Annotated in this window: 38 protein-coding genes, 2 pseudogenes and 1 riboswitch (1 of these 41 running past the window's edge); of the genes and pseudogenes, 17 read left to right on the top strand and 23 right to left on the bottom strand. The window is 72.8% G+C overall.

Going from position 1 to position 44967, the window contains the following annotated elements:
- The 4 genes from ACFYOJ_RS10680 to ACFYOJ_RS10695 all read right to left on the bottom strand — a co-directional run.
- Positions 1 to 953, bottom strand: the 5' portion of a protein-coding gene (locus ACFYOJ_RS10680) for a glycine hydroxymethyltransferase (RefSeq protein WP_356556972.1). It extends 493 nt beyond the left edge of the window; the window shows 953 of its 1446 coding nt (coding positions 1-953); the start codon lies at positions 951 to 953; the stop codon falls past the left edge of the window.
- A 31-nt stretch (positions 954 to 984) separates the two neighbouring features.
- Positions 985 to 1074: riboswitch (ZMP/ZTP riboswitch) on the bottom strand.
- Between the two features lie 74 nt (positions 1075 to 1148).
- A complete protein-coding gene (locus tag ACFYOJ_RS10685; RefSeq protein WP_356556971.1) occupies positions 1149 to 2333 on the bottom strand; it encodes a glutathionylspermidine synthase family protein in 1185 nt (394 codons plus the stop codon).
- Positions 2334 to 2338: 5 nt separating this feature from the next.
- On the bottom strand, positions 2339 to 2677 hold the full coding sequence (locus ACFYOJ_RS10690; RefSeq protein ID WP_356556970.1) for a hypothetical protein: 339 nt from the start codon (positions 2675 to 2677) through the stop codon (positions 2339 to 2341).
- Between the two features lie 78 nt (positions 2678 to 2755).
- The gene (locus tag ACFYOJ_RS10695; protein WP_356556969.1) at positions 2756 to 4147 is read right to left on the bottom strand and encodes a PLP-dependent aminotransferase family protein; all 1392 of its coding nucleotides are present in this window, start codon (positions 4145 to 4147) and stop codon (positions 2756 to 2758) included.
- Between the two features lie 47 nt (positions 4148 to 4194).
- Here ACFYOJ_RS10695 and ACFYOJ_RS10700 point away from each other — a divergent pair, with 47 nt between their 5' ends.
- Positions 4195 to 4737 (top strand): carboxymuconolactone decarboxylase family protein, encoded by a 543-nt coding sequence (locus tag ACFYOJ_RS10700; protein WP_356556968.1) that lies wholly within the window; start codon positions 4195 to 4197, stop codon positions 4735 to 4737.
- A gap of 111 nt (positions 4738 to 4848) precedes the next feature.
- Here the strand turns inward: ACFYOJ_RS10700 and ACFYOJ_RS10705 are convergent, their stop codons facing one another.
- The 4 genes from ACFYOJ_RS10705 to ACFYOJ_RS10720 all read right to left on the bottom strand — a co-directional run bounded on the left by ACFYOJ_RS10705 (position 4849) and on the right by ACFYOJ_RS10720 (position 9544).
- Positions 4849 to 5838, bottom strand: a complete 990-nt coding sequence (locus ACFYOJ_RS10705) for a malate dehydrogenase (protein WP_356556967.1) — start codon at positions 5836 to 5838, stop codon at positions 4849 to 4851.
- A 566-nt stretch (positions 5839 to 6404) separates the two neighbouring features.
- Complete coding sequence (locus ACFYOJ_RS10710; protein ID WP_356556966.1) at positions 6405 to 7610, bottom strand: XRE family transcriptional regulator; 1206 nt, start codon at positions 7608 to 7610, stop codon at positions 6405 to 6407.
- 508 nt (positions 7611 to 8118) lie between these two features.
- The gene (locus ACFYOJ_RS10715) at positions 8119 to 8676 is read right to left on the bottom strand and encodes a DUF3017 domain-containing protein (protein ID WP_388596565.1); all 558 of its coding nucleotides are present in this window, start codon (positions 8674 to 8676) and stop codon (positions 8119 to 8121) included.
- A 13-nt stretch (positions 8677 to 8689) separates the two neighbouring features.
- Positions 8690 to 9544, bottom strand: coding sequence for a bifunctional methylenetetrahydrofolate dehydrogenase/methenyltetrahydrofolate cyclohydrolase (locus ACFYOJ_RS10720; RefSeq protein ID WP_356556964.1), 855 nt, complete (start codon positions 9542 to 9544; stop codon positions 8690 to 8692).
- A gap of 277 nt (positions 9545 to 9821) precedes the next feature.
- Between ACFYOJ_RS10720 and ACFYOJ_RS10725 the strand changes: the two genes are divergently transcribed.
- A complete protein-coding gene (locus ACFYOJ_RS10725) occupies positions 9822 to 10370 on the top strand; it encodes a hypothetical protein (protein ID WP_356556963.1) in 549 nt (182 codons plus the stop codon).
- Positions 10371 to 10745: 375 nt separating this feature from the next.
- Here ACFYOJ_RS10725 and purH read toward each other — a convergent pair whose 3' ends face one another.
- Positions 10746 to 12317, bottom strand: a complete 1572-nt coding sequence (purH, locus tag ACFYOJ_RS10730; protein ID WP_356556962.1) for a bifunctional phosphoribosylaminoimidazolecarboxamide formyltransferase/IMP cyclohydrolase — start codon at positions 12315 to 12317, stop codon at positions 10746 to 10748.
- The gene (gene purN, locus ACFYOJ_RS10735) at positions 12314 to 12952 is read right to left on the bottom strand and encodes a phosphoribosylglycinamide formyltransferase (protein WP_356556961.1); all 639 of its coding nucleotides are present in this window, start codon (positions 12950 to 12952) and stop codon (positions 12314 to 12316) included. Before purN ends, purH begins: the two co-directional genes overlap by 4 nt.
- Positions 12953 to 13276: 324 nt before the next feature.
- On the opposite strand from purN, the gene ACFYOJ_RS10740 reads away from it, so the two are divergent.
- Positions 13277 to 14110 carry a hypothetical protein gene (locus ACFYOJ_RS10740; protein ID WP_356556960.1) on the top strand — a complete coding sequence of 278 codons (834 nt, stop codon included), beginning with the start codon at positions 13277 to 13279 and terminating at the stop codon, positions 14108 to 14110.
- A gap of 117 nt (positions 14111 to 14227) precedes the next feature.
- On the opposite strand, the gene ACFYOJ_RS10745 is transcribed toward ACFYOJ_RS10740, so the two are convergent.
- The gene (locus tag ACFYOJ_RS10745; protein ID WP_356556959.1) at positions 14228 to 15796 is read right to left on the bottom strand and encodes a DUF6350 family protein; all 1569 of its coding nucleotides are present in this window, start codon (positions 15794 to 15796) and stop codon (positions 14228 to 14230) included.
- A gap of 135 nt (positions 15797 to 15931) precedes the next feature.
- On the opposite strand from ACFYOJ_RS10745, the pseudogene ACFYOJ_RS10750 reads away from it, so the two are divergent.
- Positions 15932 to 16072 (top strand): annotated as a pseudogene (locus ACFYOJ_RS10750) (multiprotein-bridging factor 1 family protein); the annotation flags it as partial.
- Between the two features lie 498 nt (positions 16073 to 16570).
- Positions 16571 to 17365, top strand: a complete 795-nt coding sequence (locus ACFYOJ_RS10755) for a sigma factor-like helix-turn-helix DNA-binding protein (protein WP_388596598.1) — start codon at positions 16571 to 16573, stop codon at positions 17363 to 17365.
- Between the two features lie 157 nt (positions 17366 to 17522).
- Here ACFYOJ_RS10755 and sucD read toward each other — a convergent pair whose 3' ends face one another.
- From sucD to ACFYOJ_RS10780, 5 genes are all read right to left on the bottom strand, one after another.
- Complete coding sequence (gene sucD / locus ACFYOJ_RS10760; protein WP_356558552.1) at positions 17523 to 18407, bottom strand: succinate--CoA ligase subunit alpha; 885 nt, start codon at positions 18405 to 18407, stop codon at positions 17523 to 17525.
- A 28-nt stretch (positions 18408 to 18435) separates the two neighbouring features.
- Entirely contained in the window at positions 18436 to 19620 is a 1185-nt protein-coding gene (sucC, locus tag ACFYOJ_RS10765; RefSeq protein WP_356558551.1) for an ADP-forming succinate--CoA ligase subunit beta, read from the bottom strand.
- A gap of 293 nt (positions 19621 to 19913) precedes the next feature.
- Positions 19914 to 21095 (bottom strand): VWA domain-containing protein, encoded by a 1182-nt coding sequence (locus ACFYOJ_RS10770; protein ID WP_356558550.1) that lies wholly within the window; start codon positions 21093 to 21095, stop codon positions 19914 to 19916.
- On the bottom strand, positions 21092 to 23482 hold the full coding sequence (locus ACFYOJ_RS10775; RefSeq protein WP_356558549.1) for a DUF5682 family protein: 2391 nt from the start codon (positions 23480 to 23482) through the stop codon (positions 21092 to 21094). The genes ACFYOJ_RS10770 and ACFYOJ_RS10775 overlap by 4 nt, the downstream gene beginning before the upstream one ends.
- 96 nt (positions 23483 to 23578) lie before the next feature.
- A complete protein-coding gene (locus ACFYOJ_RS10780) occupies positions 23579 to 24718 on the bottom strand; it encodes an AAA family ATPase (protein ID WP_356558548.1) in 1140 nt (379 codons plus the stop codon).
- A gap of 132 nt (positions 24719 to 24850) precedes the next feature.
- Here ACFYOJ_RS10780 and ACFYOJ_RS10785 point away from each other — a divergent pair, with 132 nt between their 5' ends.
- Positions 24851 to 25981, top strand: coding sequence for a hypothetical protein (locus ACFYOJ_RS10785; protein ID WP_356558547.1), 1131 nt, complete (start codon positions 24851 to 24853; stop codon positions 25979 to 25981).
- 23 nt (positions 25982 to 26004) lie between these two features.
- Positions 26005 to 27711: a DUF5691 domain-containing protein gene (locus ACFYOJ_RS10790; protein WP_356558546.1), complete on the top strand. Its 1707-nt coding sequence runs from the start codon at positions 26005 to 26007 to the stop codon at positions 27709 to 27711.
- A gap of 140 nt (positions 27712 to 27851) precedes the next feature.
- On the opposite strand, the gene ACFYOJ_RS10795 is transcribed toward ACFYOJ_RS10790, so the two are convergent.
- Positions 27852 to 28268, bottom strand: coding sequence for a cobalamin B12-binding domain-containing protein (locus tag ACFYOJ_RS10795; protein ID WP_356558545.1), 417 nt, complete (start codon positions 28266 to 28268; stop codon positions 27852 to 27854).
- 509 nt (positions 28269 to 28777) lie between these two features.
- Here ACFYOJ_RS10795 and ACFYOJ_RS10800 point away from each other — a divergent pair.
- Both ACFYOJ_RS10800 and ACFYOJ_RS10805 read left to right on the top strand, forming a co-directional pair.
- A complete protein-coding gene (locus tag ACFYOJ_RS10800; RefSeq protein WP_356558544.1) occupies positions 28778 to 29725 on the top strand; it encodes an alpha/beta fold hydrolase in 948 nt (315 codons plus the stop codon).
- 368 nt (positions 29726 to 30093) lie between these two features.
- Positions 30094 to 31668 carry a M23 family metallopeptidase gene (locus tag ACFYOJ_RS10805; protein WP_356558543.1) on the top strand — a complete coding sequence of 525 codons (1575 nt, stop codon included), beginning with the start codon at positions 30094 to 30096 and terminating at the stop codon, positions 31666 to 31668.
- A 113-nt stretch (positions 31669 to 31781) separates the two neighbouring features.
- Here the strand turns inward: ACFYOJ_RS10805 and pcrA are convergent, their stop codons facing one another.
- Positions 31782 to 34316 (bottom strand): DNA helicase PcrA, encoded by a 2535-nt coding sequence (pcrA, locus tag ACFYOJ_RS10810; protein ID WP_356558542.1) that lies wholly within the window; start codon positions 34314 to 34316, stop codon positions 31782 to 31784.
- Positions 34317 to 34492: 176 nt separating this feature from the next.
- Here pcrA and ACFYOJ_RS10815 point away from each other — a divergent pair, with 176 nt between their 5' ends.
- Positions 34493 to 35527 carry a tellurite resistance/C4-dicarboxylate transporter family protein gene (locus tag ACFYOJ_RS10815; RefSeq protein WP_356558541.1) on the top strand — a complete coding sequence of 345 codons (1035 nt, stop codon included), beginning with the start codon at positions 34493 to 34495 and terminating at the stop codon, positions 35525 to 35527.
- Here the strand turns inward: ACFYOJ_RS10815 and ACFYOJ_RS10820 are convergent.
- Positions 35505 to 35858, bottom strand: coding sequence for a hypothetical protein (locus ACFYOJ_RS10820; protein ID WP_356558540.1), 354 nt, complete (start codon positions 35856 to 35858; stop codon positions 35505 to 35507). The genes ACFYOJ_RS10815 and ACFYOJ_RS10820 overlap by 23 nt on opposite strands.
- A gap of 339 nt (positions 35859 to 36197) precedes the next feature.
- Between ACFYOJ_RS10820 and ACFYOJ_RS10825 the strand changes: the two genes are divergently transcribed.
- Positions 36198 to 37247, top strand: a complete 1050-nt coding sequence (locus ACFYOJ_RS10825) for an NlpC/P60 family protein (protein ID WP_356558539.1) — start codon at positions 36198 to 36200, stop codon at positions 37245 to 37247.
- 322 nt (positions 37248 to 37569) lie between these two features.
- Entirely contained in the window at positions 37570 to 39129 is a 1560-nt protein-coding gene (locus ACFYOJ_RS10830) for a polysaccharide lyase family 1 protein (protein WP_356558538.1), read from the top strand.
- Between the two features lie 5 nt (positions 39130 to 39134).
- On the opposite strand, the gene ACFYOJ_RS10835 is transcribed toward ACFYOJ_RS10830, so the two are convergent.
- Positions 39135 to 39929, bottom strand: coding sequence for a class I SAM-dependent methyltransferase (locus ACFYOJ_RS10835; protein ID WP_356558537.1), 795 nt, complete (start codon positions 39927 to 39929; stop codon positions 39135 to 39137).
- A 458-nt stretch (positions 39930 to 40387) separates the two neighbouring features.
- On the opposite strand from ACFYOJ_RS10835, the pseudogene ACFYOJ_RS10840 reads away from it, so the two are divergent.
- Positions 40388 to 40577 (top strand): annotated as a pseudogene (locus tag ACFYOJ_RS10840) (transposase); the annotation flags it as partial.
- 46 nt (positions 40578 to 40623) lie between these two features.
- On the opposite strand, the gene ACFYOJ_RS10845 reads toward ACFYOJ_RS10840, so the two are convergent.
- From ACFYOJ_RS10845 to ACFYOJ_RS10855, 3 genes are all read right to left on the bottom strand, one after another.
- Positions 40624 to 41643 carry a hypothetical protein gene (locus ACFYOJ_RS10845; protein WP_356558536.1) on the bottom strand — a complete coding sequence of 340 codons (1020 nt, stop codon included), beginning with the start codon at positions 41641 to 41643 and terminating at the stop codon, positions 40624 to 40626.
- 236 nt (positions 41644 to 41879) lie between these two features.
- Positions 41880 to 42128, bottom strand: a complete 249-nt coding sequence (locus tag ACFYOJ_RS10850) for a DUF397 domain-containing protein (protein WP_356558535.1) — start codon at positions 42126 to 42128, stop codon at positions 41880 to 41882.
- Positions 42125 to 42307, bottom strand: a complete 183-nt coding sequence (locus ACFYOJ_RS10855) for a hypothetical protein (RefSeq protein ID WP_356558534.1) — start codon at positions 42305 to 42307, stop codon at positions 42125 to 42127. The genes ACFYOJ_RS10850 and ACFYOJ_RS10855 overlap by 4 nt, the downstream gene beginning before the upstream one ends.
- A 10-nt stretch (positions 42308 to 42317) precedes the next feature.
- On the opposite strand from ACFYOJ_RS10855, the gene ACFYOJ_RS10860 reads away from it, so the two are divergent.
- The 4 genes from ACFYOJ_RS10860 to ACFYOJ_RS10875 all read left to right on the top strand — a co-directional run bounded on the left by ACFYOJ_RS10860 (position 42318) and on the right by ACFYOJ_RS10875 (position 44501).
- Positions 42318 to 42689 (top strand): ATP-binding protein, encoded by a 372-nt coding sequence (locus ACFYOJ_RS10860; RefSeq protein WP_388596576.1) that lies wholly within the window; start codon positions 42318 to 42320, stop codon positions 42687 to 42689.
- 123 nt (positions 42690 to 42812) lie between these two features.
- A complete protein-coding gene (locus tag ACFYOJ_RS10865) occupies positions 42813 to 43277 on the top strand; it encodes a helix-turn-helix domain-containing protein (RefSeq protein WP_356558553.1) in 465 nt (154 codons plus the stop codon).
- A 1-nt stretch (position 43278) separates the two neighbouring features.
- Complete coding sequence (locus ACFYOJ_RS10870; protein ID WP_388596579.1) at positions 43279 to 43890, top strand: PIN domain-containing protein; 612 nt, start codon at positions 43279 to 43281, stop codon at positions 43888 to 43890.
- Positions 43891 to 44198: 308 nt separating this feature from the next.
- On the top strand, positions 44199 to 44501 hold the full coding sequence (locus tag ACFYOJ_RS10875) for a hypothetical protein (protein ID WP_388596582.1): 303 nt from the start codon (positions 44199 to 44201) through the stop codon (positions 44499 to 44501).
- The last annotated feature ends 466 nt before the right edge of the window (positions 44502 to 44967 follow it).

Below are 44967 nucleotides of genomic sequence, written 5' to 3' on the forward strand. Positions count from 1 at the left end.
AGGGCGACGGCCTTGGCGGCCATGACGTGCGGGAGCGGGCCGCCGAGGACCATCGGGCAGCCGCGGTCGACCTGGTCCTTGAGGGAGTCGTCGCACAGGACCATGCCGCCGCGCGGGCCGCGCAGCGACTTGTGGGTGGTGGTGGTGACGATCTGGGCGTGCGGGACCGGGTCGAAGTCGCCGGTGAGGACCTTGCCCGCGACGAGGCCCGCGAAGTGCGCCATGTCGACCATGAGGGTCGCGCCGACCTCGTCGGCGATCTCGCGCATGATCCGGAAGTTCACCAGGCGGGGGTAGGCGGAGTAGCCGGCGACGATGATCAGCGGCTTGAACTCGCGGGCCTGGGCGCGCAGGGCCTCGTAGTCGATCAGGCCGGTGGCGGGGTCGGTGCCGTAGGAGCGCTGGTCGAACATCTTGCCGGAGATGTTCGGGCGGAAGCCGTGGGTGAGGTGGCCGCCGGCGTCGAGGGACATGCCGAGCATGCGCTGGTTGCCGAAGGCCTGGCGCAGCTCGGCCCAGTCGGCCTCGGACAGGTCGTTGATCTGGCGGACGCCGGTCTTCTCCAGGAAGGGCACCTCGACGCGGGCGCCGAGGACGGCCCAGAAGGCGACGAGGTTGGCGTCGATGCCGGAGTGCGGCTGGACGTAGGCGTGGCGGGCGCCGAACAGCTCGCGGGCGTGCTCGGCGGCGAGGGACTCGACGGTGTCGACGTTGCGGCAGCCGGCGTAGAAGCGGCGGCCGACGGTGCCCTCGGCGTACTTGTCGCTGAACCAGTTGCCCATGGTCAGCAGCGTCGCCGGGGAGGCGTAGTTCTCGGAGGCGATCAGCTTGAGCATCTCGCGCTGGTCGGCGACCTCCTGGCCGATGGCGTCGGCGACGCGCGGCTCGACGGCGCGGATCACGTCGAGGGCGGCGCGGTAGGCGGTGGACGCGGGGGAAAGCTCTGCTGACATGGGGACCTCCGGACGTGGCGTTCGGCGTACACGGTTCGGCCCAGGCGCACGGCACACATTCCCGTACGGGCCGCTCCCCGATGGTCGGTCCCATCCCAGCGCGCCAGTCACGGCCCTGGGTCAGCCTACCGGGCGGCCCTCGCGGCGGTGATCCGGCGTCCACCATGCGAGCGGGAGGCTCGCAGGGTCAGAGACTCACAGGATCACGTGCGGCAGGAAGCGGGCGTACTCGTCCGTCACCAGGCCCGAGGACTCGCGGATGCCCAGGCCCGCCGACTCGTCCTCCACGACCCAGGCGCCGAGGACGACCCGGTTGCCGTCGAAGTCGGGCAGGGGGGCGAGCTCCTGGTAGCAGCACGCCTCGGTGCGTGCGGGGGCCTCGGTGCCGGGGCGGTGGACCGTGACTCCGGCGCCCTCGCGGCCCAGCAGGGGCTTGGCGACGTAGCCGGTGGTGCGGGCCAGCTCGCGGGGGCCGTCGAGGTAGGCGGGCAGCAGGTTCGGGTGGCCGGGGTACAGCTCCCAGAGGATCGCCAGGAGGGCCTTGTTGCTGAGCAGCATCTTCCAGGCGGGCTCGATCCACAGGGTGGTACCGGTGCCGCCGCCGTTGTCGAGGGTGTCCAGGACGTGGCCGGCGAAGCGGTCGGTGGTGAGCCACTCCCAGGGGTAGAGCTTGAAGATGCTGCGGATGAAACGGAGCTTCGTGTCGACGAAGCGGCCGGAGAGGCGGTCCCAGCCGATCTCCTCCATGGAGATCCACTCGGTGGCCAGGCCGGCCTGCTCGGCGGTCTCCTTGAGGTAGGCGACCGTCATCAGGTCCTCGCCCAGCTCGTCGGCCTCGGAGTTCGCGAAGTACAGGGGGCTGCCGGGCGGCAGCAGGGCGGCCTGCTTCCTCCAGGCGTCGACGAGCCGTTCGTGGAGGCTGTTCCACTGGTCGGCGCCGGGGAACCGTTCCTCCATCCAGAACCACTGCGGGGAGGCCGCCTCCACCAGCGAGGTCGGGGTGTCGGCGTTGTACTCCAGGAGCTTGGCCGGGCCCGTGCCGTCGTAGCGCAGGTCGAAGCGGGCGTAGACGGAGGGGAGTTCGGCGCGCCGGTGCCAGGCCTCGGTGACCGCGTGGACGACGCGCGGGTCGGTGATGCCGAGGTCGGCGAAGCGGCCGGCGGCGACGATGTGCCCGGCGGCCGCCAGGCACATGCGGTGCAGCTCCTCGACGGTCTCCTCCAGCGCCTCGACCTCCGGGAGGGAGAAGACGTAGTACGCGCTCTCGTCCCAGTACGGGCGCAGGGAGCCGTCGGGGAAGCGGGTGAGGGGGTAGACGAGCCCCTGTTCCTCGACGGTCCGCTGCCAGCCCGGGCGGGGGGTGGTGGTACGGCGTTCCACGGCGGTCAGCCGCCGCCGCTGCCGGAGCCCGAGCAGCCGAAGCCGCCGCGGTCGACGGCCTCGTCGCGGCTGAAGGTGCCGGAGTCGGCCCAGCCGTTGCTGACGTCGGCGTCGTAGTACCAGTCGGCGTCCGTGACGCGCGAGGTCTTGCGGCTCTTGCCGGAGGAGCCGGACCTGCAGTTCTTGTCGGAGACGACCTCGTAGCCCTTGAGGTGGTCGTAGCTGTCGCGGTCCACGCAGCGGCGGTCGGGGTCCGAGCCGCACGCGCTCAGGGCCGCCGCGAGCACCCCCATGCCGCCGAGCACCACCGTGCTGGACCGCAGCCGCCGTCGGGTCTGTGCCATGTCCGTCTTTCCCCCGTCACGTGGTGTCCGGTACGGCAGTTGGACCGGTCGAGTGTACGACCGCGCCGCCGGGGGACTCTACGGCAGCGCCCGGCACAGCGCGTCCAGCGCCCCCGTCCAGGCATGGTCCGGCGGGGTGCCGTAGCCGACGACCAGGGCGTCCAGCGGGGCCACGTCCGCCTCGGGGTGCCGGAAGACGGACAGGCCGTGGACGGCGAGTCCGTGCCAGGCCGCGGCGCGGACCACCTGCTGCTCGGTGCCGGGAGGGAGCCGGAGCACGGCGTGCAGCCCGGCGGCGATCCCGGTGACGCGTACCCCGGGGGCGCGTTCGGCGAGGGCGGCGACCAGGGCGTCGCGGCGGCGCCGGTAGCGCAGGCGGGCGGCGCGTACGTGCCGGTCGTAGTCGCCGGAGCGGAGGAACTCCGCGAGGGTCAGCTGGTCCAGGACGCCCGGGGCGCGGCCCGCCATGGCGTCCATGGCGTCCTCGACGAGCGCGGGCGGCAGCACCAGCCAGCCCAGGCGCAGCCCGGGGGCGAGGGACTTGCTGGCGGTGCCCAGGTAGACGACGCGGTCGGGGTCGAGGCTCTGGAGGGCGCCGACGGACTGGCGGTCGTAGCGGAACTCGCCGTCGTAGTCGTCCTCCAGGACCAGTGCGCCGGTGCGGCGGGCGTGGTCGATCAGGGCGGTGCGGCGCTCGGGGGGCAGCGTGAGGCCCATCGGGAACTGGTGGGAGGGGGTGAGGAGCACGGCCCCGGCGGCGGCCGGTCCGTCGCCGGGGGGCCGGGTGCCGTGGTCGTCGAAGGGCAGCGGGGGTGTGCCGAGGCCCGCGCGGGTGAGCAGCCGGCGGTGGTGGGGCAGGCCGTAGGACTCGACGGCGACGGAGCGCACGCCCCGGTGGCGCAGCAGCTCGGCGAGGACGCCGAGGCCGCCGGCGAAGCCCGCGCAGACGACGATGCGGTCGGGGACGGCGTGGACGCCGCGGGCGCGGGAGAGGTAGCCGGCGAGCGCGGTGCGCAGTTCGGCGCGGCCGCGGGGGTCGCCGTAGCCGAGGGCCCGGTCGGGGGCGGCGGCCAGGGCGCGGCGGGCGGCCTTCAGCCACCGGGTGCGGGGGAACGACGCCAGTTCGGGGGTGCCGGGGACGAGGTCGTAGGCGGGCGGGGCCGGCTCCCGGCGGTGCGGGGCCGGCCGGCTGTCGGGGGTGGCGGGGGTGCGGTCGGCGACGCGGGTGCCGGAGCCCCGGCGGGCGGTGAGCCAGCCCTCGGCCGTCAGATCGGCGTAGACCTCGGTCACCGTGTTGCGGGCCACGCCCAGGTCGGCGGCGAGGGAGCGCGAGGAGGGCAGCCGGGTGCCGGGGGCCAGCCGGCCGCTGCGGACCGCCTCGCGCAGGGCGTCGGTCAGGCCCCGGCGCAGTCCGGGTCCCGACCGGTCGAGATGCAGGTCCACGCCGAAAGTGGCCCATGATTCCGCCATGGAAGTGGACCATACCCGTGGGCCGCCTTGCTCCTAGTCTCGAGGGCATGACGACGAAGACGAACGAGAACACCGCCACCGCCGCCTCCGCCTCCCCCGCCGCCTCCTCCGACTCCTTCGCCCCGGAGGTCGCGCCCCGGCTGGAGTGGGCCAAGCACGCCCCCGAGGTCTGGAAGGCGATGCTGGGGCTGGAGAAGGCGGCCGGGCGGGGTCTGGACCCGAAGCTGAAGGAACTGGTGAAGATCCGTGCCTCGCAGCTCAACCACTGCGCCTTCTGCCTGGACATGCACACCAAGGACGCGCTCGCGGCCGGCGAGAGCGTGGAGCGGATCGTGCAGCTCTCCGCCTGGGAGGAGTCACGGCACTTCTACACGGAGAAGGAGCTCGCGGCGATCGAACTGACCGAGGCGGTGACCGTCCTGACGGACGGTTTCGTGCCGGACGCGGTGTACGAGAAGGCCGCCGAGCACTTCGACGAGACCGAGCTGGCCCACCTGATCGCCGCGATCACGGTGATCAACGCCTGGAACCGCTTCGGCGTGACGTGCCGCCTGACGCCGGGTCACTACACGCCGGGACAGCACGGGTGACGACGGGACAGCACGGGTGACGGCAGGGTGAGCGCGGGGGCGTCCGGAACGCGGTGATCCCCGGGCCCGCCGTGGTGGCGGGGCCGGGGATCACCGGTGAAGCGGGGTGCGTCAGATGAGGCCGAGGCCGCGGACCGCCTCGCGCTCCTCCGACAGCTCCTTGACGGAGGCGTCGATGCGGGCGCGGGAGAACTCGTTGATCTCCAGGCCCTGGACGATCTCGTACTTGCCGTCCTTGCAGGTGACCGGGAAGGAGGAGATCAGGCCCTCCGGGACGCCGTAGGAGCCGTCGGACGGGATGCCCATGGAGGTCCAGTCGCCCTCGGCGGTGCCGTTGACCCAGGTGTGGACGTGGTCGATGGCGGCGTTGGCGGCGGAGGCGGCCGAGGAGGCGCCGCGGGCCTCGATGATGGCCGCGCCGCGCTTGGCGACGGTCGGGATGAAGTCGTCGGCCAGCCACTTCTCGTCGTTCACGACCTCGGCGGCGTTCTTGCCGGCGACGGTGGCGTGGAAGATGTCCGGGTACTGGGTGGCGGAGTGGTTGCCCCAGATGGTCAGGCGCTTGATGTCGGCGACCGACGTGCCCGTCTTCTTCGCGAGCTGGGTCAGCGCGCGGTTGTGGTCGAGGCGGGTCATCGCGGTGAAGCGCTCGGCCGGTACGTCCGGGGCGGCGGCCTGGGCGATCAGGGCGTTGGTGTTGGCCGGGTTGCCGACGACGAGGACCTTGATGTCGTCCGCGGCGTGGTCGTTGATGGCCTTGCCCTGCGGCTTGAAGATGCCGCCGTTGGCCTCGAGGAGGTCACCGCGCTCCATGCCCTTGGTGCGGGGGCGGGCGCCGACGAGGAGGGCGACGTTGGCGCCGTCGAAGGCGACGTTCGGGTCGTCGGTGATCTCGATGCCCTGCAGGAGCGGGAACGCGCAGTCGTCCAGCTCCATCGCGGTGCCCTCGGCGGCCTTGAGCGCCGGGGTGATCTCCAGCAGGCGCAGCTTGACCGGCACGTCCGCGCCGAGCAGCTGGCCGGAGGCGATGCGGAAGAGCAGGGCGTAACCGATCTGGCCGGCCGCGCCGGTGACGGTGACGTTCACGGGAGTGCGGGTCATGGCGTTCTCCGTATGACAGCTGGCGGTGGGGCGTCCCTGCCCCGGGTGCGGGATCCCGCTCCGGCTCGTGACCGGACCGCCGTGATGATCGATCACCGGTACGGATGGATCACCGACGGGTGATCGATCTCTTGGCGTCAAGAGAGATCCAGCGGTCAGGCTATCGCGCCCGCGGTGTCCGGGACGTCCGGGTCGGTGTGGCCCACCCCACAGCGCCGCGCGCGGGTCACCCGGAGGGGGCCGGGTGTGCGGGCGGACGGACGTACGGGGGGCGTGTCCGGCCGCGCGGGCGGGGACGTGCGGGGGTGTGCGGGTCCGGGCCGGAGAGCGGGCGGGACGTGCGGGAGCGGCCGTGCGCGCGCCGGGGAACGCGAGAGGGCCGGACGGGGAAGAGGCGGCCGCCTGTCCGGGAGAGGGGGGACGAAGACGGCCGCCGTTCGGGGACACCGTCACCGGGCTCCCGTGGGGGTACTGTCCGCGTGCCCGGAAGGACGCGGAGCATGCCCGCGCCGGGAGATTTTTCTGTTCCGTCCGCGTCCCGGGCCGGGACGCGGACGGTGCGGGGATCAGTCCGTGCAGCCCTTCTGGCCCGACGCCAGGGTCACGCACGCCTCGGCCTCGGCCGCGGACTTCACCGCCACCATCGGGGTGTACGCGACCGTGCTGCCGGCCGCGGCGACCCGGCCCGTCTGCGCGTTCCTGCCGCCCGCGCTGATCTGGACCTCGTCGCCCTGCGCGGCCTGGGTGACGCGGGCCCAGGCGGTGCCGCAGGTCTTGCTGTAGCGGACCTCGACGGCCGCCGTGCCGACGGTGGCGGACGAGGCGGTCGTCACCAGGTCGCCGCCGCAGCCCATGGTCTCCGGGTCCTTGCCGGTGCACGTGTCGCCGCTGCACTTGACCCCGGGCGGCAGCGCGGTGCTGGTGTTCGCGGTGGGCGACGGGGAGGGCTCGGCGGCCCCGTTCTGCTTCTCGTCGCCGTCCTGCAGGAGGAAGAAGGCGCCCGCGATCACGACGAGCACGCCGACGACGCCCGCGATGAGCGTCGTCGTCCGCCCGCCGCCGCCCGAGGTGCCGTTGCGGCCCCGGTTCGCGCCGTGCGGGGACCCGCCGTGGGTGCCGGTGCCCCCGGTGCGGGCCGGTCCCGGCTCGGCGACGGGCGTCGCGGCCGTGGCGCCGGGGCGCCGGACGCGCTCGCCCGCCGGTGCGGGCCCCCGGTATCCCGCGAGGCCCCACGAGTTGCCGTCGGAGGGGCCGCCGGACGTACCGCCGCCCCGGACCGGGCCGACGGCCGCGTCGGGGCTGTCGGCGGCCGTCGGCTGCACGGGAACCGCCGTCGGCGGCAGCGTGGGCGCCACGCCCGCCGGTCCGGCGACGCCCGGCTTGGCCGCCGCCCCGCCGCCGCGCCGCCCGGACCTGCCGCCGCGGCCACCGCCCGAGCCGGCCGCGGCGCCCTGCTCACCGAGCGCGGCGCGCGCCTGGGAGATCCGGATGGCCTCCATGGTCATGTCGTGGCGCATCTCCGAGCGGCTCCAGGCGCGCTCGGCCAGCTCCCACATGGTGGTCAGGTGGACCGGGTTGGTCCGCGTGACCTCGGCCAGGGCCACGATCGCGCCCTTGGGCGCGAGCAGCCGGCCGTTCAGATACCGCTCCCAGGACGTCTTGCTGTAGCCCGTGGCGTCGGCCAGCGACGCGATGCTCAGCTCGCTCCGGTCCACGAGCCGGCGCAACTGGCCGGTGAACTCCCTGATCTGCGGATCAAGTTCCTCGGGCAAGGCCTTCCAACGAGGCACTGCTTCCCCCTCTTCCCCCGGTGACGTGCTGTTTCTTCCCCGCTCGGTTCCCCGTGACCCACGCGCGCGGCGTCCCGCGCCGAGTCCCCGTTCTGGCTACCCACAGGGATGCGCCCGGTCAGGATCTCAGTTCCCGGGGTGGGGGCGCACAGGAGCACAGAAATCGCGAGCATGCACCGTCGCACGCCCGCCGGTCCCCGGTCCAGTGTCCCACTGACGCTCCCGCGCGCGGAACGGAACCCCCGCCCGTGATACGGACCGGCCCGCACCGCCGTACGGAAAGTCCCGCACCGCCGTACGGAACGCACATGTACGGTCACACCCGGCGCAAGCATCCCCGTCGTTCACGGACTCGGTAGCGGAATGGTCACTTCCGTGCCACAGCGGCCCGCCGGGCGTTGAACAGGGCGTTCCGCGTGCAGGAGGGTGGGTCGCGACGGCGGCCCGTTCTCCCACGGGGGTGGAGGAGGGGCCGCCGTACGCGGGCCGGCTACCTGCTGACCGTGAAGTGCAGGGCGTCCTTCAGGAACGGGATCTGCAGCACGGGCTTCGGCTGGGCCATCAGCGCCAGCAGGACGATGGCGAGGCCCAGGGCCGTGCAGGTGGTGATGTCGGTGAAGCGCGAACGCACCGCCAGCATGCCGACGTCGGGCAGCACCCAGCGCAGTACGGCACCGATCAGCAGCGCGACACCGATCAGCAGCAGTCCCCACCGGAAGACGTCCAGCGCGGTCAGCAGCAGGCCGGTCCCGACGAGCCCCACCACGGTGAGCACCGGCCACTGCCGGACGGGCGCCGGGGCGTCGCGGCCCGCGGCCCGGCCACCGCCCTCGGGGCGCGCGGTGTCCCGCGTGAACAGGGGGAACCGGCGCGTGACGCGCCGTGGCCTGCCCTCGGCGTCGGGCGCGCTGACGGGGTCCCGGACGGTGAGCTCCTCCGCCGGGGGTTCCTGCACCGGGGACTCCTGTGGCGGGGGTTTTTTCTCCGGGCGCTCCGTCTCCGGGCGTCCGTCGTCGCCCCCGGTTCCCTTCCCGGACCCGGCCGGCATCGCGCGGCGTCCCTCAGCCGGCACTGCGCTCCGCCGCCTCGACCACGTTGACCAGGAGCTGAGCCCGGGTCATCGGGCCGACGCCGCCGGGGTTCGGGGAGATCCAGGCGGCCACCCCGGCCACGTCCGGGTGGACGTCGCCGACGATCTTCCCCTCGGCGTTGCGGGAGACGCCGACGTCGAGGACGGCCGCGCCGGGCTTGACGTCCTCGGCGCGGATCAGGTGCGGGGAGCCGGCCGCGGCGACGATGATGTCCGCGCGCTTGAGGTGGGCCGACAGGTCGCGGGTGCCGGTGTGGCACTGGGTCACGGTGGCGTTCTCGCTGCGCCGGGTGAGCAGCAGCGGCATCGGGCGGCCGATGGTGACGCCGCGGCCGACGACCACGACCTCGGCGCCCTTGATCTCCACGCCGTAGCGGCGCAGCAGGGTGAGGATGCCGTTCGGGGTGCAGGGCAGCGGGGCCGGCTCGCCCAGGACGAGACGCCCGAGGTTCATCGGGTGGAGGCCGTCCGCGTCCTTGTCCGGGTCCATCAGCTCGAGGATGCGGTTCTCGTCGATGCCCTTGGGCAGGGGCAGCTGGACGATGTAACCGGTGCAGGCCGGGTCCTCGTTCAGCTCGCGGACGACCGCCTCGATCTCCTCCTGGGTGGCCGTGCCGGGCAGTTCACGCTGGATGGAGGCGATGCCGACCTGGGCGCAGTCGCGGTGCTTGCCCGCGACGTACTTCTGGCTGCCGGGGTCGTCGCCGACCAGGACGGTGCCGAGGCCGGGCGTGACGCCCTTCTCCTTCAGCGCCGCCACGCGGGCGGTCAGTTCGGACTTGATCGCGGCTGCGGTGGCCTTGCCATCGAGAATCTGGGCGGTCATGCCCCCCATCCTCGCGGATGACCGGCCCCCGGTTCCAATCCGGCCACCATCCGGTCACCTCCCCGGCACCTCTCCGCCGGTCCCGGTCGTGAACAGCGAGGTTGCACTTGCACAACACCTTGTGACCGGGCTGGACAAGAAAGAGACCGGTCGAGAACGATGAGGCGGCACAGTGCCGCGGGGCCGTACCGGGGGGACGAACCGCTTCGCAGAACTCTTCCTCCGCATCGCGCCACGCGTCGTCCCCGCACGTGAAAGCAACGGAGGAAGTACCGCCATGAGTTTCGGCGACCCGAACAACCCCTACGGTGCGCCGCAGGGCCAGCAGCCGGGCTACGGCCAGCCGCAGCAGCCCTCCGGCCAGCCCGGTTACGGCTACCCCCAGGCTCCGCCGGTGCAGCAGCCCTACGGGGCCGCGCCCACCACGATGCCCGGCACCGTCAGCACCGCGCGCGTCCTGCTCTGGGTGATCGTCGGCTTCCAGGTGATCGGCACGGCCCTCTTCGCCTTCGGGGCCGTGGCCGTCGGCCAGGCCAAGGAGGACCCCGCGTTCGACGAACTGGCCGACTATTCCACCGGTGTGCTGTGGGGCGTCATGCTCCTCGCACTCGCCTGGGGTGTCTGGGCGGCGGTGCTGGCCGCGAAGTTCAACTCCGGCGGCAACGGGCTGCGCGTCACCACCCTGGTCTTCGGCATCCTCACCGCCATCATCGCGGTCTACCCGTTCACCGTGTTCGGCATCATCCACCTGGTGTTCGGCATCCTGATAGCCGTGTTCGTCGGCAACTCCAAGGGCGCCGCGTGGTTCAAGCGCCCGCGCTACTGACGGCCGCGGAACGCTTCCGCGCCCTTCACCTGCCGGGGCCGTGTCCCACCGTACGAGCCCGTACGAGGGGGACACGGCCCCGGTGCGTCACGGCCCTGCGCCGGCCGCGCTCACGAACCGCTGCCGGGCGGGGAGAGTCCTGATCCACCACCCGCAGGGCCCCATCGACGCGGAGAGCCTGGACGTCATCCGGGCGGATCCTTCTACGGCTACGGCGACAGCGACAGCAACGGCGACGTCGTGCGGCTGCCGCTGTGGACCGGCGTGTTCCTGTTCTTCGCGGGCTGTTCGGCAGCGTCCGGGCAGGACCTGTCCACGAGGCGCACGACGGAGGGCGCCCCGGTGCCGGTGCACCGGGGCGCCCTCGTGTGCCGGTCAGTGGAAGAAGTGCCGTGTCCCGGTGAAGTACATCGTCACGCCGGCCTTCTTCGCCGCCTCGACGACCAGTTCGTCACGGACCGAACCGCCGGGCTGGACCACGGCCTTGACGCCCGCCGCGGTGAGGATCTCCAGGCCGTCCGGGAAGGGGAAGAACGCGTCGGAGGCGGCGTACGCCCCCTGCGCGCGCTCGGCGCCCGCGCGCTCCACCGCGAGCTTCGCGGAGTCGACGCGGTTGACCTGGCCCATGCCGACGCCGACCGAGGCGCCGTCCTTGGCGAGCAGGACCGCGTTGGACTTGACGGCGCGGCACGCCTTCCAGGCGAAGGCCAGCTCGGCCAGCTCCGCCTCGGACAGGGCCTCGCCGGTGGCGAGGGTCCAGGTCTTCGGGTCGTCGCCCTCGGCCTGGAGGCGGTCGGTGACCTGGAGGAGGGCGCCGCCGTCGATCGGCTTGGCCTCGACCGGGGCGGCGGGCGCCTCGGGGGCGCGGAGCACGCGGATGTTCTTCTTCCTGGTGAGGGCTTCGAGGGCGCCGTCCTCGTAGTCCGGCGCGACGATGACCTCGGTGAAGATCTCGGCGACCTGCTCGGCCATCTCCTTGGAGACCGGGCGGTTGACCGCGATCACGCCGCCGAACGCGGACAGCGGGTCGCAGGCGTGCGCCTTGCGGTGCGCCTCGGCGACGTCCGCGCCCACCGCGATGCCGCACGGGTTGGCGTGCTTGATGATCGCGACGCAGGGCTCGTCGTGGTCGTACGCGGCACGGCGGGCGGCGTCCGTGTCCGTGTAGTTGTTGTACGACATCTCCTTGCCGTGCAGCTGCTCGGCCTGCGCGAGGCCGCCGCCCTCGGGGGCGGTGTAGAGCGCGGCGGGCTGGTGCGGGTTCTCGCCGTAGCGCAGGGTGTGGGCGCGCTCGTAGGTGGCGCCGAGGAAGTCCGGGAACCGCGACTCGTCGACGGGAGCGTACTCGGAGGCGAACCAGGAGGCGACGGCGACGTCGTACGCGGCGGTGTGCTGGAACGCCTCGGCGGCCAGCCGCTTGCGGGCGGCGAGGTCGAAGCCGCCGTCCTTCACCGCGGACAGCACGTCGGCGTACCGGTCCGGGCTGGTGACGACCGCGACGGAGGGGTGGTTCTTGGCGGCGGCGCGGACCATCGAGGGGCCGCCGATGTCGATCTGCTCGACGCACTCGTCGGGGGTGGCGCCCGAGGCGACGGTCTCGCGGAACGGGTACAGGTTCACCACGACCAGGTCGAACGGCTCCACGCCCAGCTCGCCGAGCTGCTGCCGGTGGCTCTCCAGACGCAGGTCGGCGAGGATGCCGGCGTGCACCTTGGGGTGCAGCGTCTTGACGCGGCCGTCCAGGCACTCGGGGAAGCCGGTCAGCTCCTCGACCTTGGTGACGGGGACGCCGGCGGCGGCGATCCGGCCGGCGGTGGACCCGGTGGAGACGAGCTCGACGCCCGCCTCGTGGAGCCCGCGGGCGAGCTCCTCGAGCCCGGTCTTGTCGTAGACGCTGACGAGTGCGCGACGGATGGCCCGCTTGGAGCTCTCGGCGGTGGCGGTCACTGGATAACTACCTTTCGTCCCTCAATGCGATAGCCGTTGCGGGCGAGCCGCCCCACGACATCGACGAGCAGCCTTCGCTCGACTTCCTTGATGCGCTCGTGCAGAGCGCCTTCGTCGTCCTCGTCCCGGATCTCCACCACGCCCTGCGCGATGATCGGCCCGGTGTCGACGCCGTCGTCGACGAAGTGGACGGTGCAGCCGGTGACCCTGGCCCCGTACGCGAGCGCGTCCCGCACGCCGTGGGCCCCCGGGAAGCTGGGGAGGAGCGCGGGGTGGGTGTTGACGAACCGCCCCCCGAACCGCGCCAGGAACTCCTTGCCCACGATCTTCATGAACCCGGCCGAGACGACGAGGTCCGGCTCGTGGGCGGCGACGGCCTCGGCGAGCGCCGCGTCCCACTCCTCGCGGCTCCCGTAGTCCCTGACCCTTCTCACGAAGGTCGGCAGCCCGGCGCGCTCGGCGCGCGCGAGGCCCTCGATGCCGTCGCGGTCGGCGCCCACGGCCACGATCTCGGCCCCGTAGGCCTCGACGCCGGTGGCGGCGATCTCGTCGAGGAGCGCCTGCAGATTGGTGCCGGATCCGGAGACCAGCACCACTAGGCGCTTGGCTCGCTGGGCCACGGGCTTGGCGGCCACGGTGGGGGCCTTTCTCGGGGGGAGCGGGTCTGTGCGGTCGGCCCGTTCGCCGGTTTGTGCGTTCCTACGAACGCTTCGCGCCCCGGGATACGGGGAAGTCTACGAAGCGGCCGACCGTCAGCAACGATACCGGCACACCTGACGGCCCCCTCGGGACGGGGGCGTGGCCGGAAGGTAGCGTCTGCGGAGGACCGGGCCGGGAACGCGGTCCGTGTGCCACGCGTTCACCAGTCGTACCGAGGCGTACCGGGGCGTATTGCGCGGTCCGTACCCTCCACTCCGTTGTCGTCAGTTCGCTATCGCCAAGGGGAAGACGCTCACTTGATGCCGGACCGCAGCCCGCGACTGCTCACGCTCCCCCAGCAGTCGGCGCAGCCAGGGGGACGCAGCACCGTGTTGCTGCGGGAACACCCTTCCTCGTCCTCCGACGCCTCCGACGCCTCCTCGGACCGGCGGAACGGCGACGAGCAGGGCGGCAGGCCCCAGCCCCCGACCTCGGCCCAGCCTCCGGCCTCGTCCCCGGACGACAATCCGTTCGCCCCGCCGCCGGAGGGCACACCGGACCGCCCCTGGCAGCCGCGGCACCCGTCGGGCGGCGACGGCGCGCAGGGCGGCGGCCAGGGTGACGGCGGGCGACCGGGGTGGGGCCGGCAGTGGAGCGACCGTCAGCCCGGCCGTTCCTCCGGCGGCTTCGGCGAGCGGCCCGGCGGCTCCGGCCCCGAGGGCCAGGGCGGTGGCGGCGGCCCGCGCTGGGACCCGACGGACCCGGCCCAGCGGCGTGCCCGCTACGCCCTGCTGTGCGGCATGTGGGGACTCTTCTTCGCACTCTTCAGCTGGCACTACCTGGCCCTGCTGCTCGGTGCCCTCGCCCTGTACTGGGGCATCAGTGCCCTGAGCACCAAGCCCCGCGCCGCCGCCGGTCCGGACACCCCGGCCCCGGCCGGGCTCCAGGAGACCCGTCCCCAGCGGACCGCCGCGATCAGCGGTCTGGTCACGTCCTCGCTGGCTCTGCTCCTGGTCGCCGGTTCGTTCTCCGCGCGGCTGGTCTACAGCGACTACTACACCTGCCGCAACGACGCCCTGACCGGCGTGGCCCAGGAGTCCTGCGACAGGCACCTCCCCGAACAGCTCCGCGACGTCCTCGACACGGACGGCTGACACCTCCCCGCCGGCCCGCCCCTGTTCCTCCCCCGGGAGCGGCAGTCCCCAAGGAGGGAACAGGGGTGGGCCGGCGGGGCGGAAAAGGCCTGCGGACGGACACCACCGCCCCCTCCCTCACGGCACCCGGGACGGATCCGCCGGAGAGTCCGCGGGCAGCAGATCGAGCGGCGCTCCGTCCCCGGTGCGCCGCCGTCGCCGGCTCCCAAGGCGCCCCAGACGTTCCAGGCACCCCGCGGAGGACACCCACGCCCGCACCGGCACTCCACCTCCGCCGGTCCCCCGGCCCAGCCACCACCGCCCCACCACCGCCACCGGAGCGGCCACCACCCCGACCCACACCACCGTCGCGCCCCCGGTCTGCCACCACACCGGTCCGAACCGGGCCAGCCCCGCGTTCCCGAGGGGCCCGCCCGCCAGCACGGACAGCAGCGCGACCAGGCATCCGCTCAACAGCGCGGCGAGCCACGCGGCGACGACGGTCCGGCCCACGGTCCACGGCACACCGGCCCCCTTCGGCCCCTCCCCCACCACGGCACCCCCGATCGTGGCGATCTCCACGGTGACGTCCCCCACCGCGGCGACCCTCGCCGTGAACCACCCCACCGCCGCACCCGCGGCCAGCGGCACCGCCCCGGCCGCCCAGTGCAGCGGCGTCCCCGGTCCCGCCTCCGGTACCGCCGCCAGCAGCGGGAACGGCGGCAGCAGCGGAGCCGGCGCGGCGTGCAGGGGCCCCACGACGTGTCCGGTGCCCAGCACGAACCCCGGCCCGAGGCCGTACGCCGCCGCCCACACGGCCGCGTTCGGCACCAGCGCCAGGCAGAGCAGCAGTACGGCGAACTGTCCCGGCCATCCCTCGGACAGCCGCAGGAAGGCGCCGCGGGCGGCGCCGCCGTGCCACACCAGTGAGACCGCGAGCAGCAGCGCCCCGCCCCCGACGAGCACCGCCACCCCGGCGCCCGCGGCACGCGTCGCGGCGCCCAGGCGCGCGTCCGGCTCCACGAGCAGCTCGCGCAGGCTCCGGGGCAGTCCGCGCAGTGCCCGCCCCACCGGCCCGCCCGGGCGGCCGAACGCCGTCCACACCCCGGCGCCCGCCGCCGACATGGCCACCAGGGGCAGGCACACCACGGTCCGGCCCCAGGAGGGCCGCAGCTCTCCGCCCGCCCCGTACAGCACGACGGGTACGGCGACGGCCAGGTAGCCGAGGACGACCCCCGCCCAGGCGAGGCGCGCGGAGACGGGCGGCGGCCCGTCGTCCCGTCCTTCCGGGCCGCCCACCCGCACACCGGCCCCCGCCCCCACGGTGATACCCGCGCCGTCCCCGGGGTCCGTCGCGTCCCGGGCCGCCCGGTGCAGCAGCCACACCGGCCCGGCGAGCAGCAGCAGCGGGGTGACGCCGACGGGCGCGGGGGTGCCGGAGAGCGTGTCGGTGCGGATCAGTTCGGCGCCGTGCGCCAGCACCCACAGGGACGCGGTGGTGCGCAGGGCGCCGCCGGGACCACTGTCGGGGTAGGGCGAGCTGACCCACACCACCGTCACCAGGACGGCGAGCGCGGCCAGTCCGAGAGCCGCCGCGAACGCGCCGCCCAGGAGACCGGCGGACATGCCGGGCGCCCGGTCGTGCCACAGGGTGCGGAGCAGGGGGAACGTGTCCCGTCGAAGGGTCGTCAGCGTCACGCCCGCCATGCTCCCAACGACACGCGCTTTCCCGTAGTAACGGGCGAAGCACCGCTGTGTCGCCCAATATATGTTTATGTACTTTTTCGTACGAAGGGGTGACCTGTGACGCGGACCCCCGCAACTCCGCTCCCTCCTCCCCCGGTGCGCCGACGCCTGCGCGAGGCCGCCGCGCTGACGCCGGATCAGCTCGCCGCGCGGATGGGTGTCACTCGCGAGGCGGTCCGCGCGTGGGAGAGCGGCCGTACGACTCCGCGCGGCCGGAAACGGGAGACGTACGCGAAACTGCTCGCCGCCCTGGCCGACGCACCGGCGACCGGGCGGCCCGCGACCGCACCGGAACCGCGGCCCGCACCGGGGGCTCCGCCGGGGCACGGGACCGAACCGACGGTGGATCAGCACGCGGCGCCCGCAGGGGAACCGACGCAGGAGTCGGAGCCCGAGCCGGCGCCGGAGCCCGAGCCGGAGTCGGAGTCGGAGCCCGGCCTGGGGCCGGACCGAGGGCCGGAGCCGGCGCCGGTGGTGGTCGTGGTCGCCGGGGCGGCCGCGGCTGTCGGGCCCGATCCCGGGTCCGGGTCCGGGTCCGGGTCCGGGGCCGGGGACGGGGCCGGGGACGGGGCCGGGGACGGGGCCGGGAACGGGCCTGGGGCCGGGGGCGTCGTTGCGCAGGCCGACGGCGGGCTCCCGCTCTCCGCGGAACCACCGGCCGCGCCCGGGCAGCCCCGGCACGGGAGCCCCGGCCCGAAGTCCCCCGAGCCGAAGCCCCCCGAACCGGCACCCGCGTTGACACCCGCTCAGGCCTACGACGCGCTCTACGAGTTCAGCGCCCCCGCCCTCGTACGCCAGACGTATCTGCTGACCGGGCGCCGGGAGCTGGCGCGCGAGTCGGTGGAGCGGGCCTTCCAGCTCGCCTGGGAACGCTGGCCCGAGGTGGCCCGTGACCGGGACCCGGTGGGCTGGGTGCGGGCGACGGCGTACGAATACGCCCTCTCCCCCTGGCACCGGTTCCGGCTGCGCCACCGGCATCCGGAACCGCCGCCCGCCGATCCCGGCGACCGCACCCTGCTGAACGCCTTCCTGAAACTCCCCCCACCGCGCCGCCGCACCCTCCTGCTGTACGACGGCGTCGGCCTCGGTCTGCCCGAGACGGCCGCGGAGACGGAGGCGAGCACCCCGGCCGCCGCCCACCGGCTGTTGCGGGCCCGCGAGGCCCTCGCCGAGCGGCTGCCCGAGCTGGCCGACCCTCAGGTCCTGCACCGCCGGCTGGCCGAGCTGGCGTCCGCCGAGAGGCTGCGCGCCTCCGGGCCGCCGGTCGTGCGGGCGGGGAGCGAACGCCGGGTCCGGTTCTGGACCCGGGCCGCGATCGCCTTCACGGCCGCCCTGGTCGGGAGCACCGCTCTGACGCTGCAGACGGCGCCCACGCGCTACGAGCCACCCGTGCCGCAGGGGGAGGCGGTACGCGGTGTGCCGCCGCGGACGGCGCAGGGACCGCTGTCGGACGAGGAGCTGGAGCTGCGCCGCAAGCTGCGCGACCAGCTGCAGGACGGGCCGGAACGGCTGGTGCCCGGCCTCGGATGACGGCGGGTGACGGTGGACGGCGACGGGGCCGCCGCCGTCCGGAACGCCGAGTGGGCCCGCCCCCTGCGCAGGGGGCGGGCCCACTCTCGTGGCGCGGCCGCTCGGACGGCGGGTCCGCCGGCCGCCGGGGCCGGGTCCGCCGGCCGCTGGGGCCGGGTCAGCCGGCGAGGATCGCCCGGGCGAGCTTGGCCGTCTCGGTCGGCGTCTTGCCGACCTTGACGCCGGCGGCCTCCAGGGCCTCCTTCTTGGCCTGGGCGGTGCCGGAGGAACCGGAGACGATGGCGCCGGCGTGGCCCATGGTCTTGCCCTCGGGCGCGGTGAAGCCCGCGACGTAGCCGACGACCGGCTTGGTCACGTTCTTCGAGATGTACTCCGCCGCACGCTCCTCGGCGTCGCCGCCGATCTCGCCGATCATGACGATCAGGTCGGTCTCGGGGTCGGCCTCGAACGCGGCGAGCGCGTCGATGTGCGTGGTGCCGATGATCGGGTCGCCACCGATGCCGACGGCGGTCGAGAAGCCGATGTCACGCAGCTCGTACATCATCTGGTACGTCAGCGTGCCGGACTTCGAGACCAGGCCGATGCGGCCCGGCTTGGTGATGTCGCCCGGGATGATGCCGACGTTGGACTGGCCCGGCGTGATGATGCCGGGGCAGTTCGGGCCGATGATGCGGGTCTTGTTGCCCTTCTTGCCGGCGTACGCCCAGAACGACGCCGAGTCGTGCACGGCGATGCCCTCGGTGATCACGACGGCCAGCGGGATCTCGGCGTCGATGGCCTCGACGACGGCGTCCTTGGTGAACTTCTCCGGCACGAAGATGACGGAGACGTTCGCGCCGGTCTTCTCGATGGCCTCCTTGACGGTGCCGAAGACCGGTACCTCGGTGCCGTCGAAGTCCACGGACTGACCCGCCTTGCGCGGGTTGACGCCGCCCACGACGTTGGTGCCGTCGCCGAGCATGAGCTTGGTGTGCTTCATGCCGGTGGCGCCGGTCATGCCCTGGACGATGACCTTGCTGTCCTTGTTGAGCCAGATAGCCATGGTGTGTTGGTGTCCTCGTCCTGAGTGCTTACTTGGCGGCGGCGTGAGCCAGCTCGGCGGCCTTGTCGGCGGCGCCGTCCATGGTGTCGACGCGCTGCACCAGCGGGTGGTTCGCGTCGGTGAGGATCTTGCGGCCCAGCTCGGCGTTGTTGCCGTCGAGGCGGACGACGAGCGGCTTGGTGACCTTCTCGCCGCGGTCCTCCAGGAGCTTCAGCGCCTGGACGATGCCGTTGGCGACCTCGTCGCAGGCGGTGATGCCGCCGAAGACGTTGACGAAGACGGACTTGACGTCCGGGTCGCCGAGGATGATCTCCAGGCCGTTCGCCATGACCTGGGCGGAGGCGCCGCCGCCGATGTCCAGGAAGTTGGCGGGCTTCACGTCGCCGTGCTTCTCACCGGCGTACGCGACGACGTCCAGGGTGCTCATGACGAGACCCGCGCCGTTGCCGATGATGCCGACCTCGCCGTCGAGCTTGACGTAGTTGAGGTTCTTCTCCTTGGCGGCGGCCTCGAGCGGGTTGGCCGCGGCCTTGTCGTGGAGGGCCTCGAAGTCGGGGTGACGGAACTCGGCGTTGTCGTCCAGCGACACCTTGCCGTCCAGGGCGATGACCTCGCCGGAGGCGACCTTGGCCAGCGGGTTGACCTCGACCAGGAGGGCGTCCTCCTTGATGAAGACGTCCCACAGCTTGACGAGGACGTCGGCCACCTTGTCGGCGACCTCGGCCGGGAACTTCGCGGCCTCGACGATCTCGCGCGCCTTCTCGGGCGTCACGCCGTCGATCGCGTCGATCGGGGTCTTGGCGACGGCCTCCGGACGGGTGGCGGCCACCTCCTCGATGTCCATGCCGCCCTCGACGGAGGCGATGGAGAGGAACGTGCGGTTGGCACGGTCGAGGAGGAAGGAGACGTAGTACTCCTCGACGATCTCCGGGGCGGTCTCGGCGATCATCACCTTGTGGACCGTGTGGCCCTTGATGTCCATGCCGAGGATGTCCGTCGCACGGGCGACGGCCTCGTCCGCGGAGGCGGCCAGCTTCACGCCACCGGCCTTGCCGCGGCCACCGACCTTCACCTGAGCCTTGACGACGGACTTGCCGCCCAGACGCTCCGTGATCTCGCGCGCCGCCTCAGGCGTGTCGATGACTTCACCGGCCAGCACCGGTACATCGTGCTTGGCGAAGAGGTCCCTCGCCTGGTACTCGAACAGGTCCACGCGCTTCCGTCCCTATCAGTGATCTCGCGGTTCGTTGGATGCGTGGGCGTGCCGCGAAGGGCAACGTGACGTCCGCTGTGTCACAAGGGGGGCGCACACGGTGACCGAGCGCGCGGCATGTCCGTCTCGCAGGTTATCGCCGCATGCGGGGGGTCTCTAAATCGTGGGTCACACCCGAGCGGTGATGCCTGTCACATGATGCCGTGCTCACTGGCACGGCGTGCCGGATGTGAGGGCCGGGACGGGAGCTCGCGGGCGCCGGGACGCCGTGCGGGGCGCGGCGGGTCCCGGGGTCAGCCGGCGTCCGGTACGGGCAGCGGCCGCTTCTCGAGCGCCGCCGCCATCACCTCCGGGAACAGGTCGGGCGTACAGGCGAAGGCCGGCGCGCCCAGTGCGGCGAGCGCCGCCGCGTGCTCCCGGTCGTACGCGGGCGCGCCCTCGTCGGACAGCGCCAGCAGGGTCACGAACTGCACCCCCGCCGCCTTCATCGCCGCGACCCGCTTGAGCATCTCGTCACGGATGCCTCCCTCGTACAGGTCGCTGATCAGCACGACCACCGTGTCGGAGGGCCGGGTGATCCGGGACTGGCAGTGGGCCAGCGCCCGGTTGATGTCCGTGCCGCCGCCCAGCCGGACGCCGAAGAGGACGTCCACCGGGTCGTCGAGCAGGTCGGTGAGGTCGGCGACCGCCGTGTCGAAGACGACCAGCCGGGTGTCGACCGACCGCAGGGACGCCAGCACCGCGCCGAACACCGAGGCGTGGACGACGGACGCCGCCATCGATCCCGACTGGTCGATGCAGAGGACGACCTCCTTCTTCACGGACCGCGAGGCCCGGCCGTGGCCGATGAGCCGCTCCGGCACGACGGTGCGGTGTTCGGGCAGGTAGTGCTTGAGGTTGGCCGCGATCGTGCGGTTCCAGTCGATGTCGTGGTGGCGGGGCCTGCTGACGCGGGCGCTGCGGTCGAGGGCCCCGGTGAGGGCGGCCCGGGTGCGGGAGGCGAGCCGCTGCTCGAGGTCCCGGACGACCTTGCGCACGACGGCACGGGCCGTCTCCTTCGTCGTCTCCGGCATCGCCTGGTGGAGGGAGAGCAGTGTGCCGACGAGGTGCACGTCGGCCTCCACCGCCTCGAGCATCTCCGGCTCCAGCAGGAGGGAGGCGAGGCCGAGCCGGTCGATGGCGTCCCGCTGCATGACCTGCACGACGGAGGACGGGAAGTAGGTCCGTATGTCCCCCAGCCAGCGGGCCACGGACGGCGCGGAGGCTCCGAGCCCCGCTGTACGGTCCCGGTGCCTGCCGGGCCTGTCCGCCTTCCCTTGGGGCTTCCCGTAGAGCGCGGTGAGCGCGCCGTCGATCGCGGCGTCCCGTCCGGACAGGGCGTGTCCGGTGCCGTCGGCCGGGTCGCCGCCGAGCACCAGCCGCCACCGTCGCAGCCGCTCCCGCGCGGCGTCCTCGTCCACCGGTCCGGTCGTCATGCGCGTACCTCCACGCGATCGTCGTCCGTGTCCCGGCCGAGCAGGAGCCGGACCACCGGCAGCACGGCGTCCGCGCGTCCGGTGTCGAGCCCGGCGGCGAAGCCGGGGGTGTGGGTACCGGTCCGCCCGGTGGCGTCCCGGCCCTCGGGGCCGCGCCGGACCAGCTCGCCGAGGGTGCGGCGCACTCCCGGCTCGTAGGCCGAGAAGGTGCGCCGCAGCAGCGGCAGGACGTCCGTGAACGCCTCCGCCGGCACTCCGGTCAGCCAGGCGTCGACCAGGGTGAGCAGCCGCTCGTCGTGGACGAGGAGCAGGCCGCCCCCCGAGCCGCCGACGAAGCCCTCGATCCAGGCCGCCGCGTCGGCCGGGGGTGTTCCCGGTGAGAGCACGAGTCCCATGAGCCGTGCCGCCTCGTCCGGCTCCAGCTGTCCGTCGTCCAGCAGGATCCGCACGGCTCGGCCGCGGACGACGCCGGGCATGGTGTCGCGCGCGGACAGTCTCCGCAGCACCGCCCGCCAGCGGGCACGCAGGCCGTCGTGGCCCGGTGCGGGGGCGTCGGCGAGCAGACCCACCGCCGTGTGCACGGCGTCGATGTGCCGTCGCATCTCCTCGGCGGCGTCGGCGTCCAGCGCGGCGCAGGCGGCGGGGAGGCCGACGAAGATCCGCTCGGCGAGCCCCGCGGCGACCTCGGCCAGCGCCCCGGTGCCGGTGCCGCGCACGTCGCCGTAGCGCAGTGAGCGGACCAGGGCGGGCAGGGCCTGGGCGAGATGGCCGACGTCGGTGTCGAGGGCCGCGCGGTCGGCGAGGATCCGCATCACCGTGGGGAGTGCGCCGGGCAGGTCCGCCGCCAGGCAGTGCTCGGCGAGCGCGGTGACGTCGGCGAGGCTCCGCGCGGTGACGGCGTCCGCCTCGGCCCTGGCGGTCGCGGCGGTGAGCACGGTCGTGCCCCAGATCCCGGCCTCGGCGACCCGCACGGACAGCTCCGGTTCCCATCCGATCCGCCAGGTCTCCCGGAAGGTGCCGGTGCTGCCCCGGGAGGGGGCGGGCTCGCCCCATCCGACGCCGAGCAGCCGCAGCCGGTGCAGCAGGGTGCTGCGTCCCGCGTCGGTGTCCTTGCGCAGGTCGAGCTCCAGCTCCCGCTCCCGTGCCTCCGGCTTGAGCCGCAGCCGCCGCTGGAGCCGCGTGAGGTCGCGCTGCAGGGGCACCGCGGGCGCGCCCGCCGGCACCTCGCCGAGCACGTCCCCGACGATCAGCCGGTCGTGCACCAGGGCGAGCGGCACGTCCGAGCCCTCGCACATCACGGCCCGTACGGCGTCGGTCGTCTCGCTCAGACCGGGCAGCGGACGGCCGCGCATCGCGGCCAGGGCCCCGGCCAGCCGCACCGCCTCGATGACGTGCGCGGAGGAGACGGTCCGGTCCTCCTCCCGCAGCAGGCCGGCCACCTTGGTCAGCCAGCGTTCGACGGGCCGGTCGGGGGCGCCGAACAGATGCCCGTACCAGCCGGGCGAGTCGATGCCGGCCCCGTACCCACTGGCGCGGGACAACCTGCGATGGGTCCAGGGCACCCATGTCATGTCCACCTTGACCTTGGGCAGTCCCTTCAGCAGGGCCCGGTCGGCGGCGACGGTGGTCCTGCGGCGCAGCGCGGGCACGTGCCAGGCCCCGCACACCACGGCGACGCCGGCGGCGGTCCCGCGCTGCGCGGCCCGCACCTGGAGCCGCATGCAGGCCTCCCGGACCGCGTCCCGGTCGTCCCGGTCGTCTCCGCCGTCCTCCCGTGTCTCCTGTGTCTTCTGCGTCTCCCGCAGCGCTTCCATCGCCTCCTCCAGGGCGGTGAACGGCGCGAGCGCGTCCCCCCGTCCGGGGCCCCGGTGCTCGACGACGTCCTCCCACCAGCGCTCCGGATCGTCGTGTCCGGCGGCTTCCGCGAGCGCGGCGAGCGGATCGACGCGTACGCCCCCGGGCCCCGGCACCTCCTCCCCCGAGGGCGGCCCCGGTGCCGGGACCGCCTCGCCGTCGGTGGTCTCCCAGGCCAGCGTGTGTGCGGCCGGGAGGTCGATGAAGCGGGCCGGTACGCCGTGTTCCAGGGCCCAGCGGAGCGCCACCCACTCCGGGGAGAACTCGGCCAGCGGCCAGAACGCCGAGCGGCCCGGTTCGTCCACGGCGTGGGCGAGGAGCGCGACCGGCGGCCGCATGTCCTCGTCCGCCGCCAGCGGGATCAGGGCGTCGGCCTCGGGCGGCCCCTCGATGAGCACGACACCCGGGCGGGCCGCATCCAGCGCGGCCCGTACCGCCCGTGCCGATCCCGGCCCGTGGTGGCGCACGCCGAGCAGCAGCGGTCCATCCCCCGGCAGCCCGCCCCGGGACGGCGGCCCGTCACTTCCCGTCACACCGTCCTCCTCGCCTCCGGGACCAGGTCGAGTCCCCGTCGTCCCCCCTCGGGCCGGCCGCCGCGAAGGCCGCCCGTGTCCGCGTCCGCACGGTGCTCACGCGCTCACCTCCCGGCAGGCGCGGTAGAAGTCCGCCCAGCCGTCGCGCTCGCGGACGACGGTCTCCAGGTACTCCTGCCAGACGACGCGGTCGGTGGCCGGGTCGCGGACGACGGCTCCGAGGACGCCCGCGGCGACGTCCTCGGAGCGCAGCACCCCGTCGCCGAAGTGGGCGGCCAGTGCGAGGCCGCCCGTGACGACGGAGATGGCCTCGGCCGTCGACAGGGTGCCGCTGGGCGATTTGAGCTTCGTGCGCCCGTCGGCCGTCACTCCGTCGCGCAGCTCGCGGAAGACGGTGACGACCCGGCGGATCTCGTCGGCGCCGTCGGGCACGGTGGGCAGGTCGAGGGAGCGGCCGATCTGGCCGACCCGACGGGTGACGATGTCGACCTCGGCCTCGGTGCTGGCCGGCAGCGGCAGCACGACCGTGTTGAAACGCCGGCGCAGCGCGCTGGACAGGTCGTTGACCCCCCGGTCGCGGTCGTTGGCGGTGGCGATCAGATTGAAACCGGGGACCGCCTGCACCTCCTGGCCCAGCTCCGGTATCGGCAGGGTCTTCTCCGACAGGAGGGTGATGAGCGTGTCCTGCACGTCGGCCGGGATACGGGTCAGCTCCTCCACCCGCGCGGTCCTCCCCTCGGCCATGGCCCGCATGACCGGACCGGGCACGAGGGCGTCCCGGCTGGGGCCGTGGGCGAGAAGGCGGGCGTAGTTCCAGCCGTAGCGGATCGCCTCTTCCGGGGTCCCGGCCGTGCCCTGCACCAGCAGGGTCGAGTCACCGCTGACGGCGGCGGCGAGGTGCTCGGACACCCAGGTCTTCGCCGTCCCGGGCACGCCGAGCAGGAGGAGGGCGCGGTCGGTGGCGAGGGTGGCGACGGCGACCTCGACGATGCGGCGGGGCCCGACGTACTTCGGGGTGATCACCGTGCCGTCGGGCAGGGTGCCGCCGAGCAGATACGTGGCGACGGCCCACGGCGACAGCTTCCAGCGGGCCGGACGCGGGCGGTCGTCCTGCGCGGCCAGTGCGGCGAGTTCGGACGCGAAGGCCTGCTCGGCGTGCGGCCGCAGCACGTCCGCCGTGGGCGCGGGTCCGTGCCGGGTGGGTTCTGCGGACGTCGGTTCTGCGGACACAGGCATGGCGGAGTCCCCCTCCAGCTCGGCCGGTTTCGGTCTGGCACCAACCGTGCACCACGGCACTGACAATCGCTCTGACCTGCACAATCGCTTCCGCAAGACGGATTGTCAGTGGCAGGACCTACCTTCGACGACATGACTCAGCAGGGGGTGCGCCGGACCGCGGACCAGGTGCCGGCACCGGCATCTGACGCGGCGTCGCGTGAAACGGGGAGCGGACTCGGCGCGGGCCCGGGCGCGCGAGGCGGGAGGGGGAACGAGGGGGAGAGCGCGGACGCAAGCGCGAGAGACGGCGCCCGGCCGGGGGCCGGGACCGGGGACCCGGAGGCGGCGCGGCGCCGGGCCGAGCGCCGGGCCGAGCGGATCACCGCGGGCGCCCTGGAGCTGGAGCAGCGCCTGACGGACCTGCTGCGCGACGGCCTGGCCGGTGCGGAGCAGGCGGGGTACGGGCTGTGGGAGGAGGCCGCGGCCCGCATGGTCGACGCGCAGGCACCGGGACTGGCCGCGCGGGCGCGGGAGTTGGGGGCGGTGCCCTCGTCGGGTCCCGGCTGGCCCGTGCGCCTGCTGGAGGAGTGTGCCCTGCTCCATCTCCTGGTGCGGGGCTGGCTGCACCGCGAGCGGCTGCCGGACGCCCTGGCGGCGACGGTCCGTTCACGCGTCGGTCTGCCGGCGTCGGCGGACGGGCCGCCGCTGCGGGACCGGTGGCTGGTCCTCGCCCGGTACGACACGGCGGACGCGCGGCTGACGACCCGCCGCGTCTGGCTGCACGGTACGGATTCGGGCCGCACCGCCCTGCTCCTCTCCTACGGGGCCGGCGGCCAGGCCCCCGAGCCGGCGCCGCCGGTGGGTCTGGCGCTGGAGGCGGAGGTCTTCGCCTATCCGGGTGCGGGGCAGCACCGCGTCGCCCTGGGCGAGCGGTTCGAGCCGCCCGCCCCGGCGGACGTCCGCCCTCCGGGGGTGACGACGACCCGTGCGGCCGTCCGTTACGGCGAAGCCCTCCGTGAGGACCCCTGGCTGGACTCTGTCCCCGTCACCCTGGAGCGGGTGGTGCCCGTGCCGGACGGCGACTCCTGGCAACTGGCCGACGCCGACGAGGACGCGGCTCTGCCGATCGCCCCGGCGGCCCACGGCCGGCCGGGTCTGTGGCGCCTGGTCGCCCTGGCGGGCGGCACACCGGTCAAGGTCTTCGGCGAGTTCGGCCACCGCGGCTTCACCCCGCTGACGGCATGGCCGGGCGGGCCGGGACCGGCGGTGCCGCTGTGCTGACCGCCCCGACGGAAGGAGACCGCATGACCGGGACGCACGCCGCCGCGGACACGTCCACGCCGGGCGTCCGGGAGGAGCTCGTCGCCTCGGCGCTGCTCGGCACGGACCGGCGCACTCCCCCGGGCTGCCCGTCCGGCCGGGAGGCACCGGCCGCGCTGCTGGACGCCGCGGCCGTGGAAACCGTCCGCAGACGCGCCGGGCTGTCCCCGGCCCCGGCGGCCCGGCGGCCGGAGCCGGCCCCCGCCGACGACCGCCCGCCGCTGCCGGCCGCCGCCGCCCGCCGGCTCATGATGCTCCTCACCGACCGTCCCGGCACGGCCGACGGCGGACGCAGGGGTACGGCGCCCGATCTGCGGGAGTTGCTGCCCCAGTGGCTGGCGACGGCCAACGCCCGCGGTTTCGCGCCGCCGCCCGAGGCGCTCCCGGCGCTGCTGGACGCGGCCCGGGGGCGTACGGACCTGCGGCCCGCCGTGCTGGCCTTCGCGGGGCCGCGCGCCCTGTGGCTCGCCCGGCTGAACCCGGACTGGCGGTTCGCCCTGCGCGCCACGCCGGGCGGCGGCACCGCGCTGCCCGGCCCCGGGGCCACGGAGCGGGTGCGGCGGCTGTGGCAGGAGGGTCTGTTCGCCGAGCGCGTCGCCCTGCTGGTGTCCCTGCGCGCCCGCGACCCGGCCGCCGGCCGTGCCCTGCTCGCCTCCACCTGGGCCATGGAACGGGCCGAGGACCGGCTGATGTTCCTCGACTCCCTGCGCACGGGGCTGGAGCCGGCGGACGAGCCGTTCCTGGAGCAGGCGCTGGCCGACCGCAGCCGCAACGTACGGGCGACGGCGGCGGAGCTGTTGTCGGCGCTGCCGGATTCCGCGCTGGCCGCGCGGATGGCGGCGCGGGCCCTGACCTGCGTGTCCCTGGACCGGGCCCAGAGCCCGCCGGTGATCGCGGTGGAGGCGCCGCACGAGTGCGACGCGGACATGGAGCGGGACGGGATCGTGCCCGACCCGCCGACGGGCCGGGGGGAACGGTCGTGGTGGTTCGGTCAGTTGGTGGAGGCCGCGCCGCTGGGGGCTTGGCCGGCCCGGCTGGGCGGGCGCGCACCGCAGGAGATCGTCGCACTGCCGGTGGCGGACGACTGGCGGGACGAACTGCACGCGGCCTGGTGCCGGGCGGCGGTACGGCAGCGGGACGCCGCATGGGCGCGGGCCCTGCTGGGGGCGCCCACGGCTCCCGAGGCGGGTGGCCCCGGAGCGGTGTCGCTGGCCGAGCGGGCCAAGCTGCTCGGCACGCTCGGCACCGGCGAACGGGCCGAGTGGGTGGCGGGGTTCATCGCGACGCACGGCCTGTCCGAGGCGTTCCAGCTGCTCGGCATGTGCGCGGTGCCATGGGCCCCGGCGCTCGGACGCGCCGTGGTCGACGCGCTCGACATCGCGCGGGACGCCGGGAGCTACCCGTGGAGCTTCAGCGGTGTCATGGGGCTGGCCGAACGCTGCCTCGACCCCTCCGAGGCGGACCGTCTGGACGGTCTGCTGGCGATACCGGAGGAGTCCGAGGACGCGTCACCAGGGGCCGGCGGGTACTGGGCGGAAGCGTTCCAGCGGCTGGTCACGACACTGCGGCTGCGCGCGGCGATGACGGAGGAGCTGGGGGCGGCCCCGGACGGCACATCCTCTGAGCCCACGACAGTGAGCCGGACCGACAGTGAGCCGGGCCGGCGGCGAGCCGGACCGGCGGTGAGTTGAGAGGCGGACCGGGAGATGAGCCGAAGGGTGCCGAAGGGTGAGGCTCAGGGGTGAGCCCGGGAAGCCGGGAGGTGAGCCGCGGACGCCGACGGTGAAGCCGGAAGGCCGCGGCCACCACCCGCCGCGCCCGGGCGGGGCCGCTACGCCCCCGCCGGTTCGCGCACGTTCGCGCGCACCCAGTCCACGATCGACGCCGTCGTGGCGCCCGGTGTGAAGATCTCGGCGACGCCCTTCTCCTTCAGCGGGGCGATGTCCGCCTCCGGGATGATCCCGCCGCCGAAGACCAGGATGTCCGCCGCGTCCCGCTCTTTGAGCAGGTCGATCACGGCGGCGAAGAGCGTGTTGTGCGCACCGGAGAGGATGGACAGCCCGATCGCGTCGGCGTCCTCCTGGATCGCGGTGTCCACGATCTGCTCGGGTGTCTGGTGGAGCCCGGTGTAGATGACCTCCATACCGGCGTCGCGCAGGGCCCGCGCGATCACCTTGGCCCCGCGATCGTGGCCGTCGAGCCCCGGCTTGGCCACCACCACGCGGATCGGACCGGCTGCCACACCCATCACTGCCTCCATGAAGCGACTACATCCATCCGTACCGACAAGTACCGCACACATCGCCCACGCCCGTACACAGGAACGCGGCGCACCGGGACGCGCTTCCGCTCCCGGCGCCCGGCATCGGTCCCCCGGCGCCCGGAGCGCACCGCGCCGCGGTACGGACCCCCGCACCACACCGTCCGGGGAAGTGAACGAACGTTATCGCCAGCATCCCGCAACCGGCAGTTTCGCGGTGGATACAGAGGGGGAAATCACACGGTGGGACATGTTCGCCGCGCACCGTCACCGGGACCGCGGCGGGAACACGCGCACGGAGAACCGCAGCGAGGGCGGGCAGGGCAGCCGCAGGCCTCGTAGCCGTATGCAACGGCGTCACAGGGCACAGGACCACCGACCTGGCGCACATGTCTGCGCACACCTCGTACACACCACCCGTCCCTGGTGTCACGGCTCTCCATGAGGGCACACGGGGAACAGAGGCGTCTCTCCGCGTGCCGACAGGAGGTCGGCCCATGAAGGTCACGACGGCAGCACTGCCCCTTCTCCCGCTCTGTCAGCGTCTCCTGCCCACGCTCCCGGCCCTCCCGGGAATCCCGGCCCTCCCAGGCCTGTCGGGCCTTCCCGGCAAGGTGACGGGACTTTCCCTGACCCTCCTGAAGGCGACCGCCCTGGAGGCGGCGATCCTCGCCGGGCATCTCCTCCTCTACCCCTACGGGATCGCCCAGGAGCGCCGGCCCGCTCCCGGGCCGTCCCGGTCCGGGAGCCCGGATCCCGGGTCCACCGCGTCCACCGCCCGGCTTCCGGCCCCCGCCCGGCCCCCGGTCGTCCTCCTGCACGGCTTCATCGACAACCGCTCGGTCTTCCTCCTCCTGCGCCGCAGCCTGGCCCAGCACGGCAGACAGCAGGTCGAGTCGCTCAACTACTCACCGCTGACCTGCGACATCCGATGCGCCGCCGAGCTGCTCGGCCGCCACATCGAGGAGATCTGCGCCCGCACGGGAAGCGACCGTGTGGACGTCGTCGGGCACAGCCTGGGCGGGCTGATCGCCCGGTACTACGTGCAGCGGCTCGGTGGTGATCTGCGGGTGCGGACACTCGTCACGCTCGGCACCCCGCACGCGGGCACCCGGGTGGTGCCGCTGGCGAACGCGCACCCGATCGTGCGCCAGATGCGTCCCGGTTCCGCCGTGCTGGAGGAGCTGACCCTGCCGGCGCCCGGCTGCCGCACACAGTTCGTCAGCTTCTGGAGCGACCTGGACCGCGTGATGGACCCGCTGGAGACGGCCTGCCTGGACCATCCCGACCTGGTGGTGCGGAACATCCGGGTGACCGGGATCGGCCATCTCGCCCTGCCCGTGCACCCCGCCGTGGCCAACGGCATCCGGCAGGCGCTCGACACGCCCGGCCCGGAAGCGGATACGGCGGCCGGTGACACCTCCGGTGGACTGACCGTCGCCTGAGACCACGACAACCGGCCCGGCCACCGGTCCGGCCACCGGTCCGGCCACCGGCCCGGCGGGCGGGCCGGTGGCCGGCCGATCGGCGGGCGGAGCGGCCGCGAAGAGCGGAGATCAGGGCGGCAACCACCCCGGACACCGGCTCGGCCCTCGCCCCGGCCATCGCCCCGCCCACCGGCTCGATACCCCCGGCCGAAATCGAACAAGTGCCGAACACAAAGCCAAGCCCGCGCCCGCCGTCCCCCAAAACTCCGCCGATTGCCCGTTTCCTGCGCGAGCGAAACCTGCGGAAGATTGTCGCGCCCGCATACCGCCGGGTACAGTCGCCGCACTGCTCTGGCAGCCCTGTTGTCGAGGCGAAAGAGAAGTTGGTGAACGACCGTCACCCGTCGGGGGGCACGACCACTCCGGCATCGGCTTCCGACGCCGACCCGGCGCACTACGCGTCGTACGGCACCGGTGAAGCCCTGTACGGCGATCTCACCACGTACGACGGTTACGACCCCACCGGTTTCGCCACCGGGTACCACTCCACGACGGCCTTCGCCACGGACCCGCTCTTCGGCTGTCTCCAGGACCGCCCCGCCGACGGTCACGGCACCGCGGGCACGACGGGCACCTATGACACCGCCCCGTGGGCCTCCGGCGGTCACCCGGCACCGCACCACGACGTGTACGCGGCCCGGCACCATGCCGCCTACGACACCGGTGCCTATGACACGACCACCTGGACGGCCGGTCATCAGCAGCCCGTCGTGCCGTCGCAGGCCACGAGCGTGGAGGCGACGGAGCAGTGGGACACGGGCGTCTGGGACCGGGCGGACCGGTCCGGCGAGCCCGCCGACCCGACCCAGCAGTGGGAGTGGGGCACCCAGACCTTCGCGACCGAGACGTTCGGGACGTTCGACACCGGGGCCCTGGGCGCACCGGGCATCAACACGTTCGGCACCGGCACGCTGGACACCGGTGCCTACGACGCCACGCAGTGGAACTCGGACGGCACCGTCCCGGCCACCGCACAGGACTCCGCACCGGACACCGCCACCACCGCGGCCGTCGCCGAGGAACCCGCCCCGTACGAGGACGGTCCGCCCGCCACCGGTGAACTGCCCACCGTCACCGTCCTCCTCGAGGGGCAGGAAGAGGCCGTCCCCGTTCCGGCCCCCCGGGCCCCCGCGGCCCGCGGCGGGACGCGTTCGCGGCGCCGTCAGCCCGCCAAGCGCTCGGCGCTGCTGACCATCGCCGTCCCTTCGGCCTGCGTGATGAGCGTCGCCGGCATCGCCGCGGCCTCCGTCGGCGGTCTGAGCGGCGAGGACGGCAAGAACAGCACCGCGTCGGCGGCGGACGCGGCCGACGCGGACGCCGCTCCGGTGCAGCCTTCCACCGCCAACAACAAGCTGGACACCCAGCTCGCGAGCCTCTCCGCCGGAGCGGACGACTTCGCCGACCGGGCCAGCCGGACGCAGGAGCGCATCGACCTCAAGGCCGAGCAGGCCCTGGAGAAGAGGAGGGCGGCGGAGGAGGCGGCGCGCAAGGAGCGGCTGCGCCCCAAGTTCGCGCTCCCGGTCGCCCAGCACGGGCTCAGCGCCCTCTATGGCCAGGCCGGTATCAACTGGATGTCCGTGCACACCGGCATCGACTTCCCCGTGGCGTACGGCACGACGATCGTGGCCGCGACCGACGGCACGGTCCGTACGCAGTACAACTCCGCGTACGGAAACATGATGATCGTGACCGCGAAGGACGGCACGGAGACGTGGTACTGCCACCTCTCCAGTTACCGGGTTCCCTCCGGTACGAAGGTCAAGGCCGGGGATCCGATCGCCTTCTCCGGCAACTCCGGCAACTCCACCGGCCCGCACCTGCACTTCGAGGTACGTCCCTCCGGCGGCTCGGCGATCGACCCGCTCTCGTGGCTGCGCAGCCACGGCCTCGACCCGCAGTGACGGAGCAACGCCCCGTCAGCTCGCCGTGAGCCCCGTCGGCCGACGGGGCTCACCTTCGCCGAGTGACCTCAGCACATGCTCAGAAGAAGCTCGTGCTCAGAAGAAGCACGTGCTCAGAGCTTCTCCACCGGCGCGTACCGCAGCAGCAGCCGCTTCGGCTTGGCGTCCCCGAAGTCGATCGTCGCCTCGGCGTTCGCCCCCGTGCCCTTGACCCCGACCACCGTGCCGAGCCCGAACTGGTCGTGCGTGACGCGGTCGCCGACCGCCAGGGAGACCGCCGGCTTCTCGGAGGCGGACCGACGCGTGGCGAAGCCGGACGCGCCCGACGCCGACGAACGGGACCGGGACGACGACAGCGAGGCCGCCACTCCGGAGAGCGGTGCGGAGGGGGCGGGCCCGTTCGCACCGGTCCGCTTCCACTCCAGGTGGGCCGCCGGGATCTCCTCGAGGAAACGCGAGGGCGGGTTGTACGACGGCTGTCCCCAGGCGCTGCGCAGCGTGGACCGCGTCAGGTACAGCCGCTCGCGGGCGCGGGTGATGCCGACGTAGGCCAGGCGGCGTTCCTCCTCCAGCTCCTTGGTCTGGCCGAGGGCACGCATGTGCGGGAAGACGCCGTCCTCCATGCCGGTGAGGAAGACGACCGGGAACTCCAGGCCCTTGGCGGTGTGCAGGGTCATCAGGGTGACGACGCCGTCGCCGTCCGACCCCGCTGCGTCAGCAGCATCATCAGGCGCTGTGGGGATCTGGTCGGAGTCGGCGACCAGCGCGACCCGTTCCAGGAAGTCGGCCAGGGTCCCCGTGCCCTCCTCCTCGCCCTCGGCCCGCTCCTGTTCGAACTCCAGGGCGACGGCGGCGAGTTCCTGGAGGTTCTCGATGCGGGTCTCGTCCTGCGGGTCGGTGGAGGACTGCAGTTCGGCGAGGTATCCGGTGCGTTCGAGGATGGCCTCCAGCACGGTCGCCGGTCCAGCGCCGGACTCGACGACGGTGCGGAGGTCCTCCATGAGCGCGTTGAACCGCTTGACGGCGTTCGCGGAGCGCGCGGCCATGCCGTACGCCTCGTCCACGCGCTTGAGCGCCTGCGGGAAGCTGATCCTCTCGCGCTGGGCGAGGGCGTCGATCATCGCCTCGGCGCGGTCGCCGATGCCGCGCTTGGGCACGTTGAGGATGCGGCGCAGCGGCACCGAGTCCTCGGGGTTGGCGAGGACGCGCAGGTAGGCGAGGACGTCCCGGACCTCCTTGCGCTCGTAGAAGCGGACACCGCCGACGACCTTGTAGGGCAGACCGACGCGGATGAACACCTCTTCGAAGACACGGGACTGGGCGTTGGTGCGGTAGAAGACGGCGACGTCTCCGGCCTTGGCCTCGCCCGCGTCGGTGAGGCGGTCTATCTCGTCGGCGACGAACTGGGCCTCGTCGTGCTCGGTGTCGGCGACGTACCCGGTGATCCGCGAACCGGCGCCCTGGTTGGTCCACAGGTTCTTGGGGCGGCGGGACTCGTTGCGCTCGATGACCGCGTTGGCGGCGCTGAGGATGGTCTGCGTGGAGCGGTAGTTCTGCTCCAGCAGGATCGTCGTCGCGTCCGGGTAGTCCTCCTCGAACTGGAGGATGTTGCGGATGGTGGCGCCGCGGAAGGCGTAGATCGACTGGTCGGCGTCGCCGACGACGCACAGCTCGGCGGGCGGGACCTCGGCCCCGGGCGGTACGGCCCCGGGCGGTACGTCGCCGGGGTGCTCGGAGGGAGAGCCGACCAGCTCGCGGACCAGCGCGTACTGGGCGTGGTTGGTGTCCTGGTACTCGTCGACCAGGACGTGCCGGAAGCGGCGGCGGTAGTGCTCGGCGACGTCCGGGAAGGCGCGGAGCAGATTGACCGTCGTCATGATCAGGTCGTCGAAGTCGAGGGCGTTGGCCTCACGCAGCCGCGACTGGTACATGGCGTAGGCCTGCGCGAGGGTCTTCTCGAAACCGTCGGCGGCCTGCGCGGCGAAGTCCTCCTCGTCGATCAGCTCGTTCTTCAGGTTGCTGATCTTGGCGCTGAAGGACTTCGGCGGGAAGCGCTTCGGGTCCAGCTCGAGATCGCGGCAGACCAGGGCCATCAGACGCTTGGAGTCGGCGGCGTCGTAGATCGAGAAGGACGAGGTGAAGCCGAGCCTCTTGGACTCGCGGCGCAGGATGCGGACGCAGGCACTGTGGAACGTCATGACCCACATGGCGTTCGCGCGCGGGCCGACGAGCTGCTCGACGCGCTCCTTCATCTCACCGGCGGCCTTGTTGGTGAAGGTGATCGCGAGGATCTGGCCGGGGTGGACACCCCGCGCGGCCAGCAGGTGGGCGATGCGGTGGGTGAGCACGCGGGTCTTGCCGGAGCCCGCGCCGGCCACGATGAGCAGCGGGGAGCCGGAGTGCACGACGGCGGCGCGCTGGTTCTCGTTCAGCCCCTCCAGGAGCGCGGCCGGGTCCAGGGCCGGGCGCGGGGCGCCGTCCCGGTAGTACGGGTCCCGGTCCGGCGGCACGTCGAACTTCCCGCCGAACAGATCGTGCGGCACGGACTCCGTTCCGTGATCGTCCTCGGGCGGTGGCGGGGGTTCCTCCTCGTGACCGTGGGGGGTCTGGAGGCTCGCCAGGAAGCTTTCGTCAAAGAGGCTGCTCATCGCTCTCCGAGTCTAGGGCTCCCCACCGACAACCGGCCGCCCTCCCGGAGAACGACCGCCGTTCCGCGGCCCGGGAGCGCCGGGAACGGTGGGCCGTCGCCCCCCGGCGTGGTGAGTCGCCGGTCCCCCGCGTGGTGCGTCCGGCCCGGCGGGCGGCCCTGCCTAGCATCGGGCCCATGTCACCCGGCACCTTGTCATCCGGCACCCCGCACCCCCTGCGCGCCTGGTGGGCGCAGCGTCCGCCGGCGGCCGGGGCCGCGGTGATGGCGACCGGCATCCTGTCGGTCGGCCTGCACCTGATCCACCACGAGCTGCTCTCCCGTATCGCGCTGTTCCTGGCCTGCGCCGCCTGGCTGACCCTGGCGGTGAACTTCGTCTCGCTGCTGCTGTTCGACCGGACGAAGTGGCTGACGCGGGCGGGGACGCCGGGCGCGCTCACCGCGGTGGCCGCGACGACCGTGCTCGGCACCCGTTTCTCGCTGCTCGGCTGGACGGTCCCGGCGGCGGCGCTGCTGGTACTGGCCGCGCTGCTGTGGCCGGGGCTGCTGCTGATCGTCGTCCAGCACTGGGAGCGGCGGATGCCGGGGGCGGTGTTCCTGGGCTGTGTCGCCACGGAGGGGCTCGCCGTGCTCGGAGCCACGCTGGCCGCGGATACCTCGACGGCCTGGCCGGCGCACGCGGCACTGGTGCCGTTCTGGCTGGGGCTCGTGCTCTACGCGATCGCGCTGTTCCGTTTCGATCCCCGGCAGGTGGCCCACGGCGCCGGGGACCACTGGGTCGCGGGCGGCGCGCTCGCCATCTCGGCGCTCGCCGGGGCCAAGCTGATCGCCGCGTCCCGCACCGGCCGGTACCTGTGGAACAACGACGTCGCGGCGGTCCTGCACGACGCGACCGTCGCCCTGCTGGCCTTCTGCCTCGCCTGGTACGTCGTGCTCCTGGCCGGCGAGTTCGTGTGGCCGCGGCCCCGCTACGACGTGCGCCGCTGGTCGACCGTCTTCCCTCTCGGCATGACGGCGGCGGCGGCGCTGTCCGTCGCCGCCGCGGTGGACGTCCCGTGGCTGGAGGGGCCGGGTCGGGCGCTGGTGTGGATCGCGGTGGCCGCGTGGCTGGCGGTCGCCGCGGGGGCGGTGGTCTCGGCCCGGACGGCGCTGCGGTCCGCCTCCGCGGAGGATCCGGGGGCCGGGGACGTCAGGTCCACAGCACCGCGATGAAGACGTTCACCAGGGTCAGCAGGCCGACCAGGCCGAACAGCGGCTTGTCGGCCTTCTCCTCGTCGCGCTTGACGTAGACCAGGCCGAGGATCACGATCAGCACGGCCAGTTTGACGCCGATCTTGACGTTGTCGACCGCGTAGTCCTGGGCCTGGTTGAGGCCGACCAGGACGGCTCCGGTGACCAGCATCGTCAGCGCGCCGTGCAGCATGGCGGGGGTGAAGCGGGCCTCGCCCCGGCCCATCGCCTTCATCTGGGTCAGGAAGCCCCCGAGCAGGGCGGCGATGCCGACGATGTGCAGCCCGACGAAGAGGTGGATGAGTACGTCCATGAGGCCGGAGCCTAATCACCGGCCGGCCCCGCTCCGGCACCGGCCCGCCCGGCCCGGCGTACGCATATGACGGCGTACGCGCACAGCGATGCACGCATATATGCGCCCCTTAGCAGCTCACCGCCCCCACGTGTCCCTGATCCGGCATTTCGGTCATCACCCTGCGTGAAGAGGACGGCCTCCCGCCCGGCCCGCGGTCACTTGCGGTCGCCGTCCGGTCCGGTACCGCCAGTTCCGCGCAAACCGTCACCGGCCCGTTACCGACCGGCTTAGCGTCCTGCGGCAGGTGACCGGTACGAACAGCGGCCGGCGCCGGGTACGGAAGGACGTGAATCCCTGGTGGCAGCGCATCGCAGGCCGCGGAGGCGCCTCTCGGGCAACGGGTCGGCGGCCCGTACGGCCGTCACGGTCACCCTCGCGGGGGCGGCCACCGCGACCGGGCTGGGCGGCACCGGGAACGCCGCTCCGGAGCCGACCCCGGCGCAGGTCAGGGCCAAGGTCGACAAGCTGTACCAGGAGGCGGAGGCCGCCACCGAGAAGTACAACGGCGCGAAGGAGAAGGCCGACGCCGCCGAGCGGCGCCTCGAGGACCTGCGGGACGAGATCGCCCGCAAGGAGGACCGGCTGAACACGACGCGGGAGGCGCTGGGCACGGTCGCGGCGGCGCAGTACCGCAGCGGGGGCATCGACCCGGCCCTGCAGCTCGTCCTCTCCTCCGACCCCGACCGGTACCTGGAGGGCGCCGCGTTCGTCGAGCGGGCGGGCAGCCGGCAGACGGCCGCCGTCCGCCGGGCGCGCGAGGAGTTGCGGGACGTCGAGCAGCTGCGCGGGGCCGCCCGGATCGAGGTGGCCTCGCTGAAGTCGCGGCGGGCCGAGCTGAAGGAGCACCGCGAGACCGTCACCGGCAAGCTGGACGCGGCACGCCGCCTGCTGTCCCGGCTGACGGCGGAGGAACGCGCCCGCCTCGTCCCCGGCACCGACCGCGCGACCCGCTCGACGGGCGCCCGCGAGGACCTCGCGGCCTCCGCCCCGGCGCCGGACTCCAGGGCCGCGGCGGCCGTCGCGTACGCCTACCGGAAGATCGGCAGTCCCTACGTCTGGGGCGCGACCGGACCGAACGCCTTCGACTGCTCGGGCCTCACCCAGGCCGCCTACCGCGCCGCCGGCGTCTCCCTGCCCCGCACGACCTACGGCCAGATCGACGCGGGCCGCCGCGTCTCCCGCTCGGAGCTCCGCCCCGGCGACCTGGTCTTCTTCTACTCCGGCATCAGCCACGTCGGCATCTACGTCGGCAACGGGCGGATGATCCACGCCCCGAACCCCTCGGCCCCGGTGCGCGTCGCACCCGTCGACCAGATGCCCTTCGCGGGTGCCACGCGCGTGGTGTGAGACCGACGGGCCGGCCCCGGATGCGTGCGCGAACCGTTGCCACGCCCGGGGTCCAGCCCTACTCTCACGAAAGGTGAAAGCGCTTTCCCGGCTGACATAGCTTGTCATGCTCAGATCAGATCGGCTGTTTTGTCGTACTTCCCGAGCTGAGCACGCATGCGAGCCGCTGCCACCGCAGCACGTCACCGCGCCATCGAACAGGACAGGCGGACACGAGGGGCAACCGCTTCCCACCCCTCCCCGAGCGGCATCCCCGTGTCCCCGCCGACCACGACAGCGTGCGGCACCCCCCGCCGCGCGAAGACGGAAGACGAGGCGAGACATGAGACGACCAGTCGCCGTACGGCTCTCGGCCGCAGTGGGCACCCTGGCCCTGGCGGCCGCGACCGGCGCGGTCCTGACCGCACCCGAGGCCTCGGCCGCGGCCTCCGGCGCCACCGGCTACGCCACCCAGAACGGCGGAACCACCGGTGGCGCGGGCGGACAGACCGTCCGCGCCACCACGGGCACCGCGATCCACCAGGCCCTGTGCAGCCGTGCCTCCAGCAGCACCCCGATCGTCATCCAGGTCGAGGGCACCATCAACCACGGCAACACCAGCCAGGTCTCGGGCGCCAGTTGCAGCACGGCGGCCGACAAGATCGAGCTGAAGCAGATCAGCAACGTCACGATCGTCGGCGTCGGCAACGGTGCCGTCTTCGACCAGCTGGGCATCCACATCCGCGAGTCCAGCAACATCATCATCCAGAACGTCACCGTCCGGAACGTCAAGAAGTCCGGTTCGCCCCTCTCCAACGGCGGCGACGCCATCGGCATGGAGAGCGACGTCCGCAATGTGTGGGTCGACCACACCACCCTGGAGGCGTCCGGCGGCGAGTCGGAGGGCTTCGACGGCCTCTTCGACATGAAGGACAACACCCAGTACGTGACCCTGTCCTACAGCGTCCTGCGCAACTCCGGCCGCGGCGGCCTCATCGGCTCCAGCGAGAGCGACCGCTCCAACGGCTACGTCACCTTCCACCACAACCGGTACGAGAACATCGACTCCCGCGCTCCCCTCCTGCGCGGCGGCATCGCCCACATGTACAACAACCACTACGTGCGCCTGAACGACTCCGGCATCAACTCCCGGGCCGGGGCGAAGGCCAGGGTCGACAACAACTACTTCGAGGACTCCAAGGACGTCCTCGGCACCTTCTACACCGACGCGGCCGGCTACTGGCAGGTGGGCGGCAACGTCTTCGACAACGTCACCTGGTCCGAGCCCGGCACCGACTACAACCCGGCGGGCCCCGACCCGAAGTCCAACACCAGCGTCGCCATCCCGTACTCCTTCACCCCGGACGACGCGTCCTGCGTGCCGGCCGTCGTGAGCCAGACGGCGGGAGCGAACAAGGGCCTGAAGGTGTCGGACGGCAGCTGCTCGGCCCAGTCCCCCGAGCCCACGCCGAGCCAGACGAACCCGAACCCGACCCCGAGCCCGACCGACCCGTCACCGAGCCCGACCGTACCGAGCGGCACCAACCTCAGCCTCGGTGCCGGCGCCGACGGCTCCTCCAAGGCCAGCGGCACGAGCTACGGCAACGTGCGCGACGGCGACCTGAGCACCTACTGGTCGCCGGCCGGCTCGACGGGCTCGATCTCCGTCAAGTGGGGCTCGGCCACCACCGTGGCGAAGGTCAACATCCGTGAGGCGGCGGGCAGTACGGGCACCATCGGTGCCTGGAAGCTCGTCAACGCCGACACCGGCGCGACCCTGACCTCGGGCAACGGCGCGGGAGTCATCACCTTCCCCGCGACCTCGCTGAAGAAGGTCACCTTCACCATCACCAGCGCGTCGGGCACCCCGAAGGTCGCCGAGTTCGAGACCTACGCGGGATAACCGGCTCACCCCTGGGGACGCCCGTCGGCCACCACCCCGGCCGGCGGGCACAGGCGCGCGTCCCGGCGGAACAGCGCGGTCCACAGGAAGGTCACGCCGAAGAGCGCCGACTCGGGCGGCTCTTCGCGCATGCGGCGCAGTTCGACCTCCACCAGGTCGGAGAAGATCCGGCGCAGTGATTCGGGCGTGTAAGCGAGGCCGCCCTGCAAATCGCGTGCACGGTAGAGGTCCGCGTCGGCGAGTTCCGAACCCATCCCTCCTTCACCGGCGGCGAAGCTGGTGAGGGCGAGATGGCCGCCGGGAGCCAGGACGCGGTCGAGGAGAGCCAGGTAGCTCACGCGGCGGTGCGGTGGCAGATGGTGGAAGCAGCCCGAATCGACGACCAGGTCGTACGGACCGCCCAACTCGGTGCCGGAGAAGGCGAAAGCGTCACCGCACAGGAAACGGACCTCGACTCCGGCCTCGCGGGCCCGGTCCGCGGCCCACGCGAGAGCCGTCGGGGAGAGGTCGACCGCGTCCACCTCGAAGCCGTGCGAGGCGAGGTACAGGGCATTGCGGCCCGCTCCGCAACCCAGATCCAGGACCCGCCCGGGAGCGATCAGGCCCCGGTCGAGGTAGGCGGCCAGATTCTCGTCCGGCTTCGCCGCGAAGAAGGGGACCGGCCTCGTCCGGTCGCTGTAGAAGCGGTCCCAGAAGTCCTTGCCGTCCCCGGTCGCCAAACGGCCGGTCCCGGATCCGGCTGCGAAGAACCCGTCCAGGAGCGTGAGAACGTCATCGACGGTGCGTACGGTCCGGTCCACCCGGCCCCCCTTCCATCCGGGATCGATCGTAGGAGCGAGGAGGGCGAAAGACCAGGTCAGGTGTTGTTTGGTGACGGCTTGAGCGGGTTGCTGAGAGGCTCGGAGGAGACCGGGGTCCCTCGGCTCCGAGGCCCGGCCCCGCGTCCCTCCGAGTTCCCTTCCAGGGCCGGGAAAGGACCGTTCCCGCCCACGCCCGGCAGACTATTTCGACTGGTTCTCCAGTGGTGCCGCGAGCCGAACGTCGTCCGGTGGGGCTTCAGGAACGCGGAGTACGCCGTCGCCTGAGGCGACTTTAGGTGCAGCAGTGCCTCGCAGGCGCGGCCGAAGCAGTCGGATCGAACCGGGCCGAGGCTCCGTGCGCGCCCTCCGCACCGGCCTGGTGCGTCGCGGCGCGCAGCGCCCGGTTCCCGAGGCTCGCCCTCGACGCTCGAACGCCGGCACGGGCGTACGCGAAGGTCCCGGCCGGCCACCCGCGCCGCTTCGTCTACGACCTGACCGGCACCACCCAGCACCGCGACGCCCAGGTCCGCCATGCTCTGCCCCGGCTGCCGCACTGGGCCAGAACCTGCGGGGTGAAGGCCGTCGCGGTCGAAGACCTCGACTTCCAGGCCGAGAAAACCAGAGAGAAGCAAGGTCGCCGAGTTCGAGACCTACGCGGGACAACCGGCCCGCCCCTGGGGACGCCCGCCGACCGTCACATCGGTCGGCGGGCCGTCGCCGCTTCCGGCCGGGAGTCCCTGGCGGCCAGGACGGCCTCGCGGGCGAGAACGGCAGCGCGGGACGGAGGCGCGGACGGAGCGGGCGGCACTCCGCGCGGGGCGGCACCGTGCGGCGAGGCGGTACGGCAGCCCCGGCACAGCCCACCGGCGAAGGCGGCGGGACGCCCCGGTACGCCGCACTCGGTGCACTCCGGCATCAGACGGCCGACGAGGCGGGGACCGGGACCGTCGTCGTCCGGCGCCGCTTCACGCTCCGCGTACGGCATCGGCTCGGGCGGCAGCTTGTCCCGCAGCCGTCGGGCGACGAGGCCACGCGGCGCATGGACGTCGTCCGGCAGGCCGGTGGTGAGGGCCCGCATCAGGGAGACGGGGGTCGCGCCCCGCTCCAGCCAGGGGACGACCAGGTCGGTCAGGGCGTGGCAGTCCGCGTCGGACAGGGCGAGGCGGGGATCGACGCGGTCGAGCCGGGCGAGGGTGCGGTAGGCGGTGGCGCGGTGGGCTTCGGGGGTGGCGGAGACGGCGGGTGACGGGGCGGGATCCGTCGCCGTGGCGGCGTCGGTGGTGTCCTGAACCGGCGTCACGGCGCCCACGGCCTCGGCGCCGCCCAGGAAGCGAGCCCACCATGCGCTGTCGCGTGCGGTGCCGGACCAGAACGTGCGGAACACCCATCGCGTCGTGCCGTCGGCGGTGACCGCGAGCCCGCGGACGCGGTGGAGATGCCCGGCACGGGAGAGGTGGTTGAGCGCACTGCGGACGGCCTGCTGCCCGTACAGCGGCAGCGCCTTGGCGAGGCTCTTCACGTCCATCGCGGCGCCCTCGGGGAGCCGGTCGACGTAGGCGGCGATGTATGCCTCGCGGGCGGGGAGGTGCGAGAAGTCGGCGGGCCGGGAGGCGGCGCCGGGCTCGGCGGGGGCCGTGCGTTTGCCGTATCCGGGACTGGCCAGGGGATGAGCTGCGGGCGCGGGCAGGGCAGAGCTACAGTCTTCGTAAGCCATGAGATCGCTCTCTTCGATCTTGGGGTGAGACCCCGGCGGGTGCTGCGAACACCCGACCGGGGTTGTTTATTGCTGCGAACGCTAGAGGGCACTTACGGCGCGTCGCAAGCCGATCACGAAAAGTCATCCCTGCTGCCAGAGAGGCCAGTTGCGGCGGGGAGGGCGGGTGGCGGGGAGAACCCCACCACCCATTCCTCAGAAACGCCGCTCGGTTCCCGAGGCTCGCGTCTCGAAGCTCAAGCGCCGGTACGGGCGTACGCGACGAAGGCCGTCCAGGCGTCCCCGCCGACGGCGAACCGGGGACTCCGACGCCCGAGCTTCGAGTCCCGGACGTGCACGGTGTGGGGGCAGGGGGCGACTTCGACGCAGTTGCTGCCCTCGGCATCGCCGTGGCTGGACTTCCGCCAGTCGAGGGCAACTTCCACACAGGCGCCGCCCTGGCTGTCGCTGTAGCTGGTCCTGTACCAGGTGAGGCGTTCGCTCATCGCTCTTCTGCCACCTTTCTGATGAACGTGGCCGACTCCTCCACGCCAAGGCAGTGCATGCGGACCATCACATGGGCTTGGCTGAGTGCACTCACCTTGCCGGGACTCGCATGCAGGACGCTGACCTCCGGCGCTTCAACGTATCCGTAACGGTCGTGCTCCGGCGTCTCCAGCAGCACGATGGTGCCGTTGAGAGCGCCCCCGCCACAGCGGCCAAGTGGGCCGTGCCCGCACCCTGTTCCGCGAGCAGGCGGCCCCTCCTGGGAGCTGCCGCCGGACGTCACGGACACGGCGGAACTGCTCCTGAGCGAGCTGGTGACGAACGCGTACCGCCACGCGAAGGTCCCGGCCGGGCGTGAGATCCGGGCCTGCTGCCAACTGACCGGTGACCGGCTCCGCGTCACCGTGACGGACGCCGCCGACACGCTGCCGGTGCTCGCCCCGGCCCGCCCGGACGACGAGTCGGGCCGGGGTCTCGCGCTGGTGGCGGCGCTGGCGGCGGACTGGGGCGCGCGGAGCAAGGAGTGCGGCATCGGTAAGGAGGTGTGGTTCGAAGTGTGACGCGAGGATCGTGTCGCCCCACCCGTCACCAGAGCCACCTCTTCCTTCACAGGTGGTTACCGCAGTCGGGTTGCGGTTACTTCGTTTGTTGCGAATAATTCGAATACAACAGTGGAGGACGTCATGGGGACCGCAACAGGCAAGAAGCTCGAACCAGGCGTAGTCGATGCAGGTGAGGCGCAGCGAGCGCTGCGGCGGATCAACGACTACCTCTCACGTACCGCTCAGAGCGATGAAGACATCCAGGTGCACCTGGAGACCGGAGCCGGCGACGAAGCGCTTGTCCTGCCGCGTCCTGTGGCGGAGATGTTCGCCTCGATGCTGGCAGCTCTGGCCAATGGCCAGGGCGTCCAGATCATGCCGGTCGACGCCGAGCTGACGACCCAGCAGGCCGCCGACATGCTGAACGTGTCCCGCCCCTACCTGATCGGTCTCCTCGAGTCCGGGGAGATCCCCTTCAGGCTTGTGGGCCGTCACCGTCGTATTCGCTTCGCCGACCTGCACCAGTACCTGCGTGAGGACGATGCGAGGCGCAAGGGGGCGGCCGACGAGCTGATGGAACTGGACCAGGAGCTGGGGCTGCTCTGACATGACATTCGTCGTGATCTACGACGCATGCGTCCTGTACCCCAACACGCTGCGGGACCTGCTGATCCGTGTCAGTCAGAGAGGCTTTGTCCGTGCCAGATGGACGGAGGTCATCCTGGACGAGGTGGACCGGAACATCGCACGGAACTACAACATCGCTCCTGAGACTCTGGCGCGCCGTAGACACCTCATGAATCAGGCGGTGCGTGACTGTCTGGTCACAGGCTTCGAGCCCTTCATCGAAGGGCTCGAACTGCCTGACACGGACGACAGGCATGTGTTGGCCGCCGCCATCCGGGCGGGCGCCCAGGTGATCGTGACGAACAATCGCAAAGACTTCCCCGCCCAGCTACCTCGCCGGCTGGGGTATCGAACGCAAGACCGCCGACGAGTTCATGATGGACCTCATAGGCCTGGACGATCGCGTGGTGTACGCCTGCGTGCAAGAGATCGCCACCTCCCGACGGCGCCCGCCGCAGACGTTCGACGACGTGCTGGCGCAACTGGAGAAAGCAGGGCTGACCGAGTCCGTGGCCGCTCTGCGGCGTGGGCCGGGGGCCGTGACCTCCAATGCAGTTGCCTTAACGACCATGCCGCTGAGGTTGAGGCATGAGAAGTCACAGCCCGCTCACTGTGCTGGCGGCCGCTACGGCGATGATGGAGCGGAGAGTGACGGGCAAGCCGTAGTCCAGCGGGCGGTACCTGCTGCTCCGCCGCAGTCTCAAGGAGATCCTCGATCGTGCAGGGGAGAACATGAATCGAAGACTCGGCGGCCTTGTGGGGGCACTAACTCTGGCCGCTGTCTCGACCACGACAGGGTGCTTCGCCCGATACTCACCCTGCCCAGGGGAGGGCCAGCGGCCGGGCGGGCTGGCCAGTCAGGATCTGGTCGGCACCTATCGAGATGCCGCAGACCGTTCTGTGACCCTCAAGGGTGATGGAACGTTCACGACGACGGGGTGGCCGACGGACCTTGAGGGTGCAGAGGGCCCACCAGAGCAGAGAGACGGCAACGGGACGTGGGAGCTGACCAGCACTGACAGCGTCGATTTCCCCATCTCGCTGACGTTCCATGAAATCAGCGGCTACTGGGACAGTTCGGAGGAGGGGGGCTATTACGGCACGGGGCTGTATGTCGACGGAAGTCGGCAAGTCCCTCGACTCTATGAGTACCGGGGCGACCCGGACGTCTGCGACCTCAATAGGTTCAAGCGCAGCAACTGAGCTGAGGCCCCTACGGATGTCAGGCAAGCAGAAGGCAGCGGTGCAAGGCTTACGTTCCCTTGATGGCTGGTCTTCCGGCCCGGCGGGTGCTCTTCGGCTTCGAAGTCTGGTTGTGCGCCCAGCGGCCAGGTTGCACGGTGCCGCGTCTGGCGCGAGTCCTCAGCACAGGCCAGCGGTTCGGCTTCTTGATCGCGCGTGGGCAGTCCCGGCTGCGCCGAGCCGGGAGGAGGCGTGCACGTGCCTCCCGCCCGGCGTCGGCGAAGGAGCGGGCGAGCTTGGTGGCGGTAGCTCCGAGCTGGGAAGGGATGCTGCGGCGCACAATGCGGACGCACTTCAGATAGGAGACACGGTCGGTGTCCACTACCGGTGGTCGGGTAAGGGCGGCTGTGTGGGCGAACTGGCGGATCGCGTGGTGGACCGCGAGGTAGGCCCACAATTCCTGCCGGACGCCCTCTGGTGTCCGTGA

The sequence above is a fragment of the Streptomyces sp. NPDC006384 genome (assembly GCF_042870695.1).
GTDB lineage: Bacteria > Actinomycetota > Actinomycetes > Streptomycetales > Streptomycetaceae > Streptomyces.

What these genes read in the sequence shown, in the direction of transcription:
- ACFYOJ_RS10690 (WP_356556970.1), bottom strand. Translation starts at nt 2,677, where the DNA reads ATGGCACAGACCCGACGGCGGCTGCGGTCCAGCACGGTGGTGCTCGGC.
- ACFYOJ_RS10695 (WP_356556969.1), bottom strand. Translation starts at nt 4,147, where the DNA reads ATGGCGGAATCATGGGCCACTTTCGGCGTGGACCTGCATCTCGACCGG.
- ACFYOJ_RS10700 (WP_356556968.1), top strand. Translation starts at nt 4,195, where the DNA reads ATGACGACGAAGACGAACGAGAACACCGCCACCGCCGCCTCCGCCTCC.
- ACFYOJ_RS10705 (WP_356556967.1), bottom strand. Translation starts at nt 5,838, where the DNA reads ATGACCCGCACTCCCGTGAACGTCACCGTCACCGGCGCGGCCGGCCAG.
- ACFYOJ_RS10715 (WP_388596565.1), bottom strand. Translation starts at nt 8,676, where the DNA reads ATGCCGGCCGGGTCCGGGAAGGGAACCGGGGGCGACGACGGACGCCCG.
- ACFYOJ_RS10720 (WP_356556964.1), bottom strand. Translation starts at nt 9,544, where the DNA reads ATGACCGCCCAGATTCTCGATGGCAAGGCCACCGCAGCCGCGATCAAG.
- ACFYOJ_RS10725 (WP_356556963.1), top strand. Translation starts at nt 9,822, where the DNA reads ATGAGTTTCGGCGACCCGAACAACCCCTACGGTGCGCCGCAGGGCCAG.
- ACFYOJ_RS10740 (WP_356556960.1), top strand. Translation starts at nt 13,277, where the DNA reads ATGCCGGACCGCAGCCCGCGACTGCTCACGCTCCCCCAGCAGTCGGCG.
- ACFYOJ_RS10745 (WP_356556959.1), bottom strand. Translation starts at nt 15,796, where the DNA reads ATGGCGGGCGTGACGCTGACGACCCTTCGACGGGACACGTTCCCCCTG.
- sucD (WP_356558552.1), bottom strand. Translation starts at nt 18,407, where the DNA reads ATGGCTATCTGGCTCAACAAGGACAGCAAGGTCATCGTCCAGGGCATG.
- ACFYOJ_RS10770 (WP_356558550.1), bottom strand. Translation starts at nt 21,095, where the DNA reads ATGACGACCGGACCGGTGGACGAGGACGCCGCGCGGGAGCGGCTGCGA.
- ACFYOJ_RS10780 (WP_356558548.1), bottom strand. Translation starts at nt 24,718, where the DNA reads ATGCCTGTGTCCGCAGAACCGACGTCCGCAGAACCCACCCGGCACGGA.
- ACFYOJ_RS10785 (WP_356558547.1), top strand. Translation starts at nt 24,851, where the DNA reads ATGACTCAGCAGGGGGTGCGCCGGACCGCGGACCAGGTGCCGGCACCG.
- ACFYOJ_RS10790 (WP_356558546.1), top strand. Translation starts at nt 26,005, where the DNA reads ATGACCGGGACGCACGCCGCCGCGGACACGTCCACGCCGGGCGTCCGG.
- ACFYOJ_RS10795 (WP_356558545.1), bottom strand. Translation starts at nt 28,268, where the DNA reads ATGGGTGTGGCAGCCGGTCCGATCCGCGTGGTGGTGGCCAAGCCGGGG.
- ACFYOJ_RS10800 (WP_356558544.1), top strand. Translation starts at nt 28,778, where the DNA reads ATGAAGGTCACGACGGCAGCACTGCCCCTTCTCCCGCTCTGTCAGCGT.
- pcrA (WP_356558542.1), bottom strand. Translation starts at nt 34,316, where the DNA reads ATGAGCAGCCTCTTTGACGAAAGCTTCCTGGCGAGCCTCCAGACCCCC.
- ACFYOJ_RS10815 (WP_356558541.1), top strand. Translation starts at nt 34,493, where the DNA reads ATGTCACCCGGCACCTTGTCATCCGGCACCCCGCACCCCCTGCGCGCC.
- ACFYOJ_RS10820 (WP_356558540.1), bottom strand. Translation starts at nt 35,858, where the DNA reads ATGGACGTACTCATCCACCTCTTCGTCGGGCTGCACATCGTCGGCATC.
- ACFYOJ_RS10830 (WP_356558538.1), top strand. Translation starts at nt 37,570, where the DNA reads ATGAGACGACCAGTCGCCGTACGGCTCTCGGCCGCAGTGGGCACCCTG.
- ACFYOJ_RS10845 (WP_356558536.1), bottom strand. Translation starts at nt 41,643, where the DNA reads ATGGCTTACGAAGACTGTAGCTCTGCCCTGCCCGCGCCCGCAGCTCAT.
- ACFYOJ_RS10850 (WP_356558535.1), bottom strand. Translation starts at nt 42,128, where the DNA reads ATGAGCGAACGCCTCACCTGGTACAGGACCAGCTACAGCGACAGCCAG.
- ACFYOJ_RS10865 (WP_356558553.1), top strand. Translation starts at nt 42,813, where the DNA reads ATGGGGACCGCAACAGGCAAGAAGCTCGAACCAGGCGTAGTCGATGCA.
- ACFYOJ_RS10870 (WP_388596579.1), top strand. Translation starts at nt 43,279, where the DNA reads ATGACATTCGTCGTGATCTACGACGCATGCGTCCTGTACCCCAACACG.